Source organism: Kitasatospora viridis, assembly GCF_007829815.1.
GTDB classification, from domain to species: Bacteria; Actinomycetota; Actinomycetes; order Streptomycetales; family Streptomycetaceae; genus Kitasatospora; species Kitasatospora viridis.
Genome location: NZ_VIWT01000005.1, coordinates 1 through 57,671, shown reverse-complemented (window position 1 = coordinate 57,671; position 57,671 = coordinate 1). Strand labels below are relative to the sequence as shown.

Sequence of the window (57,671 nt, the reverse complement as noted above, 5' to 3'; positions counted from 1 at the left end):
CAGGCCGAACTGGCTGCGGTAGGCGGCCAGGTCGGACTCGGCGTTGGGGTCGTCCTGGGCGTCGACGATCGCGACCGTCTCACCGGCGCCGTTGGAGGAGGCCGCGGAGGCGAGGTTGTAGGCGCTCTGGATGTCGCTCGGGCCGTAGCCGGACACCGTCGCGTCGGCCGACGCGTCGGGCGAGGCGAGGTCGGCGCGGGCGGCGCGGGCCGGGTGCGCCAGCCGGGTCTTGACGGTGTTTCCGCCGGTGACGTGCAGCGCGTTGCAGGCCAGGTAGCCCGCGTGCTGCGGGACGGCGCAGGAGCGGGTGAAGGTCACCTTGTGGTGCGCGTTGGCGGTCGCCGTCGTGCTGGCGGAGGCAGCCTGGGCGCCGAAACCGAGGCCGGCGATCGCCAGACCGGTCACGGCGGTGAGGGCCAGCGTGGTGCGCCGGACCTTCTGGTTCACGGGGGTACGCAAAGACGTGCTCCTCTGTGCAGTGCACCATGTGGGGGGACCATGCGGGCGTGGGGTGCCCACCGGCCGGCCGCGCCGGGTTCCGACGCCGTGGGGGTGTCGGGGCCCGGTCGATTAAGCGGCTGCGCAAGAGAGTAGGAGCACGTGGCCATGACAACAATGGGCCGCCCAGGAAACACGCAGAATCCACGCAGCTTGGCCGGTACCGGCCCCTGCCCTGCACCCGCGTCCGCATGTCCCACACCTGACCGGGTGTCGCACGACGTTTCGACACCGCACGGAAGTGCAGCCCGACTGCACACCCGAGTACGCGCGGGCGGCCCGTGCGGGTCCGCTCGAACGGTCCATCAGGACGGCCCGCGAGGGCGGTCCGCCAGGACGGCCCGCCCGGATAGTCTGCGGCCATGGACGCCCACGACTCACTGCTCGAACTCATCGGCAACACACCGCTGGTGCGGCTGCGCACGCCCGACGCGGGCCGCGGTGCCACCGTCTACGCCAAGCTCGAATACCTGAGCGCGGGCGGCAGCGTCAAGGACCGGATCGGCCTGCGGATGATCGAGGAGGCCGAGAAGTCCGGCGAACTGCGGCCCGGGGGCACGGTGGTCGAGGCCACCTCCGGCAACACGGGTGCGGGGCTGGCCATGGTGGCCGCCGCGAAGGGGTACCGGGCGATCGTCGTGCTGCCCGACAAGAGCAGTGCGGAGAAGATCGCCACGCTGCGCGCCTACGGCGCGGAGGTGGTCGTCCGGCCCGGCGGGCTCGCGCAGCACGACCCGGAGCACGTGGTCAACGTCGCCAAGCGGATCGCCGAGGAGACCCCCGGCGGCTGGTTCTCCGGGCAGTACGACAATCCGGCCAACCCGGCCGCGCACTACCTGACCACCGGCCCCGAGATCTGGCGGCAGACCGCGGGCCGGGTGACCCACCTGGTCTCCTGCGTGGGCACCGGCGGCACGATCAGCGGCACCGGACGGTTCCTCAAGGAGGCCAGCGGCGGCACGGTCCGGGTGATCGGCGCCGACCCGACGGCCTCGGTCTACTCCGGCGGCGACGGGCGCCCCTACTTCGTCGAGGCGGCCGGGCGGTTCCGCCACCCCGAGACGGTCGAGGACGTCTGGCCGGACTCGTTCCACCAGGACGTGGTGGACGAGATCCTGCCGGTCGCCGACCGCGACGCACTGCTGACGATCCGTCGGCTGGCCCGCGAGGAGGGCCTGCTGGTCGGCGGCTCCTCCGGCACGGCGGTGGCGGCGGCCCTGCGGGTGGCCGCCGGCCTCGGACCGGAGGAGCTGGTGGTGGTGATGCTGCCGGACTCCGGGCGGCAGTACCTCTCCAAGTACTTCAACGACGAGTGGATGCTGCGCAATGGCTTCCTGGACGGCGACCCGGGCGGGCCGCGGGTCGGCGACGCGGTGCCCGCCGAGCTGCGCGAGCAGCCGCTCCCCTACCTGCACCACCACGCCACGGTGGCCCAGGCAATCGACGCGCTGCGCGCCCGGGCGGCCGCGGGCGCCGAGCCGGTGCTGCCGGTCGGGCCGGCGCCGGTCGGACCCGGACGCCAGCCCACGGCGCCCGAGCTGGTCGGCGCCGTCCGGCTGGCGGAGCTGACGGCGGCCGTCGCACAGGGCTCGGCAGCACCGGGCGACCCCGTCGGCGAACACCTGGGCGCACCGCTCCCCCGACTCGGCACCGGCGAGGACGCGGCCGCCGCGCTGGCCGAACTGACGGGGAGCGGCGAGGCGTTGGCGGTGGTGGTGCACGACGGTCACGGGGTGGGGCTGATCGGGGCGGACGCGCTGCGCGCGTTGCTGGGGTCGGGCTGAGGGATCCGGGCAGGGGGCCGGGCAGGGATCCGAGCGGTGCCGATCGGCTCGTCTTCCTGACCCCGGTGCCGCCCAGGCGGGAATGCCGGGGCGGCCCCCGGTGGTTGATCCGCACGTGACCACAGTGACGCCCGCGCTGCGCCTCTCGGTGCTGGACCGCTCCCGGATCAGGCAGGGGCGGCCTCCGGCGGAGGCGCTGCGCGAGACGGTGGGGTTGGCGCGCGAGGTGGAGCGGCTCGGGTACCACCGGTTCTGGGTCGCCGAGCACCACGGGGTGCCGGGGGTGGCCGGGTCCGCGCCCACCGTGCTGGCGGCGGCCGTTGCCTCGGCGACCAGCCGGATCCGGGTCGGCACCGGCGGCGTGATGCTCCCCAACCACCAGCCGATGGTCGTCGCCGAGCAGTTCGGCGTGCTCGCCTCGCTCTTCCCCGACCGGATCGACATGGGCCTGGGCCGCTCGGTGGCGTTCACCGACGGTGTGCGGCGCGCGCTGGGCCGCGAGAAGGACGCCGCCGACCACTTCGCCGAGCAACTCGACGAGCTGCTCGGCTACTTCGACCCGGCGCCGGGCTCCCGGACCGAGGTGCACGCCCGGCCCGCCGAGGGGTTGCGGGTGCCCGCCTTCGTGCTCGCCACCGGCTCGGGCGCGGACATCGCCGCCGCGGCCGGCCTGCCGCTGGTGATCGGCGGCCCGGGCGGGCCGGAGGCGGTGATCGCCGCCGTCGACCGCTACCGCGAGCGGTTCCGCCCCTCCGCTCGGGCCGCCGAGCCCTACGTGGTGCTCTCCGGCAACGTGGCCGTCGCCGGGAGCGCCGAGGCGGCCCGCGAGCTGCTGGTCTCCGAGGCCTGGTCCAGCGCGTACGCCCGCACCCACGGCGAGTTCCCGCCGCTCGCCCCGGCCGCCGAGGTGCTGGCCCGGACGATGAGCCCGCGCGAGCGCGCCGCCTTCGAGCAGGCGCTCACCGGGCACATCGCGGGCCCGCCCGGGCAGGTGGTGGCCGAGCTGCGCGCCCTGCTGGCCCGCGCCGGCGCCGACGAGTACCTGGTCACCACCCACGCCCATGACCGGGCCGCGCTGCTCGACTCCTATCGGCTGCTCGCCGAGGCGGCCGGCCTGGCTCCGCAGCCGGACTGACGTACCGTCAGTACCGGGCTTCCGCTCGGCGGGACGGATCCGCGCAGGTGAGGGGTTCCCCGGGGTACCGGAAGGCGGTAGGGTCAGCGCCCGATGACTTCGTGTTCACGACGAACTGCCACGGGTGGGACATGGACTTCGAGCCGGGCTCCCGGCCGCCGCGCGGGGCGGTCTTCTTCGACGTCGACGGGACCCTGGTCCCCGGCACCAGCTCCGGCGCCCACCTGGCCGGCCTGCTGGGCCACACCGAGGCTCTCACCCGAGCCGAAGCCGCCTATTCCGCTGGTGAACTGACGAACCATCAGGTCTGTGACATGGACGCGCTGGGCTGGCGGGGCCGTTCCGAGGCCGAGGTGCGCGAACGGCTGGCGAGCCTGCCGCTGGTCGACGGCATCGCCGAGACCACCGCCTGGTGCCGCCGGAACGGGCTGCTCCCGGTGCTGGCCACCCTGGCCTGGCAGAGCGTGGGCGTCCACCTGGCCGACCGGTTCGGCTTCCAGGCCTGGTGCGGGCCCGAGTTGGAGACCGTCGGGGGCCGCTACACCGGACGCGTGGTCCGCTACTTCGACGAGTACGGCAAGCGCGACTTCGCCCTCGGCCACGCCGCCACCGCGGGGCTGTCCGCCGCGCGGTGCGCCGCGGTCGGGGACAGCCGGTCCGACCTGCCGCTGTTCCGGGAGGTCGGCCTGGCGCTCGCGTTCAACGCGGACCCGGCGGCCGAGGCGGCCGCCGACCACGCCGTCACCGGTTCCGACCTGCGGGCCGTACTGCCGCTGCTGGCAGCCTGGTTGGCCACTGACGGGCGCTGAGCCCAGCCGTTCGGTCCCCCGACCGGTCAGCCCTCCCCGTCGCCCCGCCCGGGCGCGACCAGGCCGGTCTCGTAGGCGAGCACCACGGCCTGCACCCGGTCGCGCAGGCCGAGCTTCGACAGGATCCGGGCCACGTGGGTCTTCACCGTGGTCGGGCTGAGCACCAGTCGCTCGGCCAGTTCGGCGTTGCTCAGGCCGCCCGCCATCAGCCGCAGCACCTCCAGTTCACGGGCGGTCAGCTCGGCCAGGTCGCGGTGCAGGGTGTTGCGCCCCTCGTCGCGGCGGGCGAACCGGGCGATCAGCCGGCGGGTGATGGCCGGGGCGAGCAGCGCGTCGCCGGAGCGGACCAGCCGCACCGAGGCGAGCAGGTGCTCCGGCGTGACGTCCTTGAGCAGGAAGCCGCTGGCTCCGGCCTCCAGCGCGGCGTACACGTAGTGGTCGAGGTCGTAGGTGGTCAGCACCAGCACCTTCGGCGGGGCCACCGGCTCCTCGGCGCCCGGGCTGGTGCCGAGGATGTGCCGGGTGGCCTCCAGACCGTCCATCTCGGGCATCCGGATGTCCATCAGCACCACGTCCGGCCGGGTCCGGCGGACCGCGGCGACCGCCTCCAGGCCGTTGGTCGCCTCGGCCACCACCTCGATGCCGTCACTGGCCAGGATCATCCGGAAGCCGGTGCGGACCAGCATCTGGTCGTCGGCGATCACGGCGCGCAGCGGTGCGCCCGTACCGGTAGCGCTGTCCATCTGTTCTCCCCCTTCACCCGGCGCGCCAGCGCAGCCGGGCCTTGACCAGGTAGCCGCCGCCGATCCGGCGCCGGGCGTCCAGCTCCCCACCATAGAGGGCCAGCCGCTCGCGCATCCCGAGCAGGCCGCGGCCGCCGCCGGTGGCCGCCTGCGGACCCGGAGTGCCGGCCGTGTTGACCACCTCGATCTCCAGGAAGTCGCCGTCCGGCGCCACCGAGACCGTCGCGCTGGCGCCCACCGCGTGCTTCATCACGTTGGTCAGCGCCTCCTGCACCACCCGGTAGGCCGTCAGGTCGGCCCCGGCGGGCAGCGGTTCGGCCGGCAGCGCCAGCGCCAGCTCGACCGGCAGCCCGGCCGCCCGGACCCGGGCCACCAGGTGCTCCAACTGGTCCAGGCCGGGCTGCGGTTCCAGCTCCGGCTCACCGCCGGCGGCCGCCTCACCACTGGCGGAGGCGGCCAGCAGGCCCATCACGTGGCGCAGTTCGGCCATCGCAGCGCGCCCGGCGGCCTCGACCGCGAGCAGCGCCTCACGGGTCTGCTCGGGCGAGCTGTCCAGCACCCGGCGGCCCGCGCCGGCCTGGATCACCATCATGCCGACGTTGTGGGTGACCACGTCGTGCAACTCGGCGGCGATCCGGGCCCGTTCCTCCTCCAGTGCGCGGGCGGTGGCCTCGGCCTGCTCGCGCTCCAGTTCGGCCAGCCGCCGGGCGTTCTCCCGCACCGCCCGGCGGTAGTAGTGCACGGCGCCGACCACCAGCGCGCCCAGGTTGATCCACACGGCCGGGCGGGTCGGATCCACCGGCAGGCCGGGCGTCGCGCCCTGGCCGGAGGCCGCGACCAGCGCGCCGAGCAGGAAACTGCCCAGCGCCGACGGCAGGTTGGGGCTGTACCGGATCGCGCTCCAGGCCGCGACGACGAGCCCCACCGACGTCGCGAAGCCCGTGTACGCCTGGGCGCTGACCGCGGCCACCAGCACCACCCAGTAGACCGCCAGCGGGTAGCGGCGGCGGGCCGCCAGCGGCAGCGTGGTGAGCACCAGCAGCAGGTAGTCCCGGGCCTCCAGCGGCACCGGCATGCTGGGGACGTCGAACTGCGAGGGGCAGAACGGCGCCGACGGGTCGAACGCCGGGGGCGGCGCGAGGGGCGACGAGACGACGGACTGCTCGCCGAGCGAGGCGTGGGTGCCCCGCGCGATCGCCGCGACGGTGAGCAGCAGCACGCCCAGCGTCTCGATGAGCAGCACCCGGGGGCCGGGCCAGCGGGTCTTGCGGTCGCGGCGCAGCGCCTCGCGCATCAGGTGCCGCCAGCCGGGCGGCGCGTCTTCGATCAGCACCGGCACATTGTGCCGACGGAGCCCACCGGTCCGCATCCGTCCAGCCGCCGGTCCGGCCGACCGCGCGGCGTACTCCTGGAGGATGACCCCGGCGCGGGTCCTCCCGGCGGAGGACGGATTGTCGGTGCGGCGGGCGACGCGCCCGCCCGCGGCCCGCTCCTACCGTCGTCTCCGACAGCCGGAACCCACGAAGAGGACGGAACACCCCGATGCCCCAGGTGATCGAACTGGCCGAGGCGGCCAGGCAGTACGACGCGGACGGCGCCCCCGCGCTCGGCCCGCTCACGCTGGCCGTCGAGGCGGGCGAGGCGCTCTCGGTGACCGGCCCCTCGGGCAGCGGCAAGTCCACCCTGCTCAACCTGGTGGCCGGGTTGGACAAGCCGGACTCGGGCAGCGTCACAGTGGCCGGGGAGCGGATCGACCGGCTCTCCGAACGGGCGCTGGCCCGGTTCCGCCGGGACCGGATCGGCATGGTCTTCCAGTTCTTCAACCTGCTGGACGACCTCACGGTGACCGACAACGTCCTGCTGCCGGCCCAACTGACCGGCCGGACCGGGCGCGCGGCCACCGCCCGGGCCGCCGAACTGCTGGAGACCCTGGGCATCGCCCGGCACGCCAAGGCCTACCCGGGCCGGCTCTCCGGCGGGGAGCGGCAACGGGTCGCGGTGGCACGGGCGCTGATCAACCGTCCGGACCTGCTGCTGGCCGACGAGCCGACCGGCGCGCTGGACACCGCCTCCGGCGCCGAGGTGCGCGACCTGCTGACCGACCTGAACCGGTCCGGCCAGACCGTGCTGCTGGTCACCCACGACCTCGCGCTGGCCGAGGCCTGCGCGAGCCGGCGGCTGCACCTGGTGGACGGCCGGATCGCCGCGGACCGCGCGGTGGTGGCCCGATGAGCCGTCACCGACTGCTGCGCCGCGGCGCGGTCGCCACCGTGGTCCGCGCCGGGGTGGCCCGGCGCAAGCTGCACACCCTGGTGCTGGCCCTGGTCACCCTGGCCGCCGTCACCTCGGCCGTGGTGGCCGGCTCGCTGCTGGCCGCCTCCGCCGCCCCGTTCGACTCCGCCTTCGCCCGGCAGCGCGGCGCCCAGCTCGCCCTGCGGCTGGACGCCGGCGCCGCCGCCCCGGACCGGCTGGCCGGCACCGGGCGGCTGCCGGGGGTCACCGCGACCGCCGGTCCGTTCCCGAGCGCCACCCTCACCCCCGAGCTGACCGGCCACCAGCCCGGCCCGCAGCTCTACCTGGTGGGCCGGCCGGCACCCGACGGCCCGGTGGACGACCTCACCATGGTGCTCGGCCACTGGCCCACCGCCCCCGGCCAGGTGGTGGTCTCCACCTCCTACAACGGCCCGGACTTCGCCCTCGGCAGCACCCTGACCACCACCGCCGGCAGCACCCTGACCGTGGTCGGCCTGGCCTCCTCGATCACCGGCAGCGCCGACGCCTGGGCGCTGCCCGCCACCGTCACCGCACTGCCGGACGGCGGCCGGCAGGAGCAGCAGCTCTACCGCTACACCGGCACGCCCGACCAGGCCCGGATCGACGCCGACCGGGCCGCGCTGACCGCCGCGCTGCCGGCCGGCGCGGCGCTCGGCACCCAGTCCTACCTGGACGCCAAGCTGGTCGCCGACGAGAACGGGCAGTCCATCGCGCCGTTCCTGCTGGCCTTCGGCGGGCTGGGCCTGGCGATGTCGGTGATCATCGTGGCCAGCGTGGTGAGCGGCGCGGTCTCCGCCCGGCTGAGCCGGATCGGGGTGCTCAAGGCGCTCGGGTTCACCCCCGGCCAGGTGGTCCGGGCCTACCTGATGCAGGCGCTGCTGCCGGCCGCGCTGGGCGCGCTGCTCGGCGTGCTGGCCGGCAACGTGCTGGCGGTCCCGCTGCTGCGGGAGGACCAGCAGACCGGCGCCGGTACCTCGCTGACGGTCTCCTGGTGGGTGGACGCGCTGGTCGGCGGCGGCACGCTGCTGGTGGTCGCGCTGGCCGCGCTGCTGCCCGCGCTGCGCGCCGGGCGGCTGAGCGCCGTGGCCGCGCTGTCCGTCGGCCGGTCGCCGCGCAGCGGGCGCGGCCGGTGGGCGCACCGGCTGACGGCCCGTCTGCCGCTACCGCGGCCGGTCCGCTACGGTCTGGCCGGCCCGTTCGCCCGGCCGCTGCGCTCGGCGGCGCTGGTCGCCGCGGTGGCCGCCGGCACCGTCGCCGCCACCTTCGCCACCGGGCTGACGGCCTCGGCGAACGCCATCGGCGGCTCCCGGGACGTGGCCGCCGGATACTCCGTCACCGTCGATCCGCTGGTCTTCCCGGCCGGCGGGCCCGGGCAGGGCGGCCCGGGCGGCGGGGCCGACCCGGTGCCGCTGGACACCGCGCAGGAGGCCCGGCTGGTCGCCGCGGTCAAGGCCCAGCCGGGCACCCGGACCTACTTCGCCGTCACCGGTGTGCAGGGCCAGGTCTCCGGGGTCTCCGGCACCGTGCAGGCCACGCTCTACTCCGGCGACTCGCTCGCCACCGGCCCCGCCATGGTCGCCGGCCACTGGCTCACCGGCCCCGGGCAGGTGGTGGCCGCGCAGCACTTCCTGAACAGCACCGGCCACCGGCTGGGCGACACGCTGACCGTGACGGCGGGCGGGACCAGCGTCCGGGCGGTGATCGTCGGCACCGCGTTCGCCTCCGGCAACGGCGGCATGGGGCTCAGCGCCGACCTGCCCGAGTTGCAGGACGGGCCGACCGCGCCGCCGGTCTGGACCTACCAGGTCGCCCTGAAGCCGGGCACCGACCAGGCCGCGTACCTGAACGGGCTGAACGCCGCGCTGGCCCCGCTGGGCGTCTCCGCCGCCCCCCGGCAGAGCGAGACCCCGCACCTGGTGCTGATCGTGGACGCGATGGCCGCCATGCTCACCGCGATGCTGCTGCTGGTCGCCGGGCTCGGGGTGCTCAACGCCGTGCTGCTGGACACCCGCGAGAAGGTGCGCGACCTCGGGATCTGCAAGGCCGTCGGGATGACGCCGGGTCAGGTGATCGCCCTGGTGCTCACCTCGGTGGTCGGCGTCGGCCTGGTCGGCGGCGCGCTCGGGGTGCCGGGCGGCATGGCGCTGCACGCGCTGATCATGCCGATGGTCGGCCACGGCATGGACAGCCCGCTGCCCACCGTGGTCACCGCCGTCTACCACGCCCCGGAGCTGCTCCTGCTCGGCGCGGGCGGCCTGGCCGTGACCCTGCTCGGCGCCGCCCTGCCGGCCGGCTGGGCGGCCCGCGCCCGCACGGCGCAGGCGCTGCGCGCGGAGTGACCGACCGACGGACGACCGGCGGCGCGCGGCCCACCGAGGTGGGTCGCGCGCCGCCGGTCAGGTCGTGGGCGGAGCCGTGAGCAGTTCGATCAGCGTGCGCACCCCGAATCCGGTGCCGCCCGCGACCCACTCGCCGTCGTCCGCCTCGCACAGCGCCGTGCCCTGGATGTCCAGGTGCGCCCACGGCACGCCGGCCGGCACGAACTCGCGCAGGAACAGGCCGGCCAGCAGCGCGGTGCCGTGCCGGGTGCCGAGCGTGTAGTTGACCAGGTCGGCGACCTTCGAGCGCAGTTGGGGCCGGTAGGCGTCCGGCAGCGGGAGCGGCCAGAGCGGCTCGCCGGCCCGCTCGGCGGCCGAGGTCAGGGCGTCCAGCAGGGCCCGGTCGGTGCCCATCACCGCGGCGATCCGGCGGCCCAGGGCGACGGCCGCCGCGTCCGTGAGGGTGGCCAGGTCGATGATCGCGTCGGGCGCGGTCTCGCCGGCCAGCACCAGGGCGTCGGCCATGATCAACCGCCCCTCGGCGTCCGCGTGGCAGATCTCCACGGTGGTGCCGTCCCGCATCACCAGCACGTCGCCGACCCGGATCGGATCGGCGTTCGGCATGTTCTCGGTCAGCGGCAGCCAGGCGTCCACCGCGACCCGGCAGCCGAGCGCGCCGAGCGCCGACATCGCGCCCAGCACGGCTGCCGCCCCGGCCATGTCGGCCTTCATGCCCGCCAGGTGGGCGTTCGGCTTCAGCGACAGGCCGCCGGCGTCGAAGGTGACGCCCTTGCCGACCAGCGCGATCCGCCGGCTCCAGCCGGCCGGCCGGTAGCCGAGCCGGACCAGCCGCGGCGGCAGCAGCGAGCCCCGGCTGACGCCGAGCAGCCCGCCCAGCTTCTCGGCCGCGATCCGCTCCGCGTCCCAGACCTCGCAGACCAGGCCGGAGCGCTCGGCCACCGCGGCGGCGCGTTCGGCGAAGACCGGCGGGGTCAGCGCCTCGCCCGGCTCGTTGACCAGGTCGCGGGCCAGCAGGACGGCTCCGGCCAGGTCGCACCCCTCGGCCACCGACCGGCGGGCCGGCTCGGTGTCCGGGGCGAGCAGGTCGATCCGCTGGTGCGGCGGTGCCTCGGCCGTGCTGCGGTACTTGACGAACCGGTAGCCGCCGAGCACGTAGCCCTCGACCAGCGGCCGCAGCGGCACTGCGGCCGGCGGGTGCACGGCGAGGTGCCGGTACGGCCGGACGGCCCGGGCCAGCCCGGCGGCGGCGGTGCGGACCGCCGCCGCGGCCGCCGCCGGCCCCGCGCCGGCCGGCGGGCGCGGACCCAGCCCGAGCAGCACCGTCGCCGGGGCGCCGGGCAGGTGCAGCACCTGGCCGAGGCCGCCGGCGAAGCCGGCCGCCGCCAGGTAGGCGGGTGACAGGCCGTCGGCCAGCGCGGCGGGCAGGCCGTCCAGCGGCTCCCCCGCCCACACCGGCCGCACCACGGCCTCGGTGTCCGGGTGCGGTGCCGCGCGCAGCTCCCAACGGACCGTCATGATCGTGCCTCCCGGTCGGTCGGACAGGTCGTCACGGCTGGATGGGTCCGACGGACCGTCATGACGTCGCCGTCCGGCGCGCCTCGCCCCAGGCCTCCAGGTCGGCCAGGTACGTGCGGGCCAGCTCGCCCATCCCGCCGGCCCCGCCGACCTGCGCCCAGCCGCGGGCGGCCGAGATCGCGAACGGGTCGAGCCGCAGCGCCTGGAGGTAGCAGTCCTCGGCGAGCACCGGCAGGTCGGCCCGGCGCAGGCACTCGGCGGCCGAGGCGTACCCGAGGGCGGTGGAGACCGGGCCCAGCCGGGCGGTGCGCAGGTAGCCGTCCGCCGCCTCCCGGGGCAGGCCGCGCCGCAGCAGGCTCTCCGCGACCTCGATGTGGGTCTTGGGCTCGTAGCGGTCGAGCTCCAGCGCCTCGGCGACCAGCCGGTCGCCCCACTCGTCCTCGCCGAACGCGTAGCACTCCTTGGAGCGGCTCTCCACGCACGCCCGCAGGTTCTCGCGCTTCAGGAACTCCTGGTACTCGCCCTCGGCCGGTGCCAGCCTGGCCAGCTCCTCCGCCCGGTCCATGTCGCGGCCCAGCCAGGCCCGGTCCTTGACCATGAACGGCACGAAGCTGACGCTGCGGTAGAAGCGGCTCTCCATCATGGTCTTCTCGAACGGCGAGTAGCCCGGGTCCGCCAGCAGCTCCGCCAGCGCGGCGGCGCCCGTCTCCCGCCACCGCCGGGCCTGCTCCACCGACTTGGTCTCGCGGGCGTGGAACACCACCGCGAACACGGCGATCACGAACCGCAGGTGGGTGGGGCAGGCGGGGTGGTCGGCGATCGCGAAGGAGGTATGCGGCGCGGCCACCGCCGTGCCCACGGCGGCCACGTAGCGGACCGTGTCGCGCCAGTGGTGCAGGCGCAGTTCGGCCGGGGTGCGCAGGTCCTCCGCCGGGCGGGGCGGGATCAGCTCCAGCACCAGCCGGGCGAAGCCGATCCGGTACAGCACCACGCCGACCTGGTGCTGCTGTTCGGTGTCGAGCTGGTCGAAGTCGGCGACCCAGGCGCAGAGTCGGTCCCACTGCGGGGTGCGCAGCCGGTCCGGCAGGTCGGCCGGATGGGCGACGGCGAACTCCGTCAGGCCGGACTCGCGGATCAGGTTGCCCCGGAAGGCGGGCGGCATCAGGCGCTGCCAGTTCACCTCCGGGCGCTCCCCGCGCTCGGCGAACACGTAGGCCAGGCTGGGCAGTCGGGCGTAGAGGCCGGGCGACTCGGACTCGCCCAGGTTGAAGTAGGAGGCGTACATCCGGTAGTGCCAGTTGTTGGCGTAGGGCCGCTGCGGGTCGCGGGTGGCGGCGCGCGCCACCAGCTCGGCGAGCGGCTCGTCGCCGTCCTGCCGACAGGCCGTCACCAGGGCGTCCCGGGTCGCGGAGGCGCGCGGCGCGGCCCGGAAGGCGCGCTCGTCCAGCACCCGGGCGAACTCCCGGTGGCCGAGCTCGCGGGCGCAGCCGGCGGCCCGCAGCAGGGCGAAGGCGGTGCCGAACGGGCCGAGCCGGGCCGCGTGCAGGTAGCCGGCCAGCGCCTGCTCGTGCTCACCCGCCCGCTCGTGGGACTGCGCGGCCTGCATGCGGATCTTCACGTCCCACGGGTCGAGCGCCAACCCCTCGGCCAGCGCCTCCCGTTCGGCCTCGGTGTCGCCGAGCCGGACGGCGATCTCCAGGGCGCGGTCGACCAGTCGGCGCCGGGTCTCCAGCAGCACCAGGGCGTCGTCCTCGTCCGGCGCCGCCAGGCCGGCCACCTCCTGCCGCACCCCGGCCAGCAGTGCCCGGGCGCCGGCGAAGTCCTGGTGCCGCTCGGCGGCCATCACCTCGCGCAGCGCCAGGCGGGCGGTGAGCACGGTGCGCTCGAAGGCGGTGAGCTCGCCCTCGATCTCCTTCAGCAGTTCGCGGGCCCGCTCCAGCAGCTGCGGCGCGGCCGCGTCGTCACCGGCGTGCCGGGCCAGCAGGTAGCCCCAGCCGGCCACCGCCTGGACGTGGGCGACGGTGGGCGCGGGCCGCTCGACCAGCGGCCGGTAGGCGGCCGCGGTGCGCTCGGAGAGCCCCTCGACGGCGAACAGCGCGACCGCGCGGGCCGCCTGCAGCCCGGCCGCGACCGGGTCCTGGCAGCGCTCCGGCGAAAGGTCCGCCGGCAGCACGTCCTCGAAGACCGCCGCGGGCAGGCAGGCGGCGACCAGCCAGTGCGCCAGGCCCGCCCGGTCCACCTGGTCCAGCTCGGTGTGCCGCCGGTGGGCTGCTGCGAGCCGCCGCCACGCGGGCGAGGCCAGCTGGTCCGGCAGGTCGCCCGGCCGGGCGGCCCGGTAGGCGGTCAGCCGGGACTCCTCCACCAGCAGCCGCCGGTAGCTCGCCGGCATGGTCATCCCGAATCGCAGCGCGGTGGGCGAACGCCGTTCGAAACGCCGGGCGGCCAGTACGGCGGCCCGCGCCTGAATGACCGTCGCCGCCGATTCCGCGCCGTCGAAATACGGCCGGTGCACCTCGAAGGTGAGCCAGCTCGGCGCGTTCACCCCGACTATTCCGCGACTGAATTCCCACCGGTTCACGCGCTGTGCCACCCGCCCCTTCAGAAAAGTGGCCGACACGCCCCGCGACCGGACCCGGTCACGGGGCGTGCCGGTGGAATGCCGAGATCAGGCGGCGTCGTCGATCAGACAGGTCCAGCAGTCCGCGGCACCGGTGGTGATCTCGACCTCGTCCGCGAGGGACTCCCAGCTCTCGTAAGCCATTTCGCAACCCCTTCCAGTCGGTTGACCGGTTCTCGGTGGTGAACCGGCAAACGGTTGAGAGTGATTCTCGGCGCGCCCTGACAGGGCCGTCAAGACCGCTGCACACACAGGCTCGACAGGAATATCGAGATTTCTTCATCCGTCGTCCAGAAGTGCGGGGCAACTCGGACCAAACCATCCGGAACGGATACCTGGATTCCGACCCCGGCGAGCTTCTCGGCGATTCGTGCACCCGCTATTTCCGGGCTGCTGAAACTGATGATCCCGGAAAGGTTCGACGCTCCTGACGGCCCGTCACGGTGATCGGGCACCGCCAGCCGGTAGCCCCGCTCGGCGAGGCCGGCCCGCAGCCGGCCGGCCAGCGCCAGCACCCGCTCGGCGACCGCGTCGATCCCGATCGCCTCCAGCTCGGCCAGCGCCTCGGCCAGGCCCACCATCCCGAGCAGGTCGTACATCCCGCCCTCGACCCGGGCCGCGGTGGCCCGCTCCGGCCGGTCGTACCGCAGCCCGCCCGGCTGACCCCGGGTCGCCTCGGCCGCCTCCTCGTAGCCGAACCAGCCGCTGGGCACCGTGCGCAGCGCCGCCAGCCGGGACGCCCGGCAGAAGAACACCCCCGTGCCGGGCGGCCCACCCAGCCACTTGTGCGCGCCCGCCGCCAGGAAGTCCACCGGCGTGCGGGCCAGCGACAGCGGCAGCACGCCCAGGCTCTGCACCGCGTCCACGCAGACCAGCGCGCCGACCTCGGCGGCCAGCTCGCAGATCCGGTCCAGGTCGCAGCGGAAGCCGGTGGCGAAGTTGACGTGGCTGACCGCGATCAGCCGGGTGCCCGGGCGGACGGCGGCGGCGACGTCCGCCATCCGGTAGCCGCCTTCGCGCATCGGCACCCAGTCCACTTCGACGCCGCGCTCGCGCAGCCGCAGCCACGGGCGCACGTTCGCCGGGAAGTCGCGGTCGAAGAGCACCACCCGGTCGCCCGGGCGCCAGTCCAGGCCGTCCGCGACCAGGTGGATACCGGTGGAGGTGTTCGGCACCAGGGCGATCTCCTCCGGCGTGCAGTCGAGCAGCCGGGCGAAGGAGCGCCTGGCCGCCGTGCGCGCGCCGAAGACCCGGCCGACCTCGGCGCTGCCGTGCGGCAGCACCTGCTCCAGCGCCGTGCGCATCGCGGCGACGGCGGGCGGGCGCAGTCGGCCGAGGCCGGCGTGGTCGAGGTAGGCGCGCGGGGGCGGGGTGGGCCCCGTGGTGTCGCGGGTGGTCACCGGACGGCTCCCTTCGCCGGGTCAGCCGTGTCAGCTGGGTCAGCCGCGCTCGGCAGGTCGGCGGCGTTCGGCAGCCGCGCGGGCAAGCGCTGCGAGCGGGCCGCGCCCACCGCCATCCACCCCGCCACCAGCAGCGGCACACCGTGCAGCAACAGCACCCACGGCGCGAGCCGACTCGGTTGCAGCACCAGGCTGGTGGCGAGCAGTCCGGCCATGAACCCGGCGTTCACCGACACCTGCGACAGGCCGAACGCCCGCCCGCGCCGCTCGTCGGGCAGCCGCTGGAGCGACTGCTTGTAGGTGATCTCGCTCAGCGCGTCGCCCAGCCCCGCCAGGCCCGCCGCCACCAGCCGGGGCCACCAACCACCCAGCCAGAACACGCCGATGAAGCCCACCGACATCGCCATCGTGGCCAGGCAGTAGACCAGCGCCGGGGCCCGCTCCACCAGCCGCTTCGCCAGCGGGCGCAGCACGAAGCTGCCCAGCAGCAGTCCCGCCGCCCAACTCCCCCACACCACACCGGAGACCACCGCCGGCTGGCTCGGGTGCAGTTGCGTCCCCAGCATCGGCAGGCCGACCTGCTGGGAGGAGCTGCCGAAGGCGTCCAGCACCCGCAGCACCACCAGCCCCGCCAACCCCGCGCCCACCAACAGCGGCCAGGCGCCGGCCGTCTCGCGCCGTGCGCCGCCCCGCTCGCCGGACTCGCGCATCCGCAGCCGCAGCGCCAGCAGCACGGTGGCGGAGAGCAGGTAGCTGCCCGCGTCCAGCCCGAACACCCCGCGGTACCCGATGGCCGGCGCGAGCACCGCGGCCAGCCCCATGCCGACCATGAAGGCGACGCCCTTCAGCCCCGCGAGCGCGCTGTTCACCGCCTGGGTGCGCGACCCGGCCAGCACCGGCGTCGCGGCGCCCATCGTGGCCTCGAACACCGAGCGCCCGGCCCCCACCAGCACCACCGCCGGGTACAGCCACCACCGCTGCACGGCGGCGGGCAGCACGGCCAGCAGCCCCAGCATCACCGCGCGCACCAGGTCCGCGCCGATCATCACCCGGCGCCGGTCCCACCGGTCACCGAACCGCTGCCCGAGCCGGCCGCCCCCGATCGCCCCCGCGTACAGCGCCACGCTGACCAGCCCCGTGGCGACCCCCGAGCGCGTGCGCTCCCAGACGAAGACCGAGAGGCAGATGAAGTCCAGCGCGTACCCGATGTCCGAGACCGTCTTGGCGGTCAGGAACACCCCCAACTGCCGCCGCCCCGCCGACCCCGCGCCCTCCGCACCCTTCGCACCGGCCACCATGGCGCCCATGAAGCTCCCGCCCCCGCCCTGTCGGATCCTGTGATGATTCCGCACCGGCGAGGTGCCGAACAAGGGTGCGGTACGGCCGAATTCAGGTCGCACCCGACGGACCCCCCGGTCGCCCCGCTGGCCTCGGCAGTGGTCCCCGACGTACCCGGCAGTGGTCCCCGACGCCCCGTCAGCACCTTTCGGCGCGTGCGGCCGCCCTCCCCGCCCTGCTGCGCCGCCGCCTGACGATGTCCACCCGCGGCGGCTCCCGCACCCGGCTCCGGTCGGCCTCGCCCGCCCCGCAGGCCCGGTCCGTGCTGCCCGCCACGCCGTTCGGCGCCGTGGTCGGCAAGGAACTGCGGCTCTACTCGCGCTCGATGCTGCGCGGCGTCTCGCTGATGATCGCCTTCCTGGTCGGCGTCCTCGTGTGCGTCATCCCCAGCCTGTTCGGCACCCCGCTGCTGCTGCCCTTCGCCGGCCTGCTCTTCGCCGCCATCGCGGCCGCCGGCGCCACCAACCTCGACGGCGACGACGCCACCGCCCTCTGGCTGATGCGGAAGGCGGGCTGACGCCGGACGCGACCCGGGCGTCACTTGTCCGACTGAAATCGCCGACCGGAAATCGATCTGACGGCCAGTCAGCTCACCGTCGCTGCTAGGGTCCGGCCATGGCCGATCAACTCCGGCTGGGCATCGCCTCCTTCGGACCGCGCGAGTTCCAGTCGCTGCACGACACCTGCCTGCGCGAGGGACATCGACCGGTGGTCCACGTCTACTGCCGGTCGATGCGGCCGAACAGCGCCTCGGACGACTACGCTCCGGCCGCGGTCGGCTCACTCGTCGAGCACCTGCCCGCCGGGGTCGACCTGCTGCTCCCCGGCAGCGCCGCGGGGCTGGGCCGCTCCCTGGCCGGGTACGACCTCGACCTGCTGGTCGTCTACGGCTTCTCCTGGCGGCTGCCGCCCGAGGTGCTCGCGGTCCCGCGCCTGGGCGTCATCAACATCCACTGCTCGCTGCTCCCCGCGTACCGCGGGCCGGCCCCGGTGCTCTGGGCGATCCGCAACGGCGATGCCGAACTCGGCGTCACCGTGCACCGGATGGACGAAGGCTTCGACACCGGCCCGGTACTGGCCCAGCGTGGCGCGATCCCGCTCGACGACCGGGTCACCCCGCAGAGCCTCTGGCCGCACCTGGGCCCGGTCATCCAGGATCTCCTCGCGGTCGCCCTGGAGCGCGTGCTGGCCGACCACCCGGGAGAGCCGCAGGACGGTTCCCGCGCCAGCCACGCGGGCCTGATGGAGCCCGAGTTCACGGTCGTCGACCGGACGAGGACGGCGCGGGAGGTCCACAACCAGGTGCGCACCTTCCGGTTCATGGGGCCGGGCCTCGGCCCCACCGTCCGCGTCCGGGACCAGGTGTTGCGGGTGCTGCGGACCCGGCTCGATCCGGCCGAGGGGCTCCGGCTGGAGTGCGCCGACGGCCCGGTCTGGATCACGGAGTCGGTTCCGGTGGGCGGTTCCGAGGGTCCGTCGGGCCTTGAGGATCCGTCAGGTCTGGAGGATCCGTCAGATTTTGAGGATCCGTCAGTTCCCGCCTGATCTGCCGATCGCGCGCGGTCGCCCGCGAGTCCTCGAAGCGCGTGAGCAGTGAGAGCGCCTCCCGCCAGTGCGAGCGGGCGGCATCGTGCTCGCCCGTCTGCCGGAGAGCTCGGGCCAGGTTGTCGAGTGCGCCGGACAGCTGCCAGGCGTCCCCGCACTCGCGGTGCAGCTCGGCTGCCTCCTGGTGCAGCCGGATCGCCAGTTCGGTCCGTCCGAGGTCGCGGCAGGCCTCGCCGGCCCGGTCCAGGGCGGTCGCCGCACGGCTCCGGTCGCCCAGTCGCCGCTGGATCCCGGCGGCCTCCTCGGCCGACCGCAGTGCCTCCTCGGCCCGGCCGGCTGCCCGCTCGGCCTGCGCCGCCTCGGCCAGCCAGTGGGCCCGCCAGACGCTGTTCCGTTCCTGGTCGGCGATGACGAGAGCGGCGGTGATCGAGTCGAGCGCCCGGGTGAGCTCGCCGAGTTCGCGCAGCGCCCAGCTGCGGAAGAACAGCGCGTTCCCCTCGCCGCTGCGGTCTCCCAGCGTGCGGAAGACGGCCAGCGCCTCGTCCAGGGCTGCGGCGGCCGGGGCCGGCTCGCCGAGTTCGCAGAGCGTCTCCGCGAGGTTCGACAGGGCGAGCGCCACCCACCGGCGGTCGCCGAGTTCGCGGAAGACGGCCGCGCCGGCCTCGAACCAGCCCCTGGCCTCCGCCAGTCGCCTGCGCCGCAGGCCCAGCAGCCCCAGGGCGTTCAGCGAGACCGCCTCGCCGAAGCGGTCGCCGATCGCCTGCCTGATCTCCAGCGCGACGCGGTGGCTGGACTCGGCCTCGTCGAGCCGGCGCGCCTGGAAGTACGCCTTGCCGAGGCTCTCGTGGGCCTCCGCCTGACCGGCCCGGCTGCCGTCCCGCACCGCGGCCTCGATGCCGATCCGTGCCGTGGTCACCCAGTCCTCGAAGGCGTTCTGGTGCATGTGGACGGCCCGGAGCATGGCGCACAGGCGCCAGGCCAGGTCGTCGGCCCCGCAGTCCGCGGCGGCCCGGGTGGCCGCGACCAGGTTGTCCGCCTCCTCCCGGTACCACTGGAACGCCGCGCCGTGGTCCTCGAAGGCCAGCGGGACGACCTCCGGCGGCACCGCGAGGTCGAGCGGGTAGCGGTCGAAGGGGGCGAGCACGGACTGCGCGTTGTCCGCCGTGTGCAGGTACCAGGCCAGGGCACGCCGTTCGGCGTCCCGGCGGTCCTGCGCGGACTCGGTCCGCTGCACCGTGTCGACCGCGTACGCGCGCAGCAGGTCGTGCAGTTGGTAGCGGCCGGCGGCGCGCTGCTCCACCAAGTGGGCCCCGACCAGGAGATCGAGCCGGCGGCGCGCCTGCGCCACGGTGCTGCCCGCTACCGCCGCCGCTGCCGGCAGGCCGAACTCGGCACTCGGGAGCAGTCCGAGGAGTCGGAACTGCCGGGCCGCCGGCGGCGGCAGCGCCCGGTAGGACCAGGTGAAGACACCGTGCATCGCGTCCGTCTCCTCTTCGCTCTCCGCGGTCAGCACGTCCCAGAGCGCCGAGCGGTCCTTCAGATCGGCGATCAGCTCCCCCAGCACCATCAGCGGGCGGCCGGCGGCGCGTTCGGCGGCGATCCGCAGGGCCAGTGGCAGGCCGGCGCAGAGCCGGGCCAGTTCGGCCAGGTCCTCGGGCAGGTCCGCCGCCCGGTGGGCCGCGGTGACGGTGCGGAGCAGCCGGACGGCCTCCTCGTTCGGGAACCTGGGCAGGTCGAGGCGGTGCGCGCCCTCCCGGGCCACCAGGCCGGGCAGGCTGTTGCGGCTGGTGACCAGGGTCAGCGAGCCCGACGCGCCGGGCAGCAGCGGCCGGACCTGCGTGGCGGTCGCGGCGTTGTCGAGCACCACCAGCAGCCGGCGGTCGGCGGTGACCGAGCGGTAGAGCGCGGCCCGGTCCTCCAGTTCGGGCGGCACCGCACCGGCGGGGACCCCGAGGGCGTGCAGGAAGCGGACCAGGACCTGCTCCGGGGGCATCGGCAGACTCGTGTCGTGGCCGCGGAGGTTGACGTACAGGGCGCCGGCCGGGAAGCGGTCGCACACGCCGTGGGCCCAGTGCAGCGCCAGGGAGGTCTTTCCCACACCGGGCGTGCCCGTGAGCACGACCACGGGCGACGGGGACTCGCCGCGGTGCGCGTGCGCGTTCGTGTCCGGGTCGGCGGCCGGGTCGGCGGCCGGGGTCGCAGCCGCGACGATGACGTCGAGCCGCCCGATCTCGCTGCTCCGGTTGACGAAGTTCGCCGGAGTCGACGGCAACTGTCGGGGCGTCACGGCGAACGCCGGTTCGCCAGGCGGCTGGTGCAGGTGCACGCCACCGTGGATGTCGTGCGCCTGGAGCACGTTCCGGGCGGTGGTGAAGCCCGACACCTCGTTCCCGTGGAAGGAGGCCGTGGGGAGCGGGAGTTCGGGCGGCTCTGCGCCGCCCATCAGGACGGGCGCCCCGGCGGCGCCGCCGCCCTCATGCCCGCTGCCCGGGAGGAGCGGGCAACTCGGCCACCTCGCGGGCGAAGTAGCTCTCCAGCGGCTCGCCGCGGCCGTAGAGGTCCACGATGAACTGGCGGCACCGCAGGATCAGTGCCGGGTCGGCGAACCGCCGGACCGATTCGAGGACGCCGCGCCCGTCGTACACCGCCTCGTACATCACCTCGGCCCCCAGGGTGTAGACCTCGGGCAGCGGCCGCGCCGTCTCGAACTCGGCCACCTGCTCCGGTCCGAGGACCCGGACCGGGCCGCCGCTCTGGTCACGGATGCGGAGCGCGTGGAGCTCCCACTGGAGGTAGGGGCTGATCGGCTCCTCGACGACGCGCACCCGGTTCGCGGTGAAACCGCGCTCGGCGGCCCTGCGGTGGTAGGCCGCCATGTCGGCGCGACCCGCCTCCAGAATGCGCATCGACCGCGCCCAGTCACCTGCGGCGAACGCCTCCCAACTGTCGTATCCCGGCTCCCGGAACGTCTGCCCGCGCTCCAGTTTCCAGAACCCGAGGTCGGAGATCCTCCAGAAGAGCTCGCCGAATTCGGCGTAGTAGACGTCGAGTTCCATCCGCTCGCCGGTTTCGCCGGCAAGGAGGTCAGGCATCCGGAATGTCCGCCTTCGCCGCGATGACGGTCGCGCGCGGGATGACGACGAGGTGCTCGCCCGGGTCGATGCTCACGCCTTCGGGGAGTCTGCCCTGGTAGGAGTCGGTGAGGTCGCGCCCGATCACGGCGACGTCTCCGTTGTCCAGCTCCCAGATGTCGGGGCAGCTGGCGTTCCCGGAGGTCTGTCCGAGCTCGTGGGAGGACTTGCCCAGGCGGCGGGCGAAGGACGCGGTGGGGTCGGGTTCCCAGCGAGCGGCCATGCGTTCCCCGTCAGTGTGAGAAGTGGCAGGGTGACAAAAGCTAACCGAGCAGCTGACTTGTGGTCAAGTGAGTTGTTCTGCAAGGGGATTGAGCAATTATTGGGATCAGTTGCTTAACGGACTTTCCAGGTCCGCATTGGATGCGATCCGCTGACTGCGAGTCGACCCCCGGTCCGCCGACGCACCGTCACGCCCCCGCCCCGGCCGGGAAGCCGTGCCGGCGGGCGCCCAGCACCAGGGCCAGCACCGGCAGCAGCAGGGCCGCCACCGCCCACGGCAGGGCGGCGGCGCCGAGGCCGGTCAGCAGCAGGCCGCTGAGCAGGCCGCCGGCGGCCATGGCGGCGTTCCAGAGGGTGACCAGCACGGCCTGGACGGCGTCGGCCCGGTCCGCGCCCGCGCGGCCGGCGGCGGTCTGCAGCAGGGTCGGCACGCCGCCCCAGCCCAGGCCCCAGAGTGCGGCGGCCGGGTAGACCCAGGAGGCGGTGAGGAGGAGTGCGCCGAGGGCGACCAGTGCGGCGGCGGCGACGGTCAGTGCGCGCAGCCGGCGGTGGATCTGGGCGCCCACCAGCCAGATGGCCAGCAGTGAGGCGGCGCCGAAGACCAGCAGCACGGGGGCGGTGTCGGCGGCGCGGCCCAGGTGGGCCAGGAAGGCGGCGACGTAGGCGTACAGGAGGGTGTGGGCCAGCACGAAGAGCAGCGTGGTGAGCAGCACCGGGACGACGCCGGGCAGGCCGAGCGGGCCCGGGCCGGCGCGCCGCGCGCGGGGCTCGCCCGGGTGGTCCGGCACTCCGGCCGCGATCCAGCCGAGCACCGCGACCGCCACGCCGGTCATCGCCAGGAACGCGGCCGACCAGCCCGCGATCCGGCCCAGGTAGGTGCCGGCCGGCACGCCGAGGGAGAGGGCCACCGGGATGCCCGCCATCACCAGCGCGATCGCCCGGCCCTGGAGCCGCGGGCCGGCCAGCCGCCCGGCGTAGCCGGCCAGCAGGGCCCAGGCGACTCCCGCCGCGACGCCGGCCAGGAACCGGGCGGCCATGGTCAGGGCGTACGCGTGGGAGAGCGCGGTCACGGTGTTGGCGAGGGCGAAGCCGCCCATCGCCGTCAGCAGCAGCCGCTTGCGCCGCCACCCGGCGGTGGCCCGGGTCAGCGGGATGGCGGTGAGCGCGGTGCCGGCGGCGTAACGGTGACGGCCTGCCCCATCGCCGACTCCCCGACCCGCAGGCTCGCGCTCATCCCGGGCAGCAGGCCGGCGGGCAGGGTCTCGGTGAGGCTGGTGAGGAAGACGGCGGTGGCCAGGGCCAGCAGCGGGGAGAGCGGCAGCCGGGAGCGGGTCGTCCCCGGGGCGCGTTCGGGGTTCACGGTGGTGGTCATGCCGGGATGCTCGCCCCTGACACCGGTGTCAGGATCAACCGGATCTGCGCAGGGAGGGTGCCCCCGGCCGTCGCCGGGGGCACCCCGCACCTCGCACCCGTCACACCCGCGCGTAGCCGGCCGGACGGCTGGTGAAGGTGCCGCGGCCTTGGGTGCGGCCGCGCAACCGCGAGGCGTAGCCGAACAGTTCGGCCAGCGGCACCGTCGCCGTCACCACCGCAGTACCGGCCCGGACGGGGCTGCCCTGCCCGAGGCTGCCCTGCCCGAGGTTGCCCTGCCCGAGGTTGCTCTGCCCGACGATCTGGCCGCGTCGCGCCGCCAGGTCGCCGAGCACGCCGCCGAGCGCCTCCTCCGGAACCGTGACGGTGACCTCGACCACCGGTTCCAGCAGTGCCATGGCGCAGCGCCGCAGCGCCTCCCGCAGGCCCAGCCGGCCGGCCGTGCGGAAGGCCGGCTCGGAGGAGTCCTTCGGGTGGGTCGCCCCGTCGGTGAGCACCACCCGCAGGCCGGTCACCTGGTGGCCGGCGAGCGGGCCGCCGTCCAGCAGCGCGTCCCGGCAGCCGGCCTCGACCGCCCGGACGTACTCCTGCGGCACCCGGCCGCCCACCACGGTGGAGGCGAACTCGAAGCCCTCCATCTCCTCGGTCGCCAGCACGTCCAGCACCAGGTGGGCGAACTGGCCCGCGCCGCCGTCCTGTTTGACGTGCCGGTGCACCAGGCCGGTGACCCCGCGCAGCACGGTCTCCCGGTAGGCCACCTGCGGGCGGCCGACCGCGAGTTCCAGGCCGAGCGCCTGACGGACCTTCTCCACCGCGACCTCCAGGTGCAGTTCGCCCATTCCGGAGAGCACGGTCTGCCCGGTCTCCGGGTCGGTGCGCACGACCAGTGACGGATCCTCCTCGACCAGTCGGGCCAGCGCACCCGCCAGCCGGTCGGTGTCGGTGCCGCGCCTGGGCTCGACGGCCACCGAGACCACCGGGTCGGCGCTGCGCGGCGCCTCCAGCACCAGCGGCGCCGTCGGCGCGGTCAGGGTCGCGCCGGCCCGGGCCGCCTTGACGCCGATCACCGCGACGATGTCGCCGGCCGCCGCCTGCTCCACCTCGGCGTGCCGGTCGGCCTGCACCCGCAGGATCCGGCCGATCCGCTCGCCCCGTCCGGCGCTCGCGTCCAGCACGTTCTCCCCCTTGCGCAGCGTGCCCGAGTAGACCCGCAGGTAGGTCAGCCGGCCGGTGGCGGTCGAGTTGACCTTGAAGACCAGCGCCGCGAACGGCGCCGCCGGGTCGGCCGGGCGCTGCTGCTCGGCACCGTCCAGCGTGCCGCGCACCGGCGGCAGGTCGGACGGCGCGGGCAGGTAGGCGGTCACCGCGTCGAGCAGCGGCTCGATGCCGCGGTTGCGGTACGCCGAGCCGCAGAGCACCACCACTCCCGCGCCGGTGCGGGTGAGTTCGCGCAGCGCCGCGCGCAGGGTGGCCGCGCCGCGCGTGCCGCTCTCGCAGTACTCCTCCAGCGCGCCCGGGTGCAGTTCGGCCACCGCCTCGGCGAGTTGCCGCCGCCGGTCCCGAGCCTGCGTCAGGAGCTCGTCGGGGACGTCGAGTTCGAGCATCCCGGCGTCGCCGCCGGGCCAGACCAGGGCGCGCATCGCGACCAGGTCGACCACGCCGGTGAAGCCGTCCTCGACGCCGATCGGCAACTGCACCACCAGCGGCACCGGGTGGAGCCGCTCGCGGATCGAGTCGACGGCGCGGTCCAGCTCGGCGCCGGCCCGGTCCAGCTTGTTGACGAAGGCGATCCGGGGCACGCCGTGCCGATCGGCCTGGCGCCAGACCGACTCGCTCTGCGGCTCCACGCCGGCGACCGCGTCGAAGACCGCCACCGCGCCGTCGAGCACCCGCAGCGAGCGCTCCACCTCGTCGGCGAAGTCGACGTGGCCGGGGGTGTCGATCAGGTTGATCCGGTGGCCGTCCCAGTCGCAACTGACCGCCGCGGCGAAGATGGTGATGCCGCGGTCGCGCTCCTGCGGGTCGAAGTCGGTGACGGTGGTGCCGTCGTGGACCTCGCCGCGCTTGTGGGTGGTGCCGGTGGTGAAGAGGATCCGTTCGGTGACGGTGGTCTTGCCGGCGTCGACGTGGGCCAGGATGCCCAGGTTGCGGACGGCGGGGAGACTGGTGCTGGTGGGAGGGGTGGTACGCACGACCGTGCCTTTCAGCGGTGGTCCGGAAGGTGGCGGCGCGATGCGGGCACCTCCCCGGTCTCGGCCGGGAGGTGCGCCCGTCCCCTGACGGGCGGACGGGTGCGGGCGGTCAGCCCCTGCGGTACCGGGCGCGCAGCCGGCACCGGCCGGCCCGGGACACCAGGATCACCTCGAACCGGGCGCGGGGGAGCACGACGGCGCTGATCGCACGCACGGCCCTCTCCCCTCGTCTCGGCACGGCGGGCACGGCCGCCCTCGGTGGCGGCGTGCTCCTGCCGGGGAGCGTAGCGGCGCCACGGTGCGGGGCCACAACGGTTTTCGGGGTACCGCCCGGTGATCGTTCGTTCGTTCGCTATCGTTGACGGCATGTCAGACATCGTCGGTACCCAACTGGTGGTCACCGCCCGGGCGTGGATCGTCGCGGCCTGGTACCACCACCTGCTGACCCGTCCGGTGATCCTGCTGGACGACGTGGAGCAGACCGGCACCCACTGGGGGAGCAACGCGCTGCCGCTCGGGCCCGGGCCGCACCGGATCGCCGCCTCGTTCCGCTACAAGTGGCAGCGGACGGCCCGACTCTGCGAGGGGCGGACCGAGTTCACCGCGGAGGACGGGGTGACCACGGTGCTCCGGGCGCAGTTGGGGGTGCGCAACACCGCCCCCTTCCGGATCACCGGTCCCGCGGCCCGGAGCAGCGACTGACGGGCCGTCGGAGCCGCACTCCGCCACGGCAGGATCCGGTCGTGGCGGGAAACGCCACGGGGTGGTGACCGAAGTCACCACCCCGTGCGGCGTTCCCGATTCGCGGGCGGGCGTTCGCAGTTCGGGTGCGACCCGACGGCGGGTGCGACCTAGAAGAAGTCGCGACGCTCGATGATCTCCTCGCGCTCGATGACCTCTTCGCCACCGAACAGACCGAAGAAGCCGTTGTCCCGCTCCACGACGGTCTCCCGCTCGATGATCTCCTCGCGGCCGAAGCGGTCCCGGCGGACGATCTCCTCGCGCTCGACGATCTCCTCGCGGCCGAAGAAGCCGTCGCGCTCGATGAACTCCTCGCGCTCGTAGTACTCGCGCATGTCACTCCCCTGCCCTGTCACCACGCCGGACGGTGCGTCCGACGGTGCTCCCGACGTGCTGTCAGGCGAGACACTAACGCAGCCGGCCGAGCGCGTTCGAAACAGGTGTGCAACAGCCCGGTCCGGGTGCTGACCCGGGGGAACCCGCCCGGGGGCCGCCGCGTCGGAGCGGCGGACCGGTACCCGCACGGGGCGCCGCGAACGGATTGGGGTGGGCGATGCGGATCCGACGGACCGGCCTGGCGGCGGGGGCGGCACTGCTGGCGGCGGCGCTGGGGTTGACCCTGGCGCTCGGTGGCGGCGAGCAGCGCCAGCCGGGCATCCTGCTGACCGCAGCGGCGGCGCCCGAACCGGCGCCCAGCGCCGCCGAACTGACGGCCACCTCGCAGGCCACCGAGGCGTTCGGGGTCGACCTGTACCGCGCGCTGGCGCAACAGCAGAACGTGGCGCTCTCGCCGGCCGGCCTGGCCGCGGTACTGGGCATGCTGCTGCCCAGCGCACACGGCACCACCCAGCAGGAGCTGGCCACCGCGCTGCGCACCCGGCTGCCCGCCGACCGCTACGCGATGGCGCTGGGCGCGCTGCGCGCCCAGCCCGGCGACAAGCGGGTGGTGCTCAAGCAGTCGGACACCCTCTGGGCGCAGCACGGCTACCCGGTGCGCCAGGACTACTTGGCGCTGCTCGCGGCCGCCTTCCGCACCGGCGTGCGCACCACCGACTTCGCCAAGGACCCGGACGGCTCCCGGAACGCGGTGAACCAGCTGGTCGAGCAGCAGACCGGCGGCCTGGTCAAGAACCTCTTCGCGCCCGGGCAGTTGGACTCCGGCACGCTGCTGGCACTCACCGACGCGCTCTACCTGAAGGCGGACTGGGAGACCCCGTTCAAGGCGGCGGACAGCACCGACCAGGCCTTCCACCGGCTGGACGGCAGCACGCCCGAGGTGCGGATGATGCACCAGAACGACGACCTGCGGTACGCGGCGGGCACCGGCCCCGGCGCGCCCTGGCAGGCGGTGGAACTGCCCTACGTGGGAGGCGACCTGGCGATGGACCTGGTGGTCCCGGACCAGGGCGACTTCGACGCCTTCCGCGGCGCGCTGACCGGGCCGGTCCTGGACCAGGTGCTCGGCGCCCTCACCCAGACCCGGATCGAGCTGGCGGTGCCGAAGTTCAGCCTGCAGAGCGACGAGGACCTGAACGGCGCGCTGGCCGGCCTGGGCGTGCGGACCGCCTTCAGCACCGCCGCCGACCTGACCGGGCTGGTCCCGGCCGGGACGTCGCCGAAGCCGGTGCTGACCTCGGTGGTGCAGAAGGCGGTGGTGCAGGTCGACGAGACCGGCACCACGGCGGCGGCGGGGAGCGGGGCGGCCGTCGGGGCGACGGCGGTCGCACCGCCGCGGGTCTCGGCCCGGCTGACGGTGGACCGGCCGTTCGTCTTCCTGATCCGCGACCTGCGGTCGGGGCAGCTGCTGTTCCTGGGGCAGGTGACGGACCCCCAGGGGTGAGAGCGGGGCGCGTTCCAGGCGCACCCGAGGCGCATTCGGCGCGCATTCAGGGCGCATTCAGGGCGCATTCGAAGCACAGCCGAGGTGCATTCGAGGCACGTCAGGGGAATTCTTCGGGATTATTGTCAGCCTATTTTGGGGGCCGGTAAATTCCTTGACGGGCTTTCAGTTAGCACACTAATCTTGCCGACTGTCGGCTCGACTGCGACATCCGCGCCACTCAATGGATGCAATTCCACGTTTCATCAGATTAATCAGGGGGTGTGTCGATGAACTCCACCGAAACCGTGTCGGTCGGGGCCGCGCTTTCCGGGGCTGCGCTTGCCGGGGCCATGCCTGCCCAGGCCACGCCTGCCGAGGCCGCGCCCGCCGGGTCCGCGCGTGCCGAGGTCGCGGCCGCCGCGGCGGCCGGTCCGCTCGCCCTCATCGGCGCCCGCCTGATCAGCGGGACCGGCGCCGCTCCGGTCCCCGACACCGACGTGCTGGTCGCCCAGGGCCGGATCCTGCGGATCGGCCCGACCGGCAGCATCGGGATCCCGGCCGACGCCCGGCGGATCCCGTGCGCCGGCCTGACCGTCCTGCCGGGGTTCATCGACTCGCACACCCACGTCGAGCAGGAGATCCCCGCCGCGCTGGCCGCCTTCCTGCGGGACGGGGTGACCAGCATCGGCAACACCGGCTGCGGGCCCCAGCTGATCGAGGTGCTGCACCTGGCCGGGCGCGACCCTGCCGCCGCGCACGCCTTCGTCGCCGGGCCGGCCATCACCGCGCCGGGCGGGTACCCGGCGATCCGGGGCGACGGCTCGGCGGCCCGCGGGGTGGCCAGCGAGGCCGAGGCGGCCGCCGCCGTGGACGAACTGGTCGGCCGGGGCAGCGACTTCATCAAGATGACCCAGGAGTCCTTCGACTTCGACTACCGGACGCCGGGTCACCTCCCGGTGCTCGCACCGGCGCTGATCGCCGCCGTGGCCCGCCGGGCCCGCGAGCACGGGCTGCCGGTCCGCTCGCACGTGCACCACGTCGACCAGCTGGACGTCGCGCTGGCGGCCGGTGTCAGCAGTGTCGAGCACCTGCTCTTCCCGCTGCCGCCCGACACCGGCTACGTCGAACTGCACCGGTCCGGCCGGCTCGGCCTGGACGCGCTGCCGGAGTTCGACCGCCGGATCGACCGGATGGTCGCGGCCGGCATCCGCCTGGTGCCCACCCTGGGCGGCGAGCTGGTCAACATCCGGCTCAGCCTGCCCGAACTGCCCGAGGCGGCGGTGCGCGGGATCGAGGAGTTGCTGGTCACCGTGCTGGCCAAGTACGTCGCCGCGGGCGGCCGGGTCGCGCTGGGCAGCGACTGGGTCGGCCTGCCCGGCATCCCCGCCGGCCTGCCGCGCGAGGAGCTCGGTCACCTGCTGGCCGCGGGTCTGACGCCGCTCCAGGTGATCGAGGCCGGCACCCAGGGCGCGGCCGCCGTCTGCGGCCAGGCCGGGCAGCGCGGAGTGCTGGCGCCCGGGCTGGCGGCCGACCTGATCCTGGTCGAGGGCGACCCGAGCACCGACCTCGGCGCGCTCGACGCGCTGCGCCTGGTGGTCAAGGACGGCCGGGCGGTGACCGTGGACCACTTCGCGCGGGGCGCCGCCGAGCCCGCCCCGCTGTCGAGTTGACGGGCCCGCCATGGCCTCGCACTCCGCCTCCGCCGCCCGGAGCAGCCCGCGCGCCCGCCCCGGTGGCAGCTCGCCGTGGCTGACCCTGCTCGCGGTCTCGGTCGGCTCCTTCATGACCATCCTGGACAGCACGGTGGTCAACGTCGCGGTGCACGCCCTGCAACTGCGCTACGGCGCGCCCACGTCCGAGGTGCAGTGGGTGGTCAGCGGGTACGCGCTGGCGCTCGGCATCGCCACCCCGCTGGCCGGGGAGCTGGGCGAGCGGTTCGGCACCAAGCGGGTCTTCCTGAGCTCCCTGCTGGCCTTCGCCGTCGCCTCGCTGCTCTGCGGCCTGGCGCCCGGCCTCGGGCTGCTGGTCGCCGCCCGGGTGGTGCAGGGGCTGGCCGGTGGGTTCGCGCTGCCGCTCGGCTCGGCCCGGCTGTTCACCGCCTTCCCGGCCGAGCGGCGCGGCCTCGCCTTCGGCATCTTCGGCCTGGTGCTGGTCTTCGCGCCGATGATCGGCCCGCTGGTCGGCGGGGCCTTCGTGGACGCCGGGTTGAGCAGCTGGATCTTCTTCGTCAACGTGCCGATCGGCCTGGTCGGCGTGCTGCTCGGCAGCCGGGTGCTGGCCCCCGACGAGCCGCGCGACCCCAACCGGCCGCCGCCGGACTGGCTCAGCCTGGCCGCCGTCTGCCCCGGCTTCGGCGGGTTGCTGCTCGGCGCCACCCAGTTGGGCGCCGGACAGCGCTCCACCGCCGTGCTGTCCTTCGCCGTGGGCGCCGCCGCGCTGGCCCTGCTGGTGATCCGCCAGCAGACCGGCCGTCAGGGCCCGTTCGACTTCGGCCTCTACCGGCTGCGCAGCTACGGCGTCGGCAGCGCGATCAACGTGCTGGGGCAGGTCCCGTTCTTCGGCACCCAGTTCCTGCTGCCGCTGGCCATCCAGGTGGTGCACCGGTCCAGCGCGCTGGACGCCGGGCTCGCGCTGCTGCCACTGGCCGTCTCGGCCGGCACCACCGGGCTGCTCGGCGGGCGGATCCGGGACACCTGGGGGCCGCGACTGCCGCTCACCGCCGGGTTCCTGCTGCTGGCGGTGGGGATCGCGCTGGTCCGGGCCAGGGCCGCCGACTCCGATCCGGCCGCGCTGGTCCTGCCCCTGGTGGTCACCGGCGCCGGGGCCGGGGTGATCCCGCCGCTCACCCAGGTCACCGCGATCAGCGCGGTGCCGCCGGCCGCGGTCACCCGGGGCACCGCCCTCTTCCAGGCCACCCAGCGCACCTGCCAGGCGCTCAGCGTCGCCGTGCTCAGCGCGATCGCCATGAGCGGGGTCACGGTGCCGGCCGACAACCCGGGCTACTCCGCCCAGTTCGCCGCCGGCCTCTCCGACGCCTACGGCCTGGCACTGCTGTTCGCACTCTGCTGCGCCGGCCTGGCCCTGCTGCTGCCGGGCGGGCGACTCCCCGCCCGGGTGGACCGAGCGCCGACACCGGCGGTGGACTGATGAGTCGTCAGCTGGGGACTCGCCAGATCCCGAGCCGCCACCCGGCGAGCGGGCCGCCGTGCTGACCGGCGTGCGGGTCCCGGTCCAGGGGCCGCCCGCCACGGACCCGGCGGCCGGCCACGCGCTGCCGCCGCTGCGCGGCCGGGAGCCCGAGCTGGAGCTGATCGGCCAGTGGGCGGACCGGGTGCTCGGCAGCCGCCAGGCGCTGCTCGGCCTGCTCGCCGGCGGCCCCGGCAGCGGGCGCTCGCGACTGCTCCGCGAGGCCGAACTGCTCACCGGCGGACGCGGGTTCCAGGTCGCCCGGGTGCGGCGCGGGCCGCTCGACACGCTGGAGGGCGCCCTCAGCGCGGCCCTCGGCGTGGGGCGCCCCGCGCCCGAGGAGAGCGCGCTGCGCCGGGCCCACGCACTGCTCGCCGAGCAGCTGCGCACCATGCCGGTGCTGATCAGCTGCGACCACCCGCTGCCCGTGCCGGCACTGCGTCAACTGCTCGCCCCCTACCGGGAGAGCCCGCTGCTGCTGCTCGCCGTCGAGCCCGCCGGCGAGCCCGCCCCGTCCCTGCGCCCCGCCCCCGCGGAGCGCACCCAGCGGCTGCCGCTGACCCCGCTCGCCCCGGCCGCGGCCCGCCAGATGGCCGCCGACCTGCTGGGCGCACCGCCGGACCCGGAGCTGGCCGAGCTGCTCGGCATGGCGCAGGGCCGCCCCCGCCTGCTGGCCGAGCTGCTCGACAGCCTGGACGCCGACCGGGTGCTGCACCTGGACGAGGGCCTGGCCCGGCTCACCGAGCGCGGCCGCCCGCCCCGCGCGCTGCACGGCCTGGCCAACCGCCGGATCGCGGCGGCCTCCCCGCCCGCCCGCGAACTCCTGGAGGCCGCGGCCGTGCTGGGCCGCTCCAGCCTGCCGGAGGACGTGGCGCAGATACTGCACCGACCGGTCGCCGCCCTCGCCCCCGCCGTCCGGGACGCCACCGGCACCGGCCTGCTGGACGGCAGCTCCGACGAGCTGACCTTCCGGCACGAGCTGCTCCGGCAGAGCGTGCTGGCCGAACTCCCGCGCGCCGTCCGCTCGGCCCTGCACCGCCAGGCCCTCGGCATCCAGCTGGCCCGCGGCCACTCGATCACCGCCGCCGCACCGCACCTGCTGCACGGCGCCCACCCCGACGCACCCGCCACCGCCACCCTGCTCCGGGTGGCCGCCACCGAGTCGCTGGCCGACAACCCGGGCACCGCGGCGGAGTTGGCCCTGCGCGGGGTGGCGGTGGTGACCGATCCTGGCGCGGCCACCCCGATGCTCGCGCTGGCGGCCGAGGCCTGCCTGCGCTCGGGAGCGCTGACCAAGTCGATCAGCCTCGCCCTGGGCGCCCTCGAAGGCACCTCGGACGGCCGGACGGCCGAGGCCGGCCAGACCCCGGACTCCTCCGAGGCCGCCCAGGCGGCCCAGGCGTCGCCCGCCGTCCCCGCCCGGCTGCGCACCTCGCTGGCCACCGCGCTGCTGCTGCGCGGCGACTACCCGGCGGCCCTGACGGCCCTGGCCGCCGTGCCCAGCGCCCCCGGAGTCCCCGCCGCCGTGCGCCGGGACGCGTTGCTCACCCGGATCGCCGCCCTCGCCGCCGAGGCGGGCCCGGACGCCGGCGAGCGCATCGCCGAGGTCCGTCGGCTGGCCAGCGGGCAGGGGCTCGACCTCGGCGCCGCCGCCGTGCTCGCGGAGGCGGTGCTGCACTGGCGCGACGGCCGGGCGGCGCGCGCCCTGGAGCTCGCCGCCGAGGCGGCCGCCCTGCGCGCCCAGGGCTCGCTCGCCTCCTGGCACCACTCCCCCGAGCTCAGCCACGCGCTGCTGCTCGCCCAGCTCGGCCTGGTCACCCGGGCCCGCGCCGCGCTCGCCGCCGCCCCGCTGGCGCCCGAGTTCACCGGCCCGCTGCTGCGTCACCTCGCGGGCGCCCGGCTCGCCCTGGCCGAGGGCCGCCCGGCCGCCGCCGGCGCGGAAGCGGCCGGCGCGCTCGGCCAGGCGGAGGCGGCCGGCCTGCTCTGGGCCGAGCGGCAGGCCCGCAGCGTGCTGGCCGCGCTCGCCGTCCAGCACGGGGAGTTCGCGATCGCCCAGGAACACGCGCAGGTGCTGCGGCGGGCCGAGCCGGAGAGTCCGGCCGCGCTGCTCGGGCACTGGGTGGAGGCCCAACTGGCCGCCGCCGAGCACGACCCGGAGCGGCTGCGCCACGCCCTCGCGCTGGTCTGGCCCAGCCCGCCCCCGCCGGGCGGCCGGGCCCTGCTGGTCCGGGAGCCGCCGTTCGCCCCGTGGCTGGTCCGGGCGCTGTTGACGACCGGTCAGCGGGCCCGGGCCACCGCCTTCGGCGCAGTGGTCCGCGCACTGGCCGTCGCCAACCCCGGCCTGCCGGCGATCCACGCCGCCGCCTCGCACGTCCGCGGCCTGCTCGACCACGACGCCGTCGCCCTGGAGGCGGCCGCCCGCGCCCACCGCGACGCCTGGGCCCGCACCTCGGCCCTGGAGGACTTGGGCATCCTGCTCGCCGGCACCGACCGCGACCGGGCCGTCCGCACCCTGGAGGAGGCGCTGGAGGCCTACCAGCGCCTCGGCGCCGACCGGGACGCCGCCCGGGCCCGCCGCCGCCTGCGCTCCCTCGGCATGCGCCACCGCCACCAGTCCCGCCCCGACCGCCCCCGCGAACGCCGCCCCAGCACCGGGTGGCCCAGCCTCACCACCACCGAACGCACCGTCGCCGAGTACGCCGCCCAGGGCATGACCAACCGTCAGATCGCCGGTCGGATGTTCCTCTCCCCCCACACCGTCGCCTTCCACCTGCGCCAGATCTTCCGCAAGCTCGCCATCCACTCCCGCCTCGAACTCGCCCTGAAGGCGCGGGAGAAGTGAGATTCGGCCGGCCGAGCGCGGATCACCTACGCCGGCCCCGACGAGCGAGAAGCCGTGAGCAGGCCCGTGAGCGAGAACCCGTGTAGGACGACCTGATCCGGGCCCGCTACGGGCGCACCAGGTCCGCGCCCGACGACCGCCGACCCGCGGACGGCGATCCGCGGACGGCCGCCGGCCCGACCCCGCCGTGCTCCGCGCGGTGCACGACCCGGCTGCTCACGGACTGGAATTCTCCGCGCACTGAGCGGTGCGGCTCGCCGCCGGCGGCCGGTGTCGGTGCGCGGCGGTAGCTTCCGGGCATGGGGATCTACCTGGTCGGCGTGGGTGCGGCGGAGTGGTTCGGCGGGGCCGGGGACGGCGGGGCGGGCGGTGGCGGGGACGGCTTCGGCGAGGACGGCTTCGGTGAGATCGCCGCCGAGTTGGGCGCGGCGCTGGCCGATCTCGGGCTGCCCGCCTTCGCGCCGGTGTCCGAGGAGGCGGCCTCGGCGTTCGAGGAGAAGCTCTCCCCGCCCTCCGCCGGATTCGACGCCCTCTGCCGCGAGTTGCTCTCCCGGGAGCAGTACGAGACGTTGACCTCCTGGTCGGTGCTGGTGCCGTTCCCGCTGCCCGACGAGCTGTGGCTGCCGGGCGGCCCGACTCCGGAGACCACCATGGTCGCGGGCGCGCCGCAGGTGCTCGCCATCGCCGAGCGGGTGGCGACGGCGATCGGGCTGCCCGTGGCGGACCTGCCGACCGCGCCCGAGGGGCTCGAACTGACCGGCTGGTTCCTGGACGGCCCGGCAGCGGAGCTGGCCGCCGTGCGCCCCGGCCGCTGGTCGGCGGATCTGGCCGCCTCGTTCTACGCCGCCCTCTTCCTGCGCGCCGCCCAGCACGCGATCCGGCACGGCTGCCCGATGGCCTTCTGCTGAGGTTCGCTCAGGGCCCGTCCGGTGACGGCCGGAAGCGCTCCAGGGTCTGCTGCGCGTACTCGTTCTCGGGGCCGAGGTCCCGGACCGCCCGTTCGGCCTCCTCGATCCGGCCCGTCTCGCACAGCAGCTGGACGAGGCCGTACAGGGCGCTACCGTCCCCGGCTTCGACGCGCTCGCGCAGCCCCGCCACGTCCCCGCGCGCGCGGAGCGCCTTGTTGAGCCGCCGGCGCGCGTGCGAGTCGGTGCGGGCGAGTTCCGCGAGCTCCGCGAACCGCCCCGCGCCGACGAGCAGGTCCATGTGCCAGAGGTGGACGTCGTGGGCGTGGTAGTCGGCGGAGGAGCACACGGCCCGGGCGCTCACCAAGCTGATGGCGGTGTCCCAGTCCCGGAGTTGCTCCGCTTCCCGGGCCTGTTCGAACCACTCCACGGCAGTTGCCCTCCCGCTCAGATGTGCGCTCGGATCTGCCGGACCGGGTGGCCGAGTTCGTTACCCAGCGCCGTCAGCTGCTCCTCGGTGAACCAGAGGAGCTCGGGGTTCCAGACGGCGATCTCGAACCGGGCGAAGCCGCAGGGCCAGGCGTAGTCGAGCGCGTCGAGCGAGGAGTCCGCGCCGCAGCACGGGAGCCGGACGGCGAGGGTGGCGAAGCCGTCCTCGACGTGGGCTTCGAGCATGTCAGCCCACCAGTCGGTGCCGATCTCGGCCCGGCAGAGCGGGCAGCCGATCCGCTCCAGGTTCTCGCCGCAGTCCACGGCGGTGAGCACGGGGTGCCAGGTCGCCTCGGCCTCGTCGTGACCACCCGTCAGCTCGGCCACCAGCGCGACGGTGCGCCGGCCCGCCTCCTGGGTGGGCTGCCAGTGCGGGTCGGCCGGGATCACCGAGAGGATGTCGTCGCTCACGGCCGACGATGCTATCGAAGCCGTCGCATTGTCGGACAACCACTCAGCTGCCGCGCACCACCCGGGCCACCCGGTCCGCGTCACCTCCCTGCCCGCCCTCGCCGCCCTCGCCGCGCCAGGCCACGTGGCCGTCGGGCCGGACCAGGACCAGCGGCGCGCGGTAGAGCGCGGCCACCTCGGGGTCGGCGCAGCGGGTGGTGGTGAGCGGGATCCCCCGGGCCGCGAAGGCGGCGCGCAGGGGCAGCGGGTCGGCGCCGCCGAAGGCCAGCAGGTGGTGGTCGGGGCCGAACAGGTCGAGGGTGGAGCGTCCGGGTGCGAGCCAGGCGTGCGGGGCCCGGGAGCCGGGCAGGGCGTTGGGGCGGTCCAGCGGCTCGCCGTCGGCGGGGGGCGCGGGCAGGACGATCCGGGAGTCGTAGCGGTACCCCATGTGGATCATGGGCGCGTCGAACTCCCGGCGGGCGCCATCCGCCTCCAGCCGGGCGGCGAACGCGGCGCGGGTGGCCCGGCCGAGCGAGCTGTCCTGGTGCAGGTCGGCGGGGAGTTCGCGGTCCATGGTGCGGCGCAGGTTGCGGTGCGCCTCGTCCAGGGCGGTGACGGCGACCGGTCGGCGTTCCTCCTGGTAGCTGTCGAGCAGCCCGGGGCCGGCCCAGCCGGCCAGCTCGGCGGCGAGCTTCCAGCCGAGGTTGGCGGCGGCGGCGATCCCGGCGTCGCAGCCGAAGCCGCCGGAGGGCGAGAGGGTGTGCGCGGCGTCGCCGACCAGCAGCACCCGGCCGCACCGGAACTCCTCGGCCACCCGGTGGGTGAGCTGCCAGTGCTGGTCGGAGCGCACCCGCAGCGGCAGGTCGTCGAAGGCGATCGCCCGGCGCAGCAGGGCCGGTGCGGGCTGGGTGGCTTCCGGCGTGCCGCCGCAGCGGATGGAGAGCCGGTAGAGGTCCTGCCCGTCGACGGCCCGCATCGGGAACCGCAGCGCGTCCGAGAGCAGCAGGAAGTAGAAGAGCGCGTGCCGGTTGCCGAGCCGCTCCCGCAGGCCGGGGGCCTCGAAGAGGATGTTGCGCAGCAGCTGCCCGGGGTGCCGGCCCGGGGCTGGCACCCCGCAGGCGGCGCGCACGGCGGAGTCGGCCCCATCAGCGCCGACCAGGTGGCGGGCCCGGACGCTGACGGTCCGTCCGGCGGCCAGGTCGACGAGGTCGACGGTGACGCCCTCCCGGTCCTGCCGCAGGCCGTCGAACCGGCAGCGCAGCCGGAGCGGCCCGTCGGGGTGGTGGCCGAGCGCGCCGGCGAGCAGCGGGGTGAGCCAGTGCTGCGGGCAGATCGCCTCGGGCTCGGGGGTGTGCCGGAACGGCGCGCGGGTGACGGTGCTGCCGACGTGCAGCCGGTGCACCTCGTGGCCGCCGATCCGGGTGACCCAGGCGGTGTCCAGGCTGTGGTCGGCGGGCCAGCCGGCGGCGCGGATCCGGTCGGCCAGCCCCCAGCGGCGGAAGTGCTCCATGGCGCGCGGGCCGACGGTGTTGGTGCGCGGGTGGTCGACGGCGCCGTCGCCCTGGTCGATCAGCAGCACCGCCACGCCGTGGCTGCGCAGTTCCAGGGCGAGCGCGAGGCCGACCGGCCCGGCGCCGACGATCAGCACCTCGGTCTCGGCGGGCAGCGGCGCTGCTTGAGGTGCCGTCATGTCGGCTTTCCCGTCGTCCTTCATGTCGTCCTTCCGTCGGCGGTCACGCGGAGCACCCCGTCCAGGTGGGCGAGCACGCCGCCGACCTGCTCGGGCACCAGCGGGCAGCCCCAGACCGCCCGGTGCAGCCGCCCGACCCGGCGGCGCAGCAGTTCGCGGGCCCGGGCCGGGTCGGGCACCGGAACGGGCGCCCGGGTGAGGGCGAAGGGCGGTCCGGCGGTGCGGCCCGGCACGCCCGAGGGCAGGGTGACGAGCAGTTCGGCGAGCGGGCGGAGCACGCCGTTCATCACGTCGATGGCGGCGTTCATCAGCACCGAGCGGCGCAGGCTGGGGCTGGCGGGCTCGCCGAAGTGCTGCACCATCAGCTGGGCCATCAGCGCGTAGGCCTCGTCGCAGAGCCGGGCGATCCCGCGGGCGGTGGGGTCGGTGATCTGCTGCTGGTTGCCGCCGGGGCTGTACCGGGTGGGGTTGCGCAGCACCGGGTAGCCGAGCTCCGGCAGGCCGGGCCCGGGGCCCGCGCCGAGCCGGTCGAGCAGCTCGGCGACCCGGCGGAACGCCTGGTGGTGCGACTCCTCGCCGCCCTCGCCCGGTTCGTCCACGGCGCCGCCCTCGCCCTGTTCGGTGACGAAGTCGATGGCGAACAGGGCGCTGGACAGGTCGTCCACCTGGAGCTGGTAGTCGGGGTGGACGGAGTTGACGGAGCGTCGCAGGAACACGTGGTGCTCGCCGCCGGCCCGCCGGCCGGCCCGGTCGAACAGCTCGGGTTGGCGGACCAGTCCGTCGCGGATCGCGGCGTACAGGCCGCTGAGGGTGTCGGAGGCGGTCGGGGCCAGGGCGGCGCGGTCGCCGTAGCGCGGGTCGGGGAGGCTGCGGTCGGGCTGTTCCAGGGTGATGAACCGCTGCACGCTGCCGGCCGTGAGGCCTTCGAGCGAGAGGTCGAGCGGGATCCGCAGCCGCTGGTTGAGGGTGGCGAAGTCGATGGCCGGGAAGCGGAACCGCTCGCCGATCGCGGTGAGCACGTTGTTGACCACCAGGAAGTGGGTCATCTCCTCGCGGGCCACCCGGAGCAGGGTGCTGCGGATGCCGTGCTCCAGGGTCTCGCCGCCGTCCCCGCTGACCAGCCGCAGCCGCTCGGCGGTCCAGCCGCCGGGGCGCAGGTAGCCGAGGCCGGCGCCGTGGGTGGGCAGCGAGTAGGCGGCGTACAGGTACTGGAGGGTGACGGCGAGTTCGACGGTGACGGCCTCCCAGAGCGCGGCGACCAGCTGCGACCGGGTGCCGAGCGCGGCCGGGGCGCTCGGCCGGGCGGGGGCCAGGGTGAGCAGCGCGGGCGGGGTCTGCAGGGCGCGCAGGTAGCGCAGCAGCAGCCGGGACTTGGGCTCGCTGAGGTCGCGGGTGGGCGGCATGTAGTAGGTGCGGGACTTGTTGCGCGGGTCGCACATCTGCCAGATCAGCCGGGCGTAGGTGTCGACCCGGGCGCGGTCGGCGAGGCTGAAGACCTCCTCCTTCATGAAGCCGGAGGTGAGTTCGTAGAAGGCGAAGACCTCGCGGTGCAGCAGGTCGAAGGTGAGCTGCTCGGCGGGCAGGTCGTCGAGCCGCCAGTCGTCGGGCAGCACCCGCAGGGCGAGCCGGCCGGCGCCGGACCAGTAGCCGAGCGCGTCCTGGTCGTCGTAGGCGCGGGCGGCTCCGGCGGCGCCGGTGGCGCCCCCGGGGTCGGGGATGTCCTCGGGCAGTTCGGCGTCCGGGGGTGCGAGCAGCAGCCGGGCGCAGCCGGGCCGGGCGCCCCGGACGGTGAACCGGCCCAGTCCGTCGGGCCCGGTGTCCAGGGTGCACTCGCCGGACCAGTCGGCGCCGTCGGCGCGCAGCCGGGCGACCTCGGCGGGCGGGTCGAGCGGCCGGGCGCGCGGGTTGGGGTACTGCCGCACCCGGATGCCGCGGACGGCGGCCGGCCGGCCCCGGACCAGCGCCCGGACGGTCACCTCGGCGTCCCACTCGCCGTCCCCGGGGTGCCGGGGGTGGTCGAGGACGAGGGCGGCCGGGTCGGCCTGCACGTTGGTCTCGCGCTCGCGCAGCGCCACCCGGCGGCCGCCGTCGGGCTCGATCCGGTCGAGCCGCAGCGGCTCCTCGACCTGGTCCCGGCCGCTGTGCCGGGGCAGCGTGAGCACGGTGCGCGGCAGCGGGTCGGCCAGCGTCGCGAGCAGCCGCCCGGTGCGGTCGGCGCGCAGCTCCCAGTGGCCGGCCCGCCCGGGCTCGGGTGCGGGCGCGGCGAGCAGGTTGAGGCCGACGGTGCGTTCGCCGATCTCGGCGGTGAGCTGGCGCGGCCCGGGCGCGGGGGCGACGGCGGTGAGCAGCCGACCGGCGGGGTGGCCGGCCGCCTCGCCGGGGTACCAGGGGGCGATGGTGCCGTCGAGCCGCCAGCTGACGGGGCGTCCGGTGGGCAGCGGGCCCGGCTGCGCGTTGAGCGCGAACTGCACCACCAGCCCGGCCGCGGCGCCGCCGTCGACGAGTTCGCGCAGCCGGGCGACGGTGGGCGAGGGCTCGGCGGACGGCCAGCCGAGCCCGGCGGCGGGCACGGCGAACTGGTGCACGGAGCGGACCGGCAGCCGGGGCACCGGGCTGGGGCCGGGCGGGAAGACCTGCCAGTGCGGCGGCTGGTAGCCCGTCACCTCGCCGGTGCACAGGTAGCCGACGTCGTGCGAGCGACCGAGCCGGCCGAAGCAGAGCTGACCGATCATCAGCGTGGTGGTCCAGGAGGAGGACGGGTCGACGTCGAAGACCCGGGCCCGGTTGGCGGTGGTGGCGAAGTACTCGTTGTAGTGGCCCCAGAAGTCCACGCTGCGGCCGAGCAGCGGCTCGGGCCGCTCGGGGGCCGGCTCGACGGCCGTCACCGCGGCGTCCACGGTGAAGTGGCCGCTGGCGGCGAAGTGGGCGCCGGGGGCGGTGCGCAGGTCCAGCCGGTCCAGCTCGCGGTGGTACTCGGCGGCCGGGCGGTGGTGCGGGAACCGGTGGCCCTCGGGGGTGAGCACGGTGTTGTCGGCGAGGTCCAGCAGGCCGGTGCGCAGGCCGGTCGGCAGCTGGGTGGTCGCGGTGCCGGCGAAGTGCAGCCGGGGCAGGTCGAAGACGCTCACGCACCCACCTCGCAGGGCTCGTCGGCCGCCAGCGCCGCGGCCGGGTAGCGGTGGATCTCCCGGACGGCCTGCTGGGCGGACTCCACGGCGCCCTCGATCCAGGCCGGGTGGCTGGAGCAGTGCTCGCCGGCGAAGAACAGCCGGCCCTGCGGCCGGGCCATCCGGATCCGCTCCTCCTCGCAGGCCTCGGCGTCCTTGCCCCAGCGCACGGCGGCCGCGCCCCGGGTGGACGGCTCGCTGCCCCAGACCTGGTCGGCGACGGCCAGCACCATGCCGGGCCGGCGCAGTTCGGGGTGGACGGCACCGAGCTCCTCCAGCACGGCGGCGATCCGGGCCGGGCGGCTGAGCGTGCCGAGCCGGTCGGCGTCCTGGCCGATGGTGTAGCTGGCCAGCAGCGCGGCGCCGAGCTCCGGGTCGCCCTCCAGCGGCGGGTAGTAGGTCTGCCGGATCAGGCCGCCGGTGAAGGAGCCGCCGCCGGTGATGCCCTCGCGGGCCCAGAACGGCTCGCGGCAGTGCAGCGCGACCTTGGTGGCGTTCCAGTAGCGCTGGTCGGCGATCGCGGCGAGCTTCTCCTGGTCAAGCCCGCGCAGGTCGAGGGCGCGCAGCACGGTGAACGGGATGGTGCAGAGCACGTAGTCGCAGGACCTCGTGCGGGTGCCGAAGCCGTGCCGGATCCGCAGCCGCACCTCGCGCTCGCCGAGCTCCAGGCCGGTCACCTCGTTGCCGCAGTGCACCGGGCCGCGGATCCGCTCGCGCAGCCGGTGGGCCAGCTGGTCCAGGCCGCCGGCCAGCCGGAGCAGGGTGGCGCCGGTCTCGTTGACGATGTCGTCGACGAAGCGGTAGAGCCGGCCGCGGCAGCCGGCCCGGATCTGCGGGTGGTCGGCGAACAGCGCGCGCAGGTCGAGCAGTTCGCCGTGGCCGGGGGCGCGCACGTAGCGGTCCAGGTCGATCCCCTCGACCAGGCCGATCAGCTCGGCGTCCAGGCCCCGGCCCACCGCGTCGCGGAAGTCGCCGGGGGCGAGCGCGTTGACCCGGACCGCCATCCAGGCGCCGAAGAGCAGCATCTGCGGGCTGTACCCGCCGGCGCCGGGCAGCCGGCCGCGCAGCTCCTCGACCAGGGTGGCGGAGGCGTCCCGGATCCGCTGGTGGCCGCGGCTGGTCTGCACGTAGGCCGCCTCGTCCTGGAAGAGCGTGGTGAACTCGCGCAGCCGGTCGGCCAGTCCGAGCGCCTGGAGGTAGCCCATGGTGCGGTGGTGGGTGGCCGGTATCCGCATCGCGCCGAGCTCGACCAGCGGGCCGGGGCGGCCGGGCACGAAGCGGTGGGTGCGTATCCGGCCGCCGACCTCCGGGTGCCCCTCCAGGACCACCACCTGGTGGCCGAGCCGCTCCAGCTCGTAGGCCGCCACCAGACCGGCCACGCCGGCCCCGATGATCGTGACGCGCTTGGCAGCCATGCCTTCCCCCTTCGGTCTGCCGACCGGGTCCGACCGCCGCCGGGCCGGGTCGTGCGGAGCGCTGCGGTCGGCTGGATCCTCCGACCATCTGGCAATTGTCCGAAAGGTCGTCCTTCGTCCGCATCCCCCGTTCTGGTGGACTCCCGGTCTCCGCCACCCGTTCGCTTCACCCGTTCGCGCCACCTGACGGTCGGTCACCCCGCACGTCCGAACGGTTTGCGATGGCGCGTACCCGAACGACCCGTCATCGCGGACATCCTGTGAGTGTCGGCGGGCCCACCCGGCCCCGCAGCCGACGACCGTGCCCGGAGGAAGGAGCAGCGATGGCACCGAGCACGCCCGGTACACCCGGGGCGACCAACGTGGCGAGCACGTCCAGCACGTCCAGCACGGCGGGCGCCGCGAGCACGGCCGGTGCCGCGATGCCGCCGCCGCTGGAGCGGGCGGTCTACGGGCTGCTCGCCACCCGGGCGCTGGAACTCGCGGTGCGGCACGGGGTGTTCCGCGAGCTGGCCGAGCACGGACCGAGCACCGACGGCGAACTGGCCACCGCGCTCGGCCTGGACCGGGACACCCTGGGCCGGCTGCTCACCCTGCTCCGCTCGCTGGACCTGCTGACCGCGGACGGCGGCGGCCGGTACGCCGCGCCCGCGCCGGTCCGCCCGTTCCTGGACGGCACCGATCCCCGGTTCCTGGGCGGCTTCCTGCACCACCTGGTGACCGAGACCGCCGGGCAGCTGGACCACCTGGAGGCCTGCCTGACCCGGGGCAAGGCGGCGGCCGACGCGGCCCGCCCGGAGCCGTTCGCCCGGATCTACCGGGACGAGGAGGCCACCGGCCGGTTCCTGGACGCCATGTGGCAGCTCAGCTTCGACGTGTCCGGCGAGCTGGTCGAGCTGGCCGGCATGGACCAGGTCCGCCACCTGGTGGACGTGGGCGGGGCGGGCGGGCCGTTCGCGGTGGCGGCGCTGCTGCGCCGGCCGGGGCTGCGGGCCACCGTCTTCGACCTGCCGCAGGTCGAGCCGCGGTTGCGGCAGGCCGGACGGCGGTACCGGCTGGGCACCCGACTGGCCTTCGCCCCCGGCGACTTCCACCGGGACGAACTGCCGCCGGGCGACTGCCTGGCCTTCGGCTACATCCTGTCCGACTGGCCGGACGAGGTCTGCCTGGAGCTGCTCCGCAAGGCGCACCGGGCCCTGGCCCCGGGCGGCCGGGTGCTGGTCATGGAGCGGCTCTTCGAGGAGGACGGCTACCGGCCGCTGGCCACCGCGGCGATGAACCTGTCGATGCACGCCGAGACCCACGGGCGGCACCGCACGGCCGCGGAGTACCTGGGCCTGCTGCGCCGGGCCGGGTTCGCCGACTGCGAGGTGCACCGGACCGGCCGGGAGAAGCACCTGGTGCTGGGGCACCGGTCCGGCACCGCGATCCACCCGCCCGGGCGGTGGTGGTGAGCCATGGCCGAGCGGGCAGCCCTCCCCGGGCGCGGGGAGGAGATACTGCGGATGCAGAGCGCGCTGGGCCGGGCGGCCCTGAGCGCGGCGCAGCGGGAGCGGCTGGCCGACTGGTACGAGGAGGCGAGCCGGCCGGCGGACGGCGCGGCCCGGGGCCCGGGGCTGGGCCCGGGGCTTGGGCTGGACCTGGAGCCTGGGCTCGACCTGGAGCTGGAGTTGGACGAGCGCCAGGTGGTGGCGCTGCTGACCCGGCCGTTCAGCCGGCGCCCGGACATCCCGGAGTACTACCGCTACACCAGTCTGCACGTCTACGACTGGTTCCTGACGCTCTACCGGCAGGATCCGCTGGAGGCCGGGCTCACCGCGATCCGGGCCACCCTGGTGGACCTGGCCGAGCGCGAGCGGGCTCCGCTCACGCTGCCCGGCTACGGGCCGGCGGAGGCGGCCGAGCGGCGGGCCCGGCTGGCCGAGCTGATCGGGGAGTTGGACCGGCTGCTGACCCCGCCCTGGGGCGCGGCGGACCAGCGGCTGGACCGCCGGCTCCAGGTGCTGGTCCGGTGCACCGGGCTGCCGCAGTCGGCGGTGCACCACGAGCACCTCTTCCTCCGCTCGGTGCACGCCTGCGAGGTGGCCTTCTTCCTGACCCGGTGGAGCGCCTGCCGGGCGGTGGTCGCGATAGCGGCGGGCGACCGGGAGGCGGCGCTGCGGCACACCGGGCGGACCGCCGACTGCGCGGAGCTGCTCAGCGGGGTGCTGCGGGTGCTGCGGACGCTCTCGCCGGAGCAGTTCCTCAGCTTCCGCGAGGCCACCGGCGCGGCGAGCGCGGTGCAGTCGCTCAACTACCACCTGGCCGAGCTGGCGGTCTACGGCTACGACCCGCGCAAGGCCGGGATCTTCCTGCACCTGGGCCACCTGCGGCAGCTCAACGAGCAGCCGCTGCGGGACCTCTGGCCGCTGCGCGCCGCCATAGCCGCGGCCCGCGATCCCGAGCTGACCGCGGCCCTGGGCCTGGTGGAGCGCTCGCTGCTGGTCTGGCGCGGCCGGCACTACGGCTTCGGCCGCAGCCACCTGCCGCACGAGGTCAAGGGTTCGGGCGGAACCGAGGGCGCCGGCTACCTCAAACGGATCGTCGACAAGGAGATCTGCACCACCGGTCCGCCGGCCCCGGTCCCCGAGGCGATGTTCCGCTTCGCGCTCTCCTGAGGCACCGTGGTATCCCTGATTGGCAAACATTCTGACGGAGCATCAACTCCGTTACTGGACAAGCTATTTGACTATCCCCACCATTCCAATAATTCGAACAGCCATTCCGACGAGAGGACTCCCCCGACCATGACCACCGCTCCCGTGATCAACGCCGCGCTCGCCCGCCGGATCCTGGACGCCGCCCTGGCCCAGGCGGCCCAGCTCAACGTCGCCGTCGCCGTCTCGGTGGTGGACGCCGGCGGCAACCTGCTGACGACGGCCCGGGCCGACGGCGCGACCTTCTGGGCGACCACCGTGGCCACCCACAAGGCGGTCACCGCCGCCGGCCTCGGCGTTCCCACCAACGACTTCGGCAAGGTCGCCGCCGGCGACCCGGTGCTGCTCGCCACCATGGCCGCCCAGCCGGGCTTCGCGCTGCTGCCCGGCGGCATCCCGATCTTCGCGAACGGTGCGATCGCCGGCGCGATCGGCGTCGCCGGCGGCACCCGGGGCGAGGACCAGCCGGTGGCCGAGGCCGGCGTGGAGGCCGCCAACGGCGGCTGAGCCGGACCGCCCTGCTGACAGACCAACCGACCGACCGACAGACCGGCCGACTGATAGGCCGACAGATCGGCCGACGGACCGGCCGACTGATCGACTGACAGATCGGCCGACGGATTCGGGCGGTGCGCCGCGCGGCGCACCGCCCCCGCACCCCGACCCGGGAGAAACTCGACCTCATGCGCGTATCGGTGATCGGCTGCGGCCACCTCGGAACCACGCACGCCGCCGCAATGGCGGAGCTGGGGCACGAGGTGATCGGCATCGAGCTGGACCAGGAGAAGTGCCTGCTGCTGGCCGCCGGGCAGGCGCCGTTCTTCGAACCGGGGCTGGCCGAGCTGCTGGCCCGGCACACCGCGAGCGGACGGCTGCGGTTCAGCGACCAGCTGACCGACGCGGCCGGCTGGGCCGAGCTGCACTTCCTCGCGGTCGGCACCCCGCTCGATCCGGACGGCCAGGGCTACCAGACCGACCAGGTGGTCGGCGCGGTCCGCTCCCTGGTGCCGCTGCTGCACGAGCCCTGCACCATCGTCGGCAAGAGCACCGTCGCCGTGGGCACGGCGGAACGGCTGCGGGAGATCGTGGAGCAGCTGGCCAACGTGCCCGGCATCGAGCTGGTCTGGAACCCGGAGTTCCTGCGCGAGGGCCGGGCCGTGGAGGACACCCTGCGGCCGGACCGGATCCTGGTCGGCCTCGGCTCCCCGGAGGCGCGCAAGGCGGTCGAGGCGGTCTACGCGCCGATCCTGGCCGCCGGCGGCACCGAACTGATCGTCACCGACCCGGCCACCGCCGAGGTCGCCAAGTCGGCCGCCAACGCCTACCTGGCCGCCAAGATCTCCTTCATCAACGCGATGGCGGAGGTCTGCGAGCTCACCGGGGCCGACGTCACCGAGGTGGCCCGCACCCTCGGGATCGACCAGCGGATCGGACCGCTCGGGATGCGCCCCGGCATCGGCTACGGCGGCGGCTGCCTGCCGAAGGACCTGAGCGCCTTCACCCACCGGGTGCGGGAGTTGGGTGCCGGTGGGGCGACCGAGCTGCTGGCGGCGGTGGACACGGTGAATCGGGGCCGGCTGGAGGCCGCGGTGGCGCTGGCGGAGCGCGCCGCCGGCGGGTCGCTGGAGGGGGCCAGGATCGGGTTCCTCGGCGCCTCGTTCAAGGCCGGCACCAGCGACGTCCGGGACTCCCCCGCGCTCCGGCTGGCCGACCGGCTGCACCTGCGCGGCGCCGTGGTGGTGCTGCACGATCCCCAGGCGCTGGCCGGCGCGCACCGGGCGCTGCCGGTGGTGCAGTACCGGGAGACGGCGCTGGAGGCGGTGGCCGGCGCGGACCTGGTGGTGCTCGGCACCGACTGGCCCGACTACGTGACGGACCCGCAGTTCCCGGCCCGGGCGGCCGGGGCGGTGCGGCTGCCGATCCTGGTGGACGTGCGGACGGCGGTGGACCCGCTGCCCTGGCTGGCGGCGGGCTGGTCGGTCTGGCAGCTCGGCCGGCCGGCCCAGCAGCCCACCGTCCTGGACCCCACCCCGCCGGGCGGCGCGTAGCCGGACAGTACGTTGTCCGCATGATCCACATCCTCGTCACCGGCGGCGCCGGGTTCATCGGCTCCGAGTTCGTCCGCTCGCTGCTCGCCTCCCGGCCCGGGGTCCGCGTCACCGTGCTCGACAAGCTCACCTACTCCGGCGTGGCGGCGAACCTGGCGCCGGTGGCGGGCCACCCCGGCTACGCCTTCGTCCGCGGCGACATCTGCGACCCGGTGCTGGTGGACGAGGTGATGGCGGGTCAGGACGCGGTGGTGCACTTCGCGGCCGAGTCGCACGTGGACCGCTCGATCGCCGGCGCCGAGGAGTTCGTCCGGACCAATCTGACGGGCACCCAGGTCCTGCTGGACGCGGCGCTGCGGCACGGGGTCGGCCGCTTCCTGCACGTCTCCACCGACGAGGTGTACGGCTCGATCGCCACCGGCGCCTGGACCGAGGAGCAGCCGCTCGCCCCGAACTCGCCGTACGCGGCGAGCAAGGCGGGCTCCGACCTGCTGGCGCTGGCCCAGCACCGCACGCACGGCCTGGGCGTGGTGGTCACCCGCTGCTCGAACAACTACGGCCCGTACCAGTTCCCGGAGAAGCTGATCCCGCTCTTCACCACCCGGCTGCTCGCGGGCCGACCGGTGCCGCTCTACGGGGACGGGCACCAGGTGCGGGACTGGCTGCACGTCTCCGACCACTGCCGGGCGCTCGCGCTGCTGCTGGAGGGCGGGCGGGCCGGCGAGGTCTACCACGTCGGCGGCGGCACCGAGCTGTCCAACCGGGAGCTGACCGGGCTGCTGCTCGCGGCCACCGGGACCGGCTGGGAGCTGGTCGAGCAGGTGGCCGACCGCAAGGGCCACGACCGCCGCTACGCGCTGGACGGTCGCAAGATCCGCGAGGAGCTGGGGTTCGAGCCCCGGGTGCGGTTCGAGGACGGGCTCGCGGCCACCGTCGCCTGGTACCGCGAGCACCCGCAGTGGTGGCAGCCGCTGCTGGAGCGGGCGGCGCTGGAGTGACGAGCGACCACAAGTCGACAAATCGTCAGAGTACGGGCACCAGCGTCGGAACCGCCGCCAGCAGTCCCCGGGTGTACTCGTGCCGCGGCGACTCGTAGACCTGGTCGGCCGGCCCCTGCTCGACGATCCGGCCCCGGTGCATCACCGCGATCCGATCGCTCACCTGGCGCACCACGGCCAGGTCGTGGGCGATGAAGAGCAGGCTCAGCCCCAGTTCGCGCTGGAGCTCGCCGAGCAGCCGGACCACCTGCGCCTGGGTGGAGACGTCCAGCGAGGCGACCGGCTCGTCGCAGACCAGCAGCCGCGGGCGCGGCGCGAGCGCCCGGGCGATGCCGACCCGCTGCCGCTGACCGCCGGACAGCTCGTGCGGGTAGCGGCCCTGCCAGTCGGGGTCGAGCCCGACCCGCTCCAGCAGTTCGCCGACCGCCCGGCGCAGTTCGCCGCCCGTCGGACGGTCCAGCAGCCGCAGCGGTTCGGCCACCGCGTCGCCGATGGTGCGCCGCGGGTTGAGCGAGGAGAGCGGGTCCTGGAACACCATCTGCAGGTCGCGGCGGAGCGGCCGCAGCTCCCGGGCGCCGGCCCGGGCCAGGTCGCGCCCGGCGAACTCGATCCGGCCGGCGGTCGGCTCCAGCAGCCGGACCAGCAGCCGCCCGAGCGTGGTCTTGCCGCTGCCGCTCTCGCCGACCACACCCAGCGACTCGCCGGCCCGCAACTCCAGGTCCACCCCGTCCACCGCTGGCAGCCGGGCCCCGCGGAACTCCTTGCGCAGGCCGCTGACCCGGAGCAGCGGCTCGCCCGCCGACTCACCCGACGCCGCGCCCGACGCCTCGCCCGCCGGCGGCACCGCCTCGGTGCGCCGCTGGTCGATCCGGGGCACGGCGGCGAGCAGGGCCCGGGTGTAGGGCTCGCGCGGGGCACCGATCACCTGGCCCACCGGTCCGTGCTCGACCGCCCGGCCGCCGTTCAGCACCAGCACCTCCTCCGTCGCCCCGGCCACCACCGACAGGTCGTGGCTGACCAGCAGCATCGCCATGCCGTGCGCGGCCCGCAGCTCGGCCAGCAGCGCGAGGATCTGGGCCTGCACCGTGACGTCCAGCGCGGTGGTCGGCTCGTCGGCGATCAGCAGGTCGGGGGCGCAGGCCAGCGCCATCGCGATCAGCGCGCGCTGGCGCATGCCGCCGGAGAACTCGTGCGGGTGGGCGCGGGCCCGGCGCGCGGCGTCCGGGATGCCGACCTGGTCGAGCACCCGCACCGCGCGCTCCCGGGCCGCCCGGCGGCCGGCCCCGGTGTGCAGCCGGTAGACCTCGGCGATCTGGTCGCCGACCGTCCAGAACGGGTCCAGGGCGGAGAGCGCGTCCTGGAAGACCATGGCGGCCTTCGGTCCGCGCAGCGCCCGCAGTTCGGCCTCTCCGGCGGTGGTGACCTCGGTGCCGGCCAGCCGGATCGAGCCGCTGACCCGGGCGCCGCCGAGCAGGCCCAGCAGCGCGGCCGCGACGGTGCTCTTGCCGGAGCCGGACTCGCCGACCAGACCGAGCGAGCGGCCGGCGCCGAGCGTGAAGGAGAGCCCGTCCACGGCGGTCGTCGCGCCGTAACGCACCGTCAGGTCCTGGACCCGGAGCAGTTCCTGCTGCTCGGTCCGGTGTTCGTCCTGGAGCTGGGTCATCGCAGGACCACCCTCGGATCGGCCACGGCGTAGAGCACGTCGGCGACGGCGTTGGCGAGCACGATGAAGAAGGCGCCGAACAGCGTGACGCCGACCACCACCGGGAGGTCCACCTGGTTGACCGCGTCCACCAGCAGCCGGGCCATGCCGTCGAAGCCGAAGACGGCCTCGGTGAGCTGGGCGCTGCCGATCAGGCTGCCGAGGTCCTTGGCGAGCATGGTGATCAGCGGCGTCAGCACGCCGCGCAGCGCGTGGCCGACGACGATCCGGCGCTCCGTCAGCCCGTAGGCGCGCACGGTGCGGATGTGCTCCTCGGCCAGCGTCTCCAGCAGCAGGCCCCGGCTCATCCGGGCGTAGTTGGCGGCGAAGACCAGGGCCAGCGCGAACCACGGCAGGGCCAGGTTGGCGGCCCAGCCCGCCGGGTCCTGGGTGAGCGGGACGTAGGAGGGGAACGGGAGCCAGCGCAGGTAGGCGCAGCAGAGCATCATCAGCAGCAGGCCGGTGAGGAAGACCGGCGAGGCGATCCCGGCGAGGGTGAGCCCGGTGAGCGCCCGGTCCAGCAGCCGGCCGCGGCGCAGCGCGCCCAGTGTGCCCGCGCCGACCCCGAGCAGCAGCCAGATCACGGCGGCGCCGATCGCGAGCGAGCAGTCCACCGGCAGCCGCTGGGTGATCATCGGGAGCACCGGCTGGTCGGTCTGGAAGGACCAGCCGAAGCAGGGCGCGGCGCAGTGCGTGCTGTCGCTGCCCGCGTCGTAGGTGCGCCCGACGACCAGGCCGCGCAGGAACTCCCAGTACTGCTGCCAGAGCGGGCGGTCGGTGCCGAGCTTGTGCCGCACCACGGCCAGCCGGGCCGGGTCGCACCCCTTGCCGCAGACCAGCCGGGCCGGGTCGTGCGGGGCCGCGTAGAAGACCAGGTAGACGACGAGGGAGAGGACCAGCAGCACCAGCGCGGTGCTGACGGTGCGTCGGAGCAGGAAGCGGATCACGCCCTCGCCCCGTCCCCGGGCTGACGGTCCGGCAGCTGCGGGCCGGCGCCGAGCGCGCGCGGCGGCCGGCCGAACGGGCGGGGGCGGTCGGTCGGCCGGGTCCGGCCGGTGGACCGGGACCGGGCGCCGACACGGTGGGCGGAGCGGGGGTCCAGGGCTCGCCGCAGGCCCTCTCCGAGCAGGGTGAAGGCGAGCACCGTGGCGAACAGCAGCGCGGCGGGGAGCAGCACGAAGGCCGGGTCGGCGACGTACCAGGTGGTGGCGGAGGAGAGCATCTGGCCCCAGGAGGCGGTCGGCGGGCGGACGCCGACCCCGAGGAAGGAGAGCCCGGCCTCCGCCGTCACGTTGGAGGGCAGCAGCAGGGCGGCGTAGGTGATGACGGGTGCGCCGAGCGCGGGCAGGATCTCGCGGCGGGCGATCCGCCAGCCGCGCGCGCCGCCGAGCCTGGCGGCGGCCACGTGGTCCAGCTCGCGCAGCGTCAGCACCTGGCCGCGGACCACCCGCGCGATGCCGCCCCAGCCCAGCACGCCGAGCACCAGGACCAGCAGCACCGGTCGCGGGAAGCCGGCCGGGACCACGGCGAGCAGCGAGATCGCGAAGACCAGTCCGGGGAAGGCCAGCACCAGGTCCATCGCGCGGCCGAGCACGGTGTCCACCACCCGGTTGCCGAGGCCGGCCGCGAGGCCGAGCAGCACGCCGAGGCCGACCTGCACGGCGGTGGCGCCGATCGCCACGCCGAGCGAGATCTGCGCGCCGTAGACCAGCCGGGCCAGCAGGTCGCGCCCGGTGCCCGGCTCAACGCCCAGCCAGTGCCGCCCGCTCGCCCCGCCCATGCCACCGATCGGCACGCCGCCGGTGGCCGAGTCGAGCAGGGCGTTGTGGTACTCGGTCGGGTTCTGGCCCTCGATCGCGCAGATCAGCGGGGCGGCGACGGCGATCAGCACCAGGAGCAGGGCGAGCACCAGGCCGGCGGTGGCCGACCGGTCGGCGCGCAGGCGCTGCCAGCGGGTGCGGCCGGTGGGGGTAGTGGTGCTGATAGGGCTGGTGGGGCTGGTCGGGTCCATCCGGGGCGCCGTCACTTCACCGAGATGCGGGACAGGTCGTACACCCCGGTCCAGTCGCTGACGTAGGCGTTCTTGACGTCCTTTCCGATCAGCCGCTTGTAGACCGGGTGGTAGAGCGGCACCGTCCACGCCTGCTTGCCGAGCTGCGCGTCGAGCGCGCCCCAGGCGGCCTCGGCCTGGGCCGGGTCGGTGAGCCGGTTGGCGGCGTCGATCGCGGCGTTCACCTGGGGGTCGTTCAGCTGGGCGGAGTTGAAGTTGCCCTCGGGGAGGATCTGCCGGCCGTCGAAGATCGGGGCGAGGAACGGCCCGCCCGACGGCCAGTCGGCGCCCCAGCCGGCGAGGAAGAAACCGGGTTCGGTGGCGGGCGTCTGGGTCTTGGTCTGGTAGTCGTCGTCGGAGGACGAGCCGTCCAGCTTGACCGTGATGCCGGCCTTGGCCAGCGCCTGCTGCACGGCCGCCGCCACGGCCGGCCCGTTGCCGCTGCCCGCGACGCTGTGGCTGAGCGTGATGGTCAGGCCGTTCGGGTAACCGGCCTGGGCCAGCAGCTGCTTGGCCTTGTCAGGATCGCCGTTCGGGCCGCCCGGGAAGTAGTCGTAGGGGGTGTAGCCGAAGGCCGGCTGGTCGGGCAGGAAGGTGGTGGCCGGCTTGGCGACGGCGCTGCCGCCCACCGCGTTGATCACCGCCTGGCGGTCCACCGCGTAGGAGATGGCCTGGCGCACCGCCGGGTTGTCGAACGGCTTCACGTTCGGGTTGAAGGCCAGGTAGTTGGTGTCGCCGAAGTAGCCGGTGGCGACGCGGGACTTGAGCCCGGGGTCGCCGTTCAGCCGGGCCAGCACGCTGGCGTCGATGTCCACGTCGCCGCTGACCGCCCGGGCGTCGTCACCGCTGCTGGCGACCAGCCGCTGGTTGACCACGGCCGGGTCCAGGCCCGAGGTGTAGACGATCCGGTCCGGGCAGGCGAGGCGCTGGTCGTCGACGCTCCTGGACCAGTACGGGTTGCGTTCCAGCACGATCGACTTGCCGCTGTCGTTGCTGACCACCTTGTACGGCCCCGAGGAGATCGGGTGCTTCTGGTAGTCGGTGCCGGTGTCCTTGTCCTTGGGCACCGGGGCGAACTGGGTGGCGGTGGCCAGGAAGGGGAAGTCGCCCTCGGGCTTGGTCAGGTGGAAGACCAGGGTGCTGTCGTCCGGTGTCTCGATGGAGGGCAGCTCGGCCCCCTTGAACGGGCCCTGGTAGGTCGCGCCGCCGACCAGCCAGTCGCGCAGGTAGGGCGGACCGCCCGGCAGCTCGGGGGCGAACGAGCGCTCGATGCCGTACTTGATGTCCGCCGCCTTGATCGGGGTGCCGTCCTCGAACTTCAGCCCCGGCTTGAGGTGGTAGGTCCAGACGGTGGCGTCCTGGCTGGGCTCGCCGGTGTCCGTGGCCAAGTCGGGCACCACCTTGGCGCTGGCCGGGCCCTGGGCGGTGTGGTCCCGGGTGGTGAGGGTGCGGAAGACCAGCGTGGGCACCCGGCCGCCGCCGGAGGTGTACAGCTCGGCCGGGTCGAACTTGCCCTGCCCGGCGTGCGCCAGCACGGTCAGCGTGCCGCCCTGGCAGTGCGCGGGGTCGAACGCACCGCCGGCCGACCCGGAGGCCGTACCACCACAGGCGGTGGCCAGCCCGCTGACCAACACGAACCCGGCAACCGTGGCAACGGCCCTGCGCTTCCTCATGACGGCCTCTCGAACGGTGGGACCGGCGGGGCGTCCGGACATCCGGGAAGCTCACTCGCCAGGGACATGCCGTGAACTCTGCTGGCGCGGTCGAAGAGGGGTCAAGCGGGTGCGGACGACTGCCATGCAGCCGCAATCCTGGGACACATTCGGTGATCTGACGTGATGCCAGGTGTGGGAGTGGGCAAGAGCGACGGGAGGTACGGCGGGCGATCAGGCGGACGGGCCGCCGGCTCAGCCGGTCGGCGTGGCTGCCCCGGCCACCAGCGCTTCACCCAGCTCGGTGCGGGCGTAGAGCACCACCCGGCCGGTCCGGCGGCGGCGCAGCAGGCCCGCGTCCAGCAGCACCCGCAGGTGGTTGCCGACCGAGCCGAGGCCCTGGCCGGTGACGGCCACCAGGTGGGTGGTGCTCAGCGGGTCGGCCAGCAGCAGCAGGATCCGGGCCCGGGTGGGGCCGACCAGCCGGGCGAGGACCTGGCCGTCGGCCCCGGCATCGGTGCCGGACGGGTTCGCGGGCTCGGCGAGCACGCCGCCGGCGGGGTAGACGATGGCGTGGCGCTGGTCGTCCCAGGCGAACCAGCCCTGACCGGGCGTCACCGGGACGAGCAGCAGCGCGGTGCCGTCGAGGTCGCGCGGTTCCTGGTCGCGCAGGGTGATCCGCAGCCGGCTGGCGCCGAGCCAGCGCATGCCGTGGCGCAGCCCGTCCAGCGCCGACTCCCAGCCGCCCTGGGCGAGCCGGGTGGTGCGGGCCAGGATGTCGGACTCGATGATCCGCCGCCGCCGGGGCCAGTCGGGCAGCACGGTGGTCTGCCAGACCCAGTGCAGCAGGTCGGCGGCCCGGCCGGGCAGGTCGTCCCGGTCGAGTACGGGCGGGAGCGGCCCGCGCAGTGCCTCGGCCAGGTCGGCCCGGGCGGTTCCGGGGTCGGTCCGGGCGATCCGGTCGAGCTCGGTGGTGAAGGCCCGCTCGCTGCGTTCCGGGGTGGGCGTGAGGAAGGTGGCGTTCCACGATCCGCCGAGCCCGCCCCGCACCAGCGCCGCGGCCACGGGGTCTGCGGCGATCCGTTCCCGGTAGCGGGGTTGGTGGGCCGTCAGCCACTCCCGCTCTCCGGGGTTCGCGGCCTGCCCGAGGTGCAGCGCCTTGAGGGCCGCTGTCGTTTCACTCAGGGGCGAAACGACGAATCGGCTGCCCGCGAGTGTGTCGGCGTCGATCTGCCACCAGCCCATCGGAACCTCCGTCGCGCGCCCCAGGGATGTTTCGCGTACACGCGAAACGATAGGGCCCGCTGCGCAAAGCTCACGCGGCGGGCAGCCGCCGGACTTCGACGAGGAGCGGTACAAGAAGCGCGACACCGTCGAACGGGCCATCAACAACCTCAAGCACACCAGAGCCGTCGCGACCCGATACGACGAACGTGGACACAGCCACCTTGGCACCGTTAGCGCAGCAGCCCTCGCCAGCTGGCTCCGCAGTGACCGACCGGATGGATCCTATTAGCGCCAGAAGCCGCGTTCCTGCCTGCGCCTGCGCCAGTAGGTGAGGTTGCTCTGGGTGGTGAGGGTGTCGGGGTGGTCGGGTCCCAGGATCCGGATCTGGGCGTTCAGAAGTTCGGCGAAGGTGGAAGCGGCGCCCGTCGCGTTCCCTGCCTCCCCTCGCCAGTGGGCGAAGTTGTGTTGAGTGCTGAGAGTTCTGGGGTGGTCGGGCCCCAGGATCCGGATCTGGTCGTCCAGCAGTTCGGCGAAGGCGAGCGCGGCGTCCGCTGCGCTCCCCGCTTCCCCCCGCTTGTTGGCGAGGTCCCTACGGGCATGGAGGGTGTGGGGGTGGTCGGGGCCGAGGACTCGGACCATGTCGTTGACGAGGTCGATGAAGGCGGGCACAGCATTGGCCGCATCCCCTTGCCCCCGCCAGTACGCGCGGGTGTGTCGAGCCCGGAGGGTGTGGGGGTGGTCGGGGCCGAGGACTCGGACCATGTCGTCCAAGAGTTCCGTGAGGGCGGTTGCCGCACCAGCCGAATCCCCCACCAGCCGCCGCACAACAGCGATGTTGAGTCGGGTACCGAGGGTGCTGGGGTGGTCGGGGCCCAACACTCGGACCATGTCGTCCAAGAGTTCCGTGAGGGCGGTTGCCGCACCAGCCGAATCCCCCGCGTTCCCCCGCCAACGCGCGAGCTCGTGTCGGGTGGCGAGGGTGTTTGGGTCGTCGGGCCCCAGGACGCGGACCAAGTCGTCCAGGATTGCCACGAGGGCGGTGGCGGCGCCGGCGGCGTCTCCCGCCTCCCCCCGCCAGCGGGCAATCTGGTTTCGGGTGGTGAGGGTGTCAGGGTGGTCGGGACCGAGGACCCGGGTCCGATCGGCTGCCAGTTCGATGAAGGCGGTGGCGGCGCCGACGGCGTCTCCCGCCTGGCCTCGCCAGTCGGCGAGCTCGTGTCGGGTGGTGAAGGTGTCGGGATGCTCGGGTCCCAGGACTCGGATCCGATGACTCAACAGTTCGGTGAGGGCGGCGGCCGCGCCAGCCGCGTCCCCCGCCTTCCCCCACCACCGCGCGAACTCGTGCCGCGCGGTGAGGGTGTGGGGATGGTCAGGGCCCAGGAACCGCGTCGTGGTTCCGGTGAGGCGTTGGAAGTGATCGCGCGCAGCGGCGACCTGGCCAGCCTCACCGAGACTGGACCCCACCCGATACAGCACGGTGTGCGCATCGGGATGGTGGAGCACGTCTTCGGCACCTCTGGTGAGCGCAGTGGCGTTGGCGCGCAGCGCGGCGACCAGGGCGGTGTTGCGCTCGATCCTGGGCCACACGGCCAGGAGACCGTCTGCCGCCGTGCAGGCCGCCTGGTGGTGCTGCTGGGGGGTGAGGGTGTCGCAGACAGAGCGCTGGATCAACTGGTGGACACGTACGACGGGATGTGGATCGCCGTCAGGGTCGTGGTCGATCAGGCTTAGTCGGTGCAGCGTCGCCAGGGCCAGCTCGACCTGCCTCGCTGTGACCTTCGGACTCGCACCACCACGCGTTCCGGCACCGCCGTCGGCAACTGCGCTGCTTTCGGCGAGGCGAACGGTCAGATGGGCCAGGATGGGTGGGCTGGTGAGGATGGTGGTGGGGATGGCGTTGGGGTCAAGGTGGGAAAGGAGGTGGAGGAGGGGGCGTGCCAGGCCGGTGGGGCGTTGGGTGTCGGCGTGGTCGATGGACAGGGTCCAGGCGGCGGCCACGGTGTGGGTCTGGCTGTCGGGCAGGGTGTCGGGGGCGGCGTCCGCGAGGGCCTGGGTGCGGTCGGCGAGCAGTTCCCGGTAGGCGGTGATGCTGGTGCGGATGTCGAGGATGTAGGCGGCGGCCTGGGACAGTGCCAGCGGCAGACGGCCCAGGTCTTCGGCCAGGGCGGCGAGTTCGTCCTCGGGTTCGTGGCGGGCGCGGTCTGCCAATGAGTTGGTGAGGTAGGCCAGAGCCTGTTCGGGGGTGAACAGGCCGACCTCCAGCCGGATCCGGCCGCCTTCGGTCAGGGCGGTGTGCCGGCCGCGAGTGGTGACGACGGTGCGGCCGTGTGCGCTGACGGGGGGCCACAGGCCCCGCAGGTCGCCGGGGTTGGCGACGTCGTCCAGGACTACCAGCCACCGGCACACTTGCTGCCCCCGCTTGGGTTCCAGCCAGGCCAGGAACCCAAGCGCTGCCACCTCCGAGTCGTCCGGGGCAGTGCCGAGTACCTCAGCGCAGGCCCGGGCGTAGGCGGCTACGACGGTGGTGCGGTCGGTGGCGGTGATCCAAACCAGCAGGTCCAACTCGCCGCGCTGCCAGGTGGTGCGGGCGTAGTGGGCGGCGAGTTGGGTCTTGCCGACCCCACCCATCCCCGCCAGCACCCCACCCGCGGGCATCTCCGACGGTGCGAGATCAGGGGCTGCGACGATCGTTCCGTCGACGGCCAGCAACTGGTTCAGGTGCTCGATCTCGGTCCGGGCCTGAAACCAGCGCGCCTTGGGCGGGATGATACCGACCTGGTGCGGCCACGCGGCGGGGCCGCGCGGGGCGGCGTACTCGTGACGGTGCTGGTGCAGGTCGAGCTGGCCGATCGAACCGGCCGCGACGCCTCCGTAGCCGACCGCGTTGATGACCAGCACCGTCCGCTGGCCCGATCCGGTTGGCTGGCCAACGCCGGCGCTAGGCCCGGTCGGGCCGGCAGGGACGGCATCAACCCCGGCCGACAGGGCTGGGGCGGATCCGATTGTCCCGTTCGTCGTCCACGCAGCGACGGCGCCGTCGCGTGCCGTGATCGCCACGCTGCCCGCGACGTCCGGGGCGCGGCCAGGCATGACCGCCGCGTCACCTGCGGCGGCGGGGTCATCGGCCCGCAATTGCTCGATCAGCGCCGCCAAGGCGTGGGCGAAGGCGGGGTCGTGTTCGGCGGCGTCCTCCAGGGAGTCAACCAGTCGGCGCCGGGTTCGCTCGGTCGGCCGGGCCAGCCCGGCTCCGGCTTCCTGTGCGGCCCGCGCCAGCGAGGGATCGGCCCCGAGCGCACGCGCCACCAGCTCGTGTAGGCGTCCCAGGGCAGCATCCGGCCCACCGCTCACCCCCGCACTCACCCGCTCGGCCTCGCGCACCAGCCACGCGAATACATACCCGACCGCGGCTTCGATTCCGCCGCCCGCCATCCCCGCTCCCCAGCACGCCGTGACAGTGCATCAGACGCTAGCCCCTAACCGATCCGCACCGCCGCGTCGTTCCCGGAACCGGCAGCATCGCGGTACAGAACCTGGGAGCACCACTGCCAGGCGCTCGACTTGCCCCCGGAGTTCACTCGCGGCCCTTGGCGGGAGCGTGAACAGAGCGTCGTGCAGCTCGTCCCGGGCCCAACCCCCGCCGCAACAGGGGCAGGTGAACTCCGCCTCCCATTGCCTTCACCGGCGCCCCGCGCCGTGGACGCGCACGGACCAACGCTCAGCGCCACCGCCACGATGGGTGGT

General features: G+C 74.8%; 41 protein-coding genes and 1 pseudogene (1 of these 42 running past the window's edge). 18 read left to right on the top strand and 24 right to left on the bottom strand.

Annotated elements, in window-relative coordinates:
• On the bottom strand, positions 1-459 hold the beginning of the coding sequence (locus FHX73_RS36890; protein WP_425461475.1) for a S53 family peptidase. The gene continues 846 nt to the left of window position 1, outside the view; 459 of the gene's 1,305 nt are visible here — the first part of the coding sequence; the start codon lies at positions 457-459; the stop codon falls past the left edge of the window.
• A 401-nt stretch (positions 460-860) separates the two neighbouring features.
• Between FHX73_RS36890 and FHX73_RS36885 the strand changes: the two genes are divergently transcribed.
• The 3 genes from FHX73_RS36885 (at position 861) to FHX73_RS36875 (ending at position 4,226) form a co-directional block, all read left to right on the top strand.
• Positions 861-2,282 carry a pyridoxal-phosphate dependent enzyme gene (locus tag FHX73_RS36885; protein WP_145910419.1) on the top strand — a complete coding sequence of 474 codons (1,422 nt, stop codon included), beginning with the start codon at positions 861-863 and terminating at the stop codon, positions 2,280-2,282.
• Between the two features lie 115 nt (positions 2,283-2,397).
• A complete protein-coding gene (locus FHX73_RS36880; RefSeq protein WP_145910418.1) occupies positions 2,398-3,417 on the top strand; it encodes an LLM class flavin-dependent oxidoreductase in 1,020 nt (339 codons plus the stop codon).
• 101 nt (positions 3,418-3,518) lie between these two features.
• Positions 3,519-4,226 (top strand): HAD family hydrolase, encoded by a 708-nt coding sequence (locus FHX73_RS36875; RefSeq protein WP_342795356.1) that lies wholly within the window; start codon positions 3,519-3,521, stop codon positions 4,224-4,226.
• 26 nt (positions 4,227-4,252) lie between these two features.
• Here the strand turns inward: FHX73_RS36875 and FHX73_RS36870 are convergent, their stop codons facing one another.
• The gene (locus FHX73_RS36870; protein WP_145910417.1) at positions 4,253-4,969 is read right to left on the bottom strand and encodes a response regulator; all 717 of its coding nucleotides are present in this window, start codon (positions 4,967-4,969) and stop codon (positions 4,253-4,255) included.
• A 13-nt stretch (positions 4,970-4,982) separates the two neighbouring features.
• Positions 4,983-6,302 carry a sensor histidine kinase gene (locus tag FHX73_RS36865; protein ID WP_211786453.1) on the bottom strand — a complete coding sequence of 440 codons (1,320 nt, stop codon included), beginning with the start codon at positions 6,300-6,302 and terminating at the stop codon, positions 4,983-4,985.
• Between the two features lie 209 nt (positions 6,303-6,511).
• On the opposite strand from FHX73_RS36865, the gene FHX73_RS36860 reads away from it, so the two are divergent.
• The gene (locus FHX73_RS36860; RefSeq protein WP_145910416.1) at positions 6,512-7,201 is read left to right on the top strand and encodes an ABC transporter ATP-binding protein; all 690 of its coding nucleotides are present in this window, start codon (positions 6,512-6,514) and stop codon (positions 7,199-7,201) included.
• A complete protein-coding gene (locus FHX73_RS36855; protein ID WP_145910415.1) occupies positions 7,198-9,582 on the top strand; it encodes an FtsX-like permease family protein in 2,385 nt (794 codons plus the stop codon). The genes FHX73_RS36860 and FHX73_RS36855 overlap by 4 nt, the downstream gene beginning before the upstream one ends.
• Positions 9,583-9,639: 57 nt before the next feature.
• Here the strand turns inward: FHX73_RS36855 and FHX73_RS36850 are convergent, their stop codons facing one another.
• From FHX73_RS36850 to FHX73_RS36835, 4 genes are all read right to left on the bottom strand, one after another.
• Positions 9,640-11,097 carry a leucyl aminopeptidase gene (locus FHX73_RS36850; protein WP_145910414.1) on the bottom strand — a complete coding sequence of 486 codons (1,458 nt, stop codon included), beginning with the start codon at positions 11,095-11,097 and terminating at the stop codon, positions 9,640-9,642.
• Positions 11,098-11,155: 58 nt separating this feature from the next.
• Positions 11,156-13,639, bottom strand: coding sequence for a tetratricopeptide repeat protein (locus tag FHX73_RS36845; protein WP_145910413.1), 2,484 nt, complete (start codon positions 13,637-13,639; stop codon positions 11,156-11,158).
• Between the two features lie 308 nt (positions 13,640-13,947).
• Positions 13,948-15,114, bottom strand: coding sequence for an aminotransferase class V-fold PLP-dependent enzyme (locus tag FHX73_RS36840; protein WP_145910412.1), 1,167 nt, complete (start codon positions 15,112-15,114; stop codon positions 13,948-13,950).
• Positions 15,111-16,421, bottom strand: coding sequence for an MFS transporter (locus tag FHX73_RS36835; RefSeq protein WP_145910411.1), 1,311 nt, complete (start codon positions 16,419-16,421; stop codon positions 15,111-15,113). Before FHX73_RS36835 ends, FHX73_RS36840 begins: the two co-directional genes overlap by 4 nt.
• Positions 16,422-16,648: 227 nt before the next feature.
• Here FHX73_RS36835 and FHX73_RS36830 point away from each other — a divergent pair, with 227 nt between their 5' ends.
• Together FHX73_RS36830 and FHX73_RS36825 are read left to right on the top strand one after the other, a co-directional pair.
• Positions 16,649-16,969 (top strand): hypothetical protein, encoded by a 321-nt coding sequence (locus FHX73_RS36830; protein ID WP_145910410.1) that lies wholly within the window; start codon positions 16,649-16,651, stop codon positions 16,967-16,969.
• A gap of 98 nt (positions 16,970-17,067) precedes the next feature.
• Positions 17,068-17,997 carry a methionyl-tRNA formyltransferase gene (locus FHX73_RS36825; RefSeq protein WP_145910409.1) on the top strand — a complete coding sequence of 310 codons (930 nt, stop codon included), beginning with the start codon at positions 17,068-17,070 and terminating at the stop codon, positions 17,995-17,997.
• Here the strand turns inward: FHX73_RS36825 and FHX73_RS36820 are convergent.
• The 5 genes and pseudogenes from FHX73_RS36820 to fusA all read right to left on the bottom strand — a co-directional run bounded on the left by FHX73_RS36820 (position 17,891) and on the right by fusA (position 24,913).
• Positions 17,891-20,440 (bottom strand): ATP-binding protein, encoded by a 2,550-nt coding sequence (locus FHX73_RS36820; RefSeq protein ID WP_145910408.1) that lies wholly within the window; start codon positions 20,438-20,440, stop codon positions 17,891-17,893. The genes FHX73_RS36825 and FHX73_RS36820 overlap by 107 nt on opposite strands.
• Positions 20,441-20,471: 31 nt before the next feature.
• Positions 20,472-21,089 (bottom strand): DUF6879 family protein, encoded by a 618-nt coding sequence (locus FHX73_RS36815; protein WP_145910407.1) that lies wholly within the window; start codon positions 21,087-21,089, stop codon positions 20,472-20,474.
• Complete coding sequence (locus FHX73_RS36810) at positions 21,082-21,351, bottom strand: hypothetical protein (protein ID WP_145910406.1); 270 nt, start codon at positions 21,349-21,351, stop codon at positions 21,082-21,084. The genes FHX73_RS36815 and FHX73_RS36810 overlap by 8 nt, the downstream gene beginning before the upstream one ends.
• A gap of 187 nt (positions 21,352-21,538) precedes the next feature.
• Positions 21,539-22,722, bottom strand: a pseudogene (locus FHX73_RS36805) (MFS transporter).
• 100 nt (positions 22,723-22,822) lie between these two features.
• Positions 22,823-24,913, bottom strand: coding sequence for an elongation factor G (gene fusA / locus FHX73_RS36800; protein WP_145910405.1), 2,091 nt, complete (start codon positions 24,911-24,913; stop codon positions 22,823-22,825).
• Between the two features lie 366 nt (positions 24,914-25,279).
• Here fusA and FHX73_RS36795 point away from each other — a divergent pair, with 366 nt between their 5' ends.
• Positions 25,280-25,615: a hypothetical protein gene (locus tag FHX73_RS36795; RefSeq protein WP_145910404.1), complete on the top strand. Its 336-nt coding sequence runs from the start codon at positions 25,280-25,282 to the stop codon at positions 25,613-25,615.
• Positions 25,616-25,764: 149 nt separating this feature from the next.
• On the opposite strand, the gene FHX73_RS36790 is transcribed toward FHX73_RS36795, so the two are convergent.
• Positions 25,765-25,989, bottom strand: a complete 225-nt coding sequence (locus FHX73_RS36790) for a hypothetical protein (RefSeq protein WP_145910403.1) — start codon at positions 25,987-25,989, stop codon at positions 25,765-25,767.
• A 218-nt stretch (positions 25,990-26,207) separates the two neighbouring features.
• On the opposite strand from FHX73_RS36790, the gene FHX73_RS36785 reads away from it, so the two are divergent.
• The 5 genes from FHX73_RS36785 to FHX73_RS36765 all read left to right on the top strand — a co-directional run bounded on the left by FHX73_RS36785 (position 26,208) and on the right by FHX73_RS36765 (position 34,412).
• Positions 26,208-27,494, top strand: a complete 1,287-nt coding sequence (locus FHX73_RS36785; protein ID WP_145910402.1) for a serpin family protein — start codon at positions 26,208-26,210, stop codon at positions 27,492-27,494.
• A 332-nt stretch (positions 27,495-27,826) separates the two neighbouring features.
• On the top strand, positions 27,827-29,146 hold the full coding sequence (locus FHX73_RS36780; protein ID WP_170305250.1) for an amidohydrolase family protein: 1,320 nt from the start codon (positions 27,827-27,829) through the stop codon (positions 29,144-29,146).
• 10 nt (positions 29,147-29,156) lie between these two features.
• Entirely contained in the window at positions 29,157-30,623 is a 1,467-nt protein-coding gene (locus FHX73_RS36775; RefSeq protein WP_145910400.1) for a DHA2 family efflux MFS transporter permease subunit, read from the top strand.
• Positions 30,624-30,681: 58 nt separating this feature from the next.
• On the top strand, positions 30,682-33,504 hold the full coding sequence (locus tag FHX73_RS36770) for a helix-turn-helix transcriptional regulator (protein WP_145910399.1): 2,823 nt from the start codon (positions 30,682-30,684) through the stop codon (positions 33,502-33,504).
• 299 nt (positions 33,505-33,803) lie between these two features.
• Complete coding sequence (locus FHX73_RS36765) at positions 33,804-34,412, top strand: hypothetical protein (RefSeq protein ID WP_145910398.1); 609 nt, start codon at positions 33,804-33,806, stop codon at positions 34,410-34,412.
• 7 nt (positions 34,413-34,419) lie between these two features.
• On the opposite strand, the gene FHX73_RS36760 is transcribed toward FHX73_RS36765, so the two are convergent.
• From FHX73_RS36760 to FHX73_RS36740, 5 genes are read right to left on the bottom strand one after another with little or no spacing between them, the layout of a single operon-like run.
• The gene (locus FHX73_RS36760) at positions 34,420-34,839 is read right to left on the bottom strand and encodes a hypothetical protein (RefSeq protein WP_145910397.1); all 420 of its coding nucleotides are present in this window, start codon (positions 34,837-34,839) and stop codon (positions 34,420-34,422) included.
• A gap of 17 nt (positions 34,840-34,856) precedes the next feature.
• Positions 34,857-35,309 carry a hypothetical protein gene (locus tag FHX73_RS36755; RefSeq protein WP_145910396.1) on the bottom strand — a complete coding sequence of 151 codons (453 nt, stop codon included), beginning with the start codon at positions 35,307-35,309 and terminating at the stop codon, positions 34,857-34,859.
• A gap of 43 nt (positions 35,310-35,352) precedes the next feature.
• Entirely contained in the window at positions 35,353-36,978 is a 1,626-nt protein-coding gene (locus FHX73_RS36750; RefSeq protein ID WP_145910395.1) for an FAD-dependent monooxygenase, read from the bottom strand.
• Between the two features lie 20 nt (positions 36,979-36,998).
• The gene (locus FHX73_RS36745; RefSeq protein ID WP_145910394.1) at positions 36,999-40,103 is read right to left on the bottom strand and encodes a ferritin-like domain-containing protein; all 3,105 of its coding nucleotides are present in this window, start codon (positions 40,101-40,103) and stop codon (positions 36,999-37,001) included.
• Positions 40,100-41,557: a flavin monoamine oxidase family protein gene (locus tag FHX73_RS36740; protein ID WP_145910393.1), complete on the bottom strand. Its 1,458-nt coding sequence runs from the start codon at positions 41,555-41,557 to the stop codon at positions 40,100-40,102. Before FHX73_RS36740 ends, FHX73_RS36745 begins: the two co-directional genes overlap by 4 nt.
• Before the next feature lie 323 nt (positions 41,558-41,880).
• Between FHX73_RS36740 and FHX73_RS36735 the strand changes: the two genes are divergently transcribed.
• The 5 genes from FHX73_RS36735 to rfbB all read left to right on the top strand — a co-directional run bounded on the left by FHX73_RS36735 (position 41,881) and on the right by rfbB (position 47,299).
• On the top strand, positions 41,881-43,011 hold the full coding sequence (locus FHX73_RS36735) for a methyltransferase (RefSeq protein ID WP_246214113.1): 1,131 nt from the start codon (positions 41,881-41,883) through the stop codon (positions 43,009-43,011).
• Between the two features lie 3 nt (positions 43,012-43,014).
• Positions 43,015-44,214, top strand: coding sequence for a tryptophan 2,3-dioxygenase family protein (locus FHX73_RS36730; RefSeq protein ID WP_211786452.1), 1,200 nt, complete (start codon positions 43,015-43,017; stop codon positions 44,212-44,214).
• Between the two features lie 129 nt (positions 44,215-44,343).
• On the top strand, positions 44,344-44,760 hold the full coding sequence (locus tag FHX73_RS36725) for a GlcG/HbpS family heme-binding protein (RefSeq protein ID WP_145910392.1): 417 nt from the start codon (positions 44,344-44,346) through the stop codon (positions 44,758-44,760).
• Positions 44,761-44,936: 176 nt separating this feature from the next.
• Positions 44,937-46,301: a UDP-glucose dehydrogenase family protein gene (locus FHX73_RS36715; protein ID WP_145910391.1), complete on the top strand. Its 1,365-nt coding sequence runs from the start codon at positions 44,937-44,939 to the stop codon at positions 46,299-46,301.
• 23 nt (positions 46,302-46,324) lie between these two features.
• Positions 46,325-47,299 carry a dTDP-glucose 4,6-dehydratase gene (gene rfbB, locus FHX73_RS36710; RefSeq protein ID WP_145910791.1) on the top strand — a complete coding sequence of 325 codons (975 nt, stop codon included), beginning with the start codon at positions 46,325-46,327 and terminating at the stop codon, positions 47,297-47,299.
• Positions 47,300-47,324: 25 nt separating this feature from the next.
• On the opposite strand, the gene FHX73_RS36705 is transcribed toward rfbB, so the two are convergent.
• From FHX73_RS36705 to FHX73_RS36675, 6 genes are all read right to left on the bottom strand, one after another.
• The gene (locus tag FHX73_RS36705; protein ID WP_145910390.1) at positions 47,325-48,962 is read right to left on the bottom strand and encodes a dipeptide ABC transporter ATP-binding protein; all 1,638 of its coding nucleotides are present in this window, start codon (positions 48,960-48,962) and stop codon (positions 47,325-47,327) included.
• Entirely contained in the window at positions 48,959-49,948 is a 990-nt protein-coding gene (locus FHX73_RS36700) for an ABC transporter permease (RefSeq protein ID WP_145910389.1), read from the bottom strand. The genes FHX73_RS36705 and FHX73_RS36700 overlap by 4 nt, the downstream gene beginning before the upstream one ends.
• Entirely contained in the window at positions 49,945-51,012 is a 1,068-nt protein-coding gene (locus FHX73_RS36695; RefSeq protein ID WP_145910388.1) for an ABC transporter permease, read from the bottom strand. Before FHX73_RS36695 ends, FHX73_RS36700 begins: the two co-directional genes overlap by 4 nt.
• Before the next feature lie 11 nt (positions 51,013-51,023).
• Positions 51,024-52,766 carry an ABC transporter substrate-binding protein gene (locus FHX73_RS36690; protein ID WP_425461474.1) on the bottom strand — a complete coding sequence of 581 codons (1,743 nt, stop codon included), beginning with the start codon at positions 52,764-52,766 and terminating at the stop codon, positions 51,024-51,026.
• A gap of 192 nt (positions 52,767-52,958) precedes the next feature.
• Positions 52,959-53,948: a helix-turn-helix domain-containing protein gene (locus FHX73_RS36685; RefSeq protein WP_145910386.1), complete on the bottom strand. Its 990-nt coding sequence runs from the start codon at positions 53,946-53,948 to the stop codon at positions 52,959-52,961.
• A gap of 267 nt (positions 53,949-54,215) precedes the next feature.
• On the bottom strand, positions 54,216-57,359 hold the full coding sequence (locus FHX73_RS36675) for a tetratricopeptide repeat protein (protein WP_145910384.1): 3,144 nt from the start codon (positions 57,357-57,359) through the stop codon (positions 54,216-54,218).
• Between the last annotated feature and the right edge of the window lie 312 nt (positions 57,360-57,671).

Excerpts from the sequence above, each read along its gene's own strand:
- FHX73_RS36740 (WP_145910393.1), bottom strand. The coding sequence starts at position 41,557 with ATGGCTGCCAAGCGCGTCACGATCATCGGGGCCGGCGTGGCCGGTCTG.
- FHX73_RS36795 (WP_145910404.1), top strand. The coding sequence starts at position 25,280 with ATGTCAGACATCGTCGGTACCCAACTGGTGGTCACCGCCCGGGCGTGG.
- FHX73_RS36715 (WP_145910391.1), top strand. The coding sequence starts at position 44,937 with ATGCGCGTATCGGTGATCGGCTGCGGCCACCTCGGAACCACGCACGCC.
- FHX73_RS36790 (WP_145910403.1), bottom strand. The coding sequence starts at position 25,989 with ATGCGCGAGTACTACGAGCGCGAGGAGTTCATCGAGCGCGACGGCTTC.
- FHX73_RS36885 (WP_145910419.1), top strand. The coding sequence starts at position 861 with ATGGACGCCCACGACTCACTGCTCGAACTCATCGGCAACACACCGCTG.
- FHX73_RS36705 (WP_145910390.1), bottom strand. The coding sequence starts at position 48,962 with ATGACCCAGCTCCAGGACGAACACCGGACCGAGCAGCAGGAACTGCTC.
- FHX73_RS36765 (WP_145910398.1), top strand. The coding sequence starts at position 33,804 with ATGGGGATCTACCTGGTCGGCGTGGGTGCGGCGGAGTGGTTCGGCGGG.
- FHX73_RS36725 (WP_145910392.1), top strand. The coding sequence starts at position 44,344 with ATGACCACCGCTCCCGTGATCAACGCCGCGCTCGCCCGCCGGATCCTG.
- FHX73_RS36775 (WP_145910400.1), top strand. The coding sequence starts at position 29,157 with ATGGCCTCGCACTCCGCCTCCGCCGCCCGGAGCAGCCCGCGCGCCCGC.
- FHX73_RS36750 (WP_145910395.1), bottom strand. The coding sequence starts at position 36,978 with ATGACGGCACCTCAAGCAGCGCCGCTGCCCGCCGAGACCGAGGTGCTG.
- FHX73_RS36735 (WP_246214113.1), top strand. The coding sequence starts at position 41,881 with ATGGCACCGAGCACGCCCGGTACACCCGGGGCGACCAACGTGGCGAGC.
- FHX73_RS36825 (WP_145910409.1), top strand. The coding sequence starts at position 17,068 with ATGGCCGATCAACTCCGGCTGGGCATCGCCTCCTTCGGACCGCGCGAG.
- FHX73_RS36780 (WP_170305250.1), top strand. The coding sequence starts at position 27,827 with ATGCCTGCCCAGGCCACGCCTGCCGAGGCCGCGCCCGCCGGGTCCGCG.
- FHX73_RS36785 (WP_145910402.1), top strand. The coding sequence starts at position 26,208 with ATGCGGATCCGACGGACCGGCCTGGCGGCGGGGGCGGCACTGCTGGCG.
- FHX73_RS36685 (WP_145910386.1), bottom strand. The coding sequence starts at position 53,948 with ATGGGCTGGTGGCAGATCGACGCCGACACACTCGCGGGCAGCCGATTC.
- FHX73_RS36850 (WP_145910414.1), bottom strand. The coding sequence starts at position 11,097 with ATGACGGTCCGTTGGGAGCTGCGCGCGGCACCGCACCCGGACACCGAG.
- FHX73_RS36855 (WP_145910415.1), top strand. The coding sequence starts at position 7,198 with ATGAGCCGTCACCGACTGCTGCGCCGCGGCGCGGTCGCCACCGTGGTC.
- FHX73_RS36830 (WP_145910410.1), top strand. The coding sequence starts at position 16,649 with ATGTCCACCCGCGGCGGCTCCCGCACCCGGCTCCGGTCGGCCTCGCCC.
- FHX73_RS36695 (WP_145910388.1), bottom strand. The coding sequence starts at position 51,012 with ATGGACCCGACCAGCCCCACCAGCCCTATCAGCACCACTACCCCCACC.
- FHX73_RS36815 (WP_145910407.1), bottom strand. The coding sequence starts at position 21,089 with ATGCCTGACCTCCTTGCCGGCGAAACCGGCGAGCGGATGGAACTCGAC.
- FHX73_RS36820 (WP_145910408.1), bottom strand. The coding sequence starts at position 20,440 with ATGGGCGGCGCAGAGCCGCCCGAACTCCCGCTCCCCACGGCCTCCTTC.
- FHX73_RS36835 (WP_145910411.1), bottom strand. The coding sequence starts at position 16,421 with ATGGGCGCCATGGTGGCCGGTGCGAAGGGTGCGGAGGGCGCGGGGTCG.
- FHX73_RS36675 (WP_145910384.1), bottom strand. The coding sequence starts at position 57,359 with ATGGCGGGCGGCGGAATCGAAGCCGCGGTCGGGTATGTATTCGCGTGG.
- FHX73_RS36730 (WP_211786452.1), top strand. The coding sequence starts at position 43,015 with ATGGCCGAGCGGGCAGCCCTCCCCGGGCGCGGGGAGGAGATACTGCGG.
- FHX73_RS36870 (WP_145910417.1), bottom strand. The coding sequence starts at position 4,969 with ATGGACAGCGCTACCGGTACGGGCGCACCGCTGCGCGCCGTGATCGCC.
- FHX73_RS36860 (WP_145910416.1), top strand. The coding sequence starts at position 6,512 with ATGCCCCAGGTGATCGAACTGGCCGAGGCGGCCAGGCAGTACGACGCG.
- FHX73_RS36810 (WP_145910406.1), bottom strand. The coding sequence starts at position 21,351 with ATGGCCGCTCGCTGGGAACCCGACCCCACCGCGTCCTTCGCCCGCCGC.
- FHX73_RS36690 (WP_425461474.1), bottom strand. The coding sequence starts at position 52,766 with ATGTCCGGACGCCCCGCCGGTCCCACCGTTCGAGAGGCCGTCATGAGG.